Source organism: Falsochrobactrum ovis, assembly GCF_003259955.1.
Taxonomy (GTDB): domain Bacteria; phylum Pseudomonadota; class Alphaproteobacteria; order Rhizobiales; family Rhizobiaceae; genus Brucella; species Brucella ovis_A.
Map to the genome: position 1 here is coordinate 461372 of NZ_QLMK01000001.1, position 57671 is coordinate 519042.

The following is a 57671-nucleotide window of genomic DNA, read 5'->3' on the forward strand; positions in this document are numbered from 1 at the left end:
TGCATTGGTTGCGGCAGTCGAAGCACGCTCCGAACATCCAATTGCGCATGCCATCGTCACTGCAGCAAACGAAAAAGGCCTGGTACTTGAAGACGTTAGCGCCTTTCAATCTGTATCTGGTTTTGGGCTTAGAGCGAATATATCCGGTCGTGATATCGTCATCGGCGCGGATCGTTATATGCAGCAAATCGGCGTTGACGTTGCACCGTTTGAAGATGATGCAGCCCGGCTTGGCAGCGAAGGTCAAACACCGCTTTATGCTGCAATTGATGGGCAACTTGCAGCCATTATCACCGTGGCCGATCCGATGAAGGATAGCACGCCCGCAGCTATCGCCGCCCTGCATGAACAAGGCCTGAAAGTTGCGATGATCACCGGCGATAATCGCCGCACGGCAAAGGCAATAGCAAAACGGCTTTCAATTGATGAAGTCATTGCGGAAGTACTCCCCGATGGCAAGGTTGAAGCGGTGAAACGCCTGTCGATGGGCGGCAAGAAGATCGCTTTTGTTGGTGATGGCATAAATGACGCCCCCGCGCTTGCCGCAGCAGATGTGGGCATAGCCATTGGAACAGGAACAGATATTGCAATTGAAAGCGCAGATGTCGTTCTCATGTCGGGAGATTTGCGCGGTGTGGTAAATGCCATTGCTATTTCAAAAGCAACCATCCGCAATATTGGTGAAAACCTCTTCTGGGCTTTTGCGTATAATGTGGCGCTGATCCCGGTTGCCGCGGGGATACTCTATCCGTTTACCGGCACTCTATTATCGCCGGTATTAGCTGCAGGAGCGATGGCGCTTTCAAGTGTTTTTGTGCTGTCAAACGCACTCAGACTTCGTGCTTTTAAAAGCCCTATGGAATTGGCAGAATGAAGCTCTGATGCCCGAATAAATAGGGTTTAATGTGTGCCGACGGCTTTGCCGTAATTGCGCACCACATGGCGCACCGCTTCAACGAGCAGCGCACGCGGATTGGCCTCTATCCTGCCACTGGCAATGGCGGGATAGAGGGGAGAAATATACTGGCTGATCAGCGTTTCCGGAATTTTGACCCCGTCAAATTCTTGAAACAAATCCTCTACTGCGGCGAGCGCTTGCGGGTGCGGCCAATAATAACGAATGCGATCACTATAAGAAAAATGTCGCTGAAGTCGCAGCTCTTGCGCGTCCCCATGATAATATTTTTCCCAATTCCCTGGCTCAGCCAATAATAATTGCTCCATCTTCGCCTGAAGCGTTTGTCGCTGCGAATGGGGATTGAGGAAACTTGCGATCTGATCCAGCCCATAAAGCGCCTCGCGCAGCGCGAAGGTGAGACCGGGACCGACTTTGAGGATCGAAAAACCATCCCGTACCAACGCCGACAGCGCCTCAACCGGCTGATAATCTGTCGAGTGCGCCTCAAAGATAAAATTCGGCATTTGCTCAAGCGTGTTGCTCAAAGATGCAGCTTTCGCGCTATCATAGAAGATCACATTCTCATTGCCAAACTCAACCCCGGGCTGAACCACCAAGCCGATAGCGCGAGAAAAAGCCTCCTGAAGCCCGATTGCAGCAAAAGCTTCGCGATGTATTGCAATGGTTTCAAGTGCCGCTTGCGGCTTGGTCACTTCAAGCTCGCCGATCTCTTCCATTGCTCCGCCTGGTATCGGAACTTCCGTACCAATGACATAGGCTGGAAGTTCAAACCCTGTTTCGGCAGCAGCTTTTTCTGCAATCTGGGCGAGACGTGCCGCGCGTTTTGCAGTTTCTGCGTCGCTAAGCGCAATCGGCTCTCCGGCACATCCCATCGAAGTATCAAGATGAATTTTGGTAAAGCCTGCACGAATGAAACCATCAATCATGATTTCAGCTTTGCGCATGGCTTCACTGGCGGGCAGGTGCTTCCAAGGATTTGGCCCCAAATGGTCACCGCCCAGAATGAGGCGCTCAGTATCAAAGCCAATATCTGTGGCTATTTCTTCTACAAAACGGCGAAAATCTGCGGGTGTCATGCCCGTATATCCGCCATCTTGATTAACCTGATTGCATGTCGCCTCAATCAGCACATCCGAGCCCACGGCCTTGCCTTCAAGAAGCGCTGCTTCAATTACAAGCGGATGGGCAGAACAAATCGATGTGATGCCACCGCCTTGGCCTTGTCTAAATCGTGCAGGAAGATTTTTTAGCCGTCCGGTGCTGCTCATGCTCACCCTCCTTGTGAGGCAAGAAATATTTCGATCTCCTCCATGGTCGAAGTGCCCTCCATCGGGCCTTTCACGCTCACTGCCCGAGCGCCCGCCGCATTTGCTAAGCGTAAGGCGCGCGCAGGGTCCATGCTGCGCAACCAGCAAGTTACAAAAGCCGCACCAAAACTGTCGCCAGCACCGGTGGGGTCATTTTCCTCAACCTTGAAAGCAGGCGAGGTAATCCCGCCTGCCGCATCGAAATAGCTCGCACCTTCCGCACCACGCTTGATGACAATAGCTTTAACACCCCGTGCCAGCAGTTCAGCGACCGCCAGCTTTTCTTCGGTGGCTTTGGTAAATAGGAACAATTCCGCGCCACTTGGCAAAAACAAATCGGTATTTTCAAGCGCGTGAAAAAGCGCTTCGCGCATGCCGGGCAGATCAAGCATTTCCTTACGGATATTAGGGTCAAACGATACGGTTCCGCCCTTTGCTTTCACGCGAATAGTGGCAGCCTGAATGGCTGCGATAATCTCATCCGAAAATAATGCTGAACCCATAATATGCAGATGATCAGCTGCATCAATCAGCTTTTGCGCTTCCGCGGTCAGTGCAATTGCGCTGCACGCACTATGCCGAATATTGAAGATGAAATCGCGCTCACCATCGGGGCGGTAGCGCACGAAAGCGCTTCCGGTTGCCGCCGTCGGATGAACCCCGATTGCAGACACATCAACACCATCACGACGCAAACGCTCAATATTGAGTTTTCCGAAATCATCACGACCAATAGCGCTGATTATTCCGCTTGGCTGCCCCAATTTCGCGACCTGATCAATAAAGATCGCTGGCGCACCGGAAGGAAAAGGACCGATCAACGGAATAGCACTCATGAAGCCATTGCCCTCTTCGAGAGCCATAATTTCCACCACGATCTCGCCGATGGTAATGACTTTCTTCATATCGGTACTATCCAGATCCGTAAATGATAGTAAGAGACATGGAAGAATATTTAAGGTGAGTCAATAAATAAATTATCGCATGTAAACTATTGGCGTTTGAACGCCAGTAGCAATCAACTCAGAGTACGCAGTAATTCTCCTTTCCGCGGCGTAACGCTGACTTCGCCGCAGGGGTCGGCAAGCTGTTGGATGATCGGGCAATCCGGTCGGTCATCTCCGTGACAATGAGCAGCCAAATGGCGCAGCGTGTCGGCCATTTCCTGCAATTGGCGCATTTTGGCTTCCAGCTCTGCCACATGTCCCAGCGCTACTCGCTTCACATCGGCTGACGCTCGATTGCGGTCACGCCACAGCGCAAGCAATTCTCTGATCTGATCCACCGAAAACCCCAGATCGCGGCTACTGCGAATAAAGCGCAATGTTTCGAGATCTTTTCTCGTATAAATGCGATAGCCCGCACTGCTGCGTTCAGCTTCGTCGATCAGGCCGATGCTTTCATAATGACGGATCATTTTTGCAGAAATGCCGGATGCGGCCGCAGCTTGTCCGATATTCATCGCCTTACTCACCTATTCACCTGTCACAACTGAATATAGAGTTTTGGCGCAATCAAACAACGCATAAAAGAAAACTCCCGCCGGGTGAGCGGCGGGAGCATGACTTTGCTAGTTTTTAGCCGGCAAAATCATTCTGTGTGCCATGGGCTTCGATAGCCTGGGCAAGTCGTTGCAATGCGTGCACATAGGCGGCGGTGCGTAATGTCAGGCCATGTTCTTTCGCATGGTTCCAAATCGCACGGCCTTCACATTCCATGATTTTTTGCAGGCGCTCATGAATTTCTTCAAGGCTCCAATAATAGCCCTGGCGGTTCTGAACCCATTCAAAATATGAAACCGTCACACCACCCGCATTGGCGAGAATATCGGGCAGAATGATCACGCCTTTCTTAGCCAAAATTTCGTCAGCTTCTGAAGTCAATGGACCATTAGCCAGCTCAACGATCAACTTGGCCTTCACTGAGTCGGCATTGTGCTTGTCGATCATATTTTCCATGGCGCTTGGCACAAGCACATCGCAATCGACGCCAACCAAATCTTCGCCACGAAGACCTTCATGACCTTTCTGACCGATGGTTGCAATTACAGACTTGCCTTCATTTTTCGCGGCAAGCAGCAGATCAAGATCAAGTCCTTGAGCACAATAAACAGCCCCTGCAGAATCCGAAACCGCTACAACCTTGTGCCCGTCCTGAGCCAACAATGTCGCAATATGCTGTCCCGCATTGCCAAAACCCTGAACAGCCACGCGAAGCTGGGGCGCTAGACCCAAATCAGGCGCTAGATGGCACACCAGATAAAAGCCGCCCCGGGCAGTTGCATCATTGCGTCCAAGTGAACCACCAAGTGCCAGAGGTTTGCCAGTGATAACGGCAGGTGAGGACTGACCCACGATCTGCGAATATTCGTCCGCCATCCAGCCCATGATCATGGAATTGGTATAAACGTCAGGCGCAGGGATGTCGCGATCCGGCCCGATAACCCGGGAGAAAGCCTGAATATATGCGCGTGATAACCGCTCCAACTCTGCTTTCGAAAGCTGACGTGGGTCAACCTGTATAGCGCCTTTGCCTCCGCCATAGGGCAGGTTCATGACAGCGCATTTAAACGTCATCCAAAATGCGAGCGTCTCTACTTCTTCATCGGTTGCATTAGGGTGAAAGCGAATGCCACCTTTGGTCGGGCCACGCGTATCATCATATCGGCATCGCCACGCAAGAAAGGACTTTCGCGACCCGTCATCCATACGAATCATGAGGCGAACCTTCATCGTCTCACGCGCATATTTGAGCTTCTCGATAACGTCCGGGTCTATATTAATATGGCTGGCAGCATCATCAAGCCGGACGAGCGCGTTCTCTAGCAAATTCTCCTTGGTCACGGGAGTACCTTTCTTGCGTTTAATTTTATTAAATGCGCTTTAACGGAACACGTGACTAACGTTTTAAGCAATAAAAGGAAAGTAAAAAGGACAACCATGTTGTCCTATTTTTTAATTTTTTTGCAAATTAGGGAAATTTCTCGGCCCGATAGCGGCATCTAGCGCGTCGCATAGCGCATTCGATGTCGTATTTATGTCAGGTTTTGTCGCAAGCCTGCGGTCGGTCTTTTCTATGAGCCAATACAGATATCAGCATCAGTTTTGAGTGAGTCTCAAATGCCTTAGCGCCTTTGATGCTTCATATAACGGTGGTGGTTCATGTCCCGCTTTTCTTTGGCTTCAATTGTCAGTAACGCTCTTACAGGCAACAAAAAATGGGAACGGCAATGGCCCGATGCTGAACCTAAAAAAGAATATGACGTCATTATTGTAGGTGCTGGCGGTCACGGGCTTGGCACCGCTTATTACCTTGCTAAAGAACATGGCATAACCAATGTGGCTGTCATTGAAAAAGGTTGGCTTGGCGGCGGCAATACCGGGCGTAACACCACCATCATCCGCTCTAATTATCTTTATGATGAAAGCGCGCATCTTTATAATCATGCGGTCAATTTGTGGGAAAATTTAAGCCAGGAGCTGAATTATAACGTCATGTTCTCCCAGCGCGGCGTGATGATGCTGGCGCATAATGTGCATGATGTTCAAAGCTTCCAGCGCCATATTAATGCCAACCGCTTGAACGGGGTCGATAATGAATGGTTGACCAAAGAACAGGCCAAGGAATTCTGCCCACCGCTCAATATATCTCCCAATTCGCGCTATCCGGTCATGGGCGCAACTTTGCAGCGGCGCGGTGGTGTTGCGCGCCATGATGCGGTTGCTTGGGGCTATGCACGCGGCGCAACACAACGCGGCGTTGATATTATTCAAAATTGCCCAGTCACGGCGATCCGGCGCGATGCATCCGGTCATGTAACCGGTGTTGAGACACCACGCGGTTTTATTAAGGCCAAAAAAGTTGCGGTGGTTGCGGCTGGCAGCACATCCGTCGTCATGGAAACAGCTGGCGTTCGTATGCCGCTGGAAAGCTTCCCGCTTCAGGCGCTCGTTTCAGAACCGGTAAAGCCGATTATTCCCTGCGTCGTAATGTCGAATACAGTTCACGCCTATATCAGCCAGTCCGATAAGGGCGAGTTGGTTATTGGTTCGGGAACTGACCAATATGTTTCCTACAGCCAGCGCGGTGGCCTGCCGCTGATTGAACATACGATTGCCGCGATCTGCGAGGTTTTCCCAATGTTCACGCGCATGCGCATGCTGCGCAAATGGGGCGGCATTGTTGATGTCACGCCCGATCGCTCGCCAATCATCGGCAAAACGCCAGTGCCCGGACTTTTTGTCAATTGTGGCTGGGGAACCGGCGGTTTCAAGGCCACACCCGGTTCGGCCAATGTCTTTGCACACACGATTGCTCGCGATGAACCCCATTGGATCAATGCGCCCTTCACGATGGAGCGCTTCACCAATGGCCGTCTGATTGATGAAGCGGCAGCCGCAGCTGTGGCTCACTAAGGGAGAAGCAAGATGCTGTTGATCCGTTGCCCTTATTGCGAGCGCGAACGCCCAGAACTAGAATTTGCCTATGCTGGCGAAGCGCATATTGCTCGCCCTGCCGACCCTTCTCAACTTAACGATGATGAGTGGCGGGATTTCCTTTTCACGCGCAACAATCCGCGCGGCACCCATTATGAGCGTTGGCGGCATATCCATGGTTGCGGACGCTTCTTTAATGCGGTTCGCGATACGGTTAGCGACAAGTTTTCAATGACTTATAAAGCCGGTGAACCGCGCCCAGCGCAGGCAATGAATAAGACTGCGGAGACGAAATAATGACCAATATGCGTATCCGCGAAAAAGGCCGGGTTAATCATTCAAAACAGGTTCGCTTCACATTCAACGGCAAGCCCTATACCGGGTTAGAAGGCGATACGCTGGCTTCTGCCTTGCTGGCCAATGGTGAGCATCTGGCCGGTCGTTCGTTCAAATATCACCGTCCCCGTGGTATTCTCACGGCCGGTTCTGAAGAGCCCAATGCATTGATGGGCGTCTCGCGTGGTGGCGGGCGTTACGAGCCTAATACCCGTGCAACCATGATTGAGCTTTATGATGGTTTGAAAGTGGAAAGCCAAAATCACTGGCCATCGCTCAAACACGATATTGGCGCGGTCAATGACGCGCTTTACATGTTTTTCTCGGCGGGCTTTTACTACAAAACCTTCATGTGGCCGAGAAGTTTCTGGAAAAAGGTTTATGAACCTTTCATCCGTGGGGCTGCCGGCCTTGGCAAATCCCCTTCCGAGCCTGACCCAGATACTTATGCAAGCCGGTATGCCCATTGCGATGTGCTTGTCATAGGCGCAGGCCCTGCCGGTATTGCAGCTGCGCTTGAAGCGGCAAAAAGCGGTGCTAAAGTGATGCTGGTTGATGAGCAGGCCGAAATGGGCGGCTCGCTTCTTTCAGAACCGGAACCTCTGATCAATGGCCGTACGACTTCTGATTGGCTCAAAACCTCGCTGGAGCAACTGACTTCGCTCCCCAATGTGACTTTGCTGCCGCGCACCACCGCAATCGGCTATTACCATCAGAATATGGTCGGTCTTTGCGAGCGCTTGACCGATCATCTGGCACAGCCGCAGAGCAATGCGGCTCGCGAGCGCATGTGGCGCGTGCGCGCACAACAAGTCGTGTTGGCACAGGGCGCTATCGAAAAACCGCTGGTTTTTGCTGGTAATGACCGCCCCGGCGTTATGCTGGCTGGCTCCGCCCGTACCTATCTTAACCGCTATGGTGTGAAGGTCGGCAACCGCGCTGTCGTGGTTACTTCGCATGATTCAGCTTGGCTTTCGGCTTTCGATCTCGCTGGTGCCGGGGTCAAAATTGCCGCAATCATCGATGTGCGTGAAAAAGTTTCTGATAGCTTACTCAACCGCGCTAAAATGCTCGGTATAGAAACCCTTATAGGCTGGACCGTAACCGGCACAACGGGGCGTTTGCGTGTTTCTTCCGTTCGTGCAAACCCGGTGCAGGGCGGATCTGTGGGCGCTGCCCGAAATATTGATTGCGATGTGCTTCTTATGTCGGGCGGCTGGAATCCGAGCGTTCATCTCTTCTCCCACACCAAGGGCAAACTGATCTGGGATGAAGAACAGCAATTTTATCTTCCCGGCGAGCCAACAGAGGAAACCCGCTGCGCGGGCGCTGGAAACGGGAAATTTGATCTTCAGGCAGCCTTGCGTGAAGGTGCCGAAAGTGGCGCAAAAGCTGCAACGGATGCAGGTTTTGCAGCAAAAGCAGATGAATATGCGGTCGCGGGGGATTTTATCTGTCAGGGTGTGAGCTGTCGCGAATTGCCGACCGATCGCGATCCAGGCAAGGCCAAAGCCTTTATCGATTTCCAAAACGATGTCATGGCCAAGGATATTCGCCTTGCAGTGCGCGAAGGCTTCCATTCGATTGAGCATATTAAGCGTTATACGACAACGGGTATGGCGACCGATCAGGGCAAGACCTCCAACATTAATGGCTTGGCCATTGCGTCTGATGCTTTAAACCGCCCGGCACCCCAAGTGGGCCTGACGACCTTCAGACCGCCCTATACGCCGACCACTTTCGGTGCATTCTGCGGATATAGCCGTGGCAAAATGTTTGATGTGCTGCGCAAAACGCCAATTGATCCATGGGCCGAGCAACATGGTGCCGTGTTCGAACCAGTTTCGCTATGGCGCCGTGCTTGGTATTTCCCCAAGGCTGGCGAAGACATTCACAAAGCAGTGGCGCGTGAATGCAAGGCGGTGCGGGAATCGCTTGGCATTTTTGATGCCTCGACCTTGGGCAAAATCGAAATTGTCGGCTCGGATGCTGCGGAATTTATGAACCGCATGTATACCAATCCGTGGACCAAACTTGGCGTTGGTCGCTGTCGTTATGGCGTGATGTTGGGTGAAGACGGATATATTCGCGACGATGGCGTGGTTGGCCGACTGGCTCAAGATCGTTTTCACGTGACCACCACCACGGGCGGCGCTGCCAGCGTGCTTAATATGATGGAGGATTATCTCCAGACCGAATGGCCCGATCTTCGCGTGTCGCTGACCTCAACAACTGAGCAATGGGCGGTTGTCGCCGTTAATGGTCCGAATGCCCGTAAGCTGATTGAGCCAATGGTTGAAGGCGTTGACCTTTCCGACGAAGCATTTCCCCATATGTCGGTGGCAGAATGCAAGATTCTCGGTGTCCCAGGTCGCCTATTCCGCATGAGTTTCAGTGGTGAACTGGGTTTTGAAGTCAATGTCCCCGCACGCTATGGTCTGGCGCTGTGGAAAGCGCTTTGGGAAGCCGGGCAAAAATATAATATCACCGCTTACGGCACCGAAACCATGCACGTATTGCGTGCTGAAAAAGGTTTCATCATCGTCGGTCAAGACACTGACGGAACCGTAACCCCCGACGACGCAGGGCTGGGCTGGGCGATCGGCAAGCTCAAGCCTGATTTCGTCGGCAAGCGCTCTCTGTCCCGCCCTGATTTGGTGAAGAAAGATCGCAAGCATCTTGTTGGCCTTTTGACCAAGAATCCGAAAACCGTGCTAGAAGAGGGCGCGCAGATTGTGGCCGATCCAAATCAACCCATACCGATGAAAATGCTCGGCCATGTCACATCATCCTATTGGAGTGAAACTGTGGGTCGCTCCATCGCCATGGCACTTGTTTCTGGCGGCAAAGATCGCATGGGCGAGACGCTTTATATCCCGATGGGCAATAATCAAGTGATTGAAGCCGTTGTCAGCGGCACATCATTCTATGATCCCGAAGGCAAAAAACTGAACGGATAAGGATCACATCATGTTGGAACAAACCCACCCTTATTCGGCCCGTCGCATCGCTGTCGCTGGACGAATTGCGGTCAACCCCGCACGGGATATGGCCCGTTTCATATTGCGATTTGCACCGGAAAAGCTCACTCAAGCCGAGAAAGCTTTAGGCGCGAAAATTCCATCCCAGATTGGCCAGCTGATCAAAACCAACAATATTTCGGTTGCTTGTATTGGGCCTGACGAATTTTACATTTTGGCCGAGGAACGCGAAGGGCAGGGTATTGTTGCGTCTTTCGCCAAGCTTTATGAAACTGAGCCTCACAGCCTTGTTGAGGTCAGCCATCGCGAAACCGGAATTGATGTCTCTGGCAGTTCCGCTGAATGGTTGTTGAATGCCGCATCACCGCTTGATTTATCAAAAATGGAAGCGCCCGGCTGCGTGCGAACCATCTTTGACCGCGTGCAGATCATTTTGATTAAAATGGACGAAAACAACTACCGGATCGAAGTGTGGAATTCATTCGCCGATCACGTTTGGAATCTTCTGGAAGCAGCCAGTAACGAAGTTGCTCTTGGTCTCTAAGACTGAAGAGCTGAGCTGAAAATCCTGCGGACGGGAGGTTTATTTATATTTAAAGTGATAGCCCCACATATAAATTAGCCCGACGCTATGGAGTTTGGCTCAATTCCGCTCCTACTAATTTTGACAAGTCCCCAACCGTCTGCAAAAGGAGATTAATGGTCTGCGTTATATCCGGAGCGGTGGAGGGTTTGACGAGTGTTACAAAAGGACAAGTAAGCGCTGCGACGCATGAACCATCCGGACCAAGAATTGGCGCCGAAAGATTATAAACCCCGGCCACCTGGGCGCTGGGCATCATCTCATAACCGCGCTCGCGGATCTGATCGAGCCTTTCGTAAAATTCATCATTAAGTTCAGGTTCTTCACCTTTTTTCCCGTGAGATGCGATCATCATTTCACGTTCCTCAGCCGAGCGAAACGCTAAAAGAACGTGGCCTGATCCCGTGTCAAATAAGCTGATATGCGATCCGACACGGATAGAAATTCCCCAGTAATCCGGGGCTTCCTGTTGGGCGATAACCACCACCGAACCGCGATCAAACACGACCAGCTGATTGGCCTGTTTAGAGCGCTCAGAAAATTCCCGCATCAAAGGCGTGGCAAAAGAAGCCAGCCGGCGCACGGGTGGATGAAGCTGGCCCAGCCCGAATAGCTTAAGCGTCAGCGAATAACGGTCCCCATCAAGCTTGGTAACATAGCCGCGTCTGACCAATCGATCGAGCATGCGGTAAAACTCATTGGGGCTACGGTCGAGATGTTTGGCAATTTCCGCCTGGCTCAGCCCACCATCAACGCTCGCTAGCAGTTCAAGAATATCCAATCCCTTATCAAGGGCAGGCGCGCGATAGCGATCATCCATAACTAAATTGCCCTCCAAAATTTTACACACTACAATATCATGCGTCACAAGCATGCGCTTCAAGAATGTTTCTTGACCGCTTATAAATATTATGTTTGCATATAAATACCGAATTTACAATCGGGTGCCTATGGGGGATCGTTCGTGCTGGCGAGTGGGGGATGTTGATCGGTAGCATCTTTTCACAAACTTATTCTGTTGGGATTAGAATAGTTTCGCAAGAGACGTCGGCTCACATAAGCTCGTCGAAGAAAAGGCTTGAGAATGGCGATACGTTTTGATGGTAAAACCGCATTGGTGACAGCGGCTGCGCAGGGTATTGGTCGGGCAAGCGCTCTGGCGTTTGCACAGGCCGGTGCAAAAGTCTACGCGACTGATATTAATCTGGAGGCGTTAAAAGAAATCGAAGGCGTATCCGGCATTATTACCCGCAAGCTAAACGTGCTTGAGGACGATGAAGTCAACGCTCTCATTGCCGAGATTGGTAATGTTGACATTCTCTTCAACTGCGCCGGCGTTGTGCATGGCGGTAACATCCTTGAAATGAAGGATGAAGACCTCGATTTCGCGATCAATCTCAATATTCGCTCAATGATCCGTACGATCCGTGCGGTTCTTCCCGGCATGCTTGAGCGCAAAGACGGTTCAATTGTCAATATGGCTTCCGTGGCATCGAGCGTTAAAGGCGTTCCAAACCGCTTTGCTTATGGCGTGACCAAAGCTGCTGTTATTGGCCTCACAAAAGCAGTCGCTGCTGATTTCATCGGGCAGGGAATCCGCTGCAACGCGATTTGCCCCGGCACCGTTGAAAGCCCATCATTGCTGGCGCGACTGCGTGAGCAGGGTGACTTTGAAGAGCAGCGGGCAGCTTTTATTGCTCGTCAGCCAATCGGCCGCCTTGGCCAGCCTGAAGAAATTGCAGACCTCGCTGTCTATTTAGCCGGCGCTACCTATACGTCCGGCCAGGCCTATAATATCGATGGCGGATGGACGATCTAAACCGCCAATCCTTTCGCAAGCAGGAGTAAGTTATGAAGTTTCTTCGTTATGGTGAAGTTGGTCAGGAAAAGCCGGGTATACTAGATGCCGAAGGCAATATCCGCGATTTGTCTGCACATATAAGCGATCTTTCTGGCGCGGCTCTCGCTCCCGAAGCACTGGCCAAGCTCAGCGAGCTTGATGTCAATTCGCTGCCAAAGGTTGAAGGCAATCCGCGCCTTGGTCCATGCGTCGCTGGCACAGGCAAATTCATCTGCGTCGGCCTCAACTATGCTGACCACGCCGCCGAATCCGGCATGGCAGTTCCGCCAGAGCCTGTCATTTTCATGAAGGCCACTTCTGCCATTGTTGGCCCGAATGATGATCTGATCATCCCACGCGGTTCGGAAAAGACCGACTGGGAAGTTGAGCTGGGCATTGTTATCGGCAAGACCGCCAAATATGTCAGCGAAGAAGATGCACTCGATTATGTAGCAGGCTATTGCACCGTCCATGATGTTTCCGAGCGTGCGTTCCAGACAGAGCGCGCTGGCCAGTGGACCAAGGGCAAATCCTGCGACACTTTCGGCCCCACCGGCCCATGGTTGGTGACCAAGGATGAAGTTGCTGATCCTCAGGATCTGAAAATGTGGCTCAAGGTCAATGGTGAAACCATGCAGGACGGCTCCACCAAGACCATGGTCTATGGCGTGCGTCATCTGGTTTCTTATCTTTCGCAATTTATGTCGCTTCAGCCGGGTGATATTATTTCCACAGGCACACCTCCAGGTGTTGGCATGGGCATGAACCCACAGCGCTACCTCAAGGCGGGTGACGTGGTCGAACTGGGCATCGAAGGCCTCGGCACGCAAAAGCAAAACGTGCGCGCCGACATCTGAACACGGAAATAATATGACAAAAATCACTGATCTGCGGGTCTTTGACCTACGGTTTCCGACCTCGCAAAGCCTTGATGGTTCGGACGCAATGAATCCGGACCCGGACTATTCAGCGGCCTATGTCATCCTTGATACGGATGACGAGGCCCTGAAAGGCCACGGGCTGACCTTCACCATTGGTCGTGGCAACGATATTTGCTGTCAGGCAATTCTCGCCATGCGCCATTTGGTCGTTGGGGTCGATCTTGAGACCGTTCGCAGTGCGCCAGGCAAGTTCTGGCGTCATCTGACCAGCGACAGCCAGTTACGCTGGATCGGGCCTGAAAAGGGCGCGATGCATTTGGCCACCGGTGCAGTTGTCAATGCGTTCTGGGATCTTCTGGCCAAACAGTCCGGCAAGCCGGTCTGGAAATTGGTATCAGAAATGTCTCCGGAAGAGATCGCTGACATCGTCGATTATCGCTATATCACCGATGTGCTGACCCGCGATGAGGCGGTCGAAATATTGCGCAAGGCAGAAGCCGGTAAGGCCGAACGTATCGCTAAACTCGAAAGCGAAGGCTATCCCTGCTACACGACCTCGGCTGGCTGGTTGGGCTATGATGATGAGAAGCTCCGTCGTCTTTGCCAAGAGGCAATTGATGAAGGCTTCAACCACGTCAAAATGAAGGTGGGCCGTGATTTGGAAGACGATATTCGTCGTCTGACAATCGCGCGCGAAGTCATCGGGCCAGATCGTTATCTGATGATCGATGCCAATCAGGTCTGGGAAGTCGATGAGGCAATCGAGTGGGTCAATAAATTGGCCTTCTCAAAGCCTTTCTTCATTGAAGAACCGACCAGCCCGGACGATGTTGCAGGCCACCGCAAGATTCGCGAAGCCATCGGCGACGTGAAAGTTGCAACCGGTGAAATGTGCCAGAACCGCATCATGTTCAAGCAGTTCATCGCGGAAGGTGCAATCGATATCGTACAGATTGATTCCTGCCGCATGGGTGGTCTGAATGAAGTGCTGGCCGTCTTGCTGATTGCTGCAAAATACAACAAGCCCGTCTGGCCGCATGCCGGTGGCGTTGGCTTGTGTGAATATGTTCAGCATTTGTCGATGATCGATTATGTGGCCGTTTCCGGTACCAAGGAAGGTCGCGTGATCGAATATGTCGATCATCTGCATGAGCATTTCATTGATCCTTGCGTGATCAAGGACGCAGCCTATATGCCGCCCTCGCTTCCTGGTTTCTCAATCGAGATGAAGCCGGAATCGATCGAAGAATATACGTTCAAGGGTTAAAACCAACGCCGCGCTGAAAAGCGCGGCGTTTTTCTATCAACTATTATCTCGATTTCTGGTAAAGCTTTTCTGCGATTTCAAACATTTCTTCTGGCGCATAGTCCGGCGTAAAGGCAGATGGCTCACCGACAAGTTCTTGAATTTTGCCACCGTCAGGCATGCCTTCCACCACTTCCAATTCACCAGGCGGATCATCCGGCAAAGCCTCTTCACCATTGGCCCATACGGACCTGATTTCTGCGTAATCACTTGGGCTGAAAGTATAGAGCCGGCGATGCGAGCCTTCAGCGAGGTATTTTTGGCATTCAGGAATATTGCCTAAGGGAATATTTGGTGTCGGCAACATTTTTTCCAGTTCCACACCGGTGAGCTTTTTGATTGCAAGCGCATAGGCATGTGCATGAACTGATCCACGCACCAGCAAATATGCGCAGACTTCTCTACCAGTCGGGTCGGAAAGACTTTCATAAACGCGAAGCTTATGCAGCCTTGCACCGCATTCCAGATGAAAATTATGCAGAAGATCAAAGATTACATTGCCGCTGGTCGTGACATGATCTTTATTCCAGCTCATTCCATTACTATCAACGGGCACGGCCCCACCGCCATGCGAATAAAAGGCCGCAGCAAGCCTTGTATCCTTCATTGCGTCATAAGGCGCATCGCTGACATCGGTCGGGCCAACCCTATCTGCGTCCGGTACATCTGGGCCATTATTAAGCATAGCCACGCCATTACTGACCAGTTCAACATGGCCCAGCTCCTCAGCGGTAATCGCGGCAACGAGGCTATAAAAAGGCCGGAGTTTACTTTTAGATCTGAAATTGAAACTCTGAAACAGATAGTTATTTAGCGTGGACATTTCGCCATATTTACCGCCCAGCAATTCCTGTAGGGCAGCACCAGCATTCGGGTCCTGCCGGGTCGGCGGCGGGAGTTCAATTTGTAGCTTATCGACGCGCAAGAACATGGGATCAACCTTCGGTTTGAGACCCCCCGACTGCTGCCTAACCTCAATCTAGCGTCATGGTTCCAAGTTTAATGTAAATTGGTTCAATTGTTGAACGGGCAGTGTTTAACCTGTTCACTCTTGACACAAATGCGCAGAAAGTGAGATCGGCGCGCAGTCTGCGTTACCAAACCGCAGCTCACTCTGTGTCGGGCTTTCTTTCCTGAACACCATAGGATGCAAAGTTGCGTGCTGTGCGCTCAATCTCTTCATCAGAAAGAATATGCGCTCCGCCAATGAGCTCTGCGTGGTAATATTGATCGGCCAAAGCTTCCAGTTCATGCGCCAACCACAATGCGCGAGTTAATGTATCGGCACAAACCACCATGCCATGATTGGCCATCAGACAACCTTGTCTTCCTTCAAGAGCGTTAATGATATTTCGTGAGAGCTCCGACGTTCCATAGGTCGCATAATCAGCAACCCGAATATCAGGGCCACCAAAGGCTGCAATCATATAGTGAACCGCGGGGATCGGTTTGCGTGCGACAGCAAGGATGGTAGAAAACCGCGCATGGGTGTGAACCACAGCATTCATTTCTGGCCTGGCGCGCAGAATATCGCGATGAAACGGCCATTCTACCGATGGGTTTTTGGGGCCTTCAAAAGCTCCGCTTTCATCATCAATACGCATTTTGGCAATCATATTTGGCGTCATCTGATCATAGGGAATGGCTGAGGGCGTAATCAGCATCTGATCGCCCATACGAAGCGATATATTCCCCGACGCGCCGCGATTAAGGCCCGAGCGTGACATGGTAAGGCATCCATCGATAATCGATTGGCGCAATTCATTTTCGTTGATCATCAATTCCTCCACCGTCGAGCACGCGCTCACCTACCATTCATCGATGAATTTCTCTGCAGCCTTTTGGCTGCAAATGTGACGGTAAGCAATGAGGTACCGCAATATCCGGTGTCTGTAATAAATAGGTGGAAAACAAATTTCGACTACGCGTCTCTCTTGTCCTCTAGCGCCCGCTAGTGAAACTTATTTTGTAATTTTCTAACTTCATCTTCACAATATTGATTTTGGTATGCGCTAAACTCTTTCGAATGAGATTTTCATCTTTATCTTGGATACGAGCACCTAGATATACACGAGCAACAGCGTCCACCGATCGGTATTTCACTGGGCCACTTTTTTTTGAGAAAAGCCTCCATTCTCGTTCATGTAGCCATCGCACTGACTTCGAACAAAGCGTCAGAATCGCCTTATCCCAAGCAGTTGTGTTATCATCAGTCAAAACTGGCGGAGTATCGTTGTAATTCATTCGGGCAATACGGTGACTGTCATCAAGCTCCCTCAACAGTGACTGCGTTTTATAAGCCACACAAAAACCTTTGAATTGATCAGCATAGTGCGCCCACATTGTTTCATAGTCATAGACCTCTGTAAAAGAAGCGATGCCCGCATCCTTTTGATGCTGACGTATTTGGGCTGAGTCTGTTCGGAATCGTCCTGCTATCATGTAGCTTAAGCCTGGGGAATGCGCCCCTTCCATGGGGTCGTTCATTTCCTCAAATGGCGGACAGTAAATATATCGTTCGATAAGTGCCTTTATTTCCCGTTCGGTTTTCGATCCTGCTGGCCTAAATCTGTACAATCGAGACGGGATCCCATAAATACCAAGTTCCGCCATTGATCATTGGTTCCCGGCTTTATTTTTCATCCGCATTGAGCGATAGTTTGTAATCAGCTGCTTCTGGGCAATCATCAAGCATCCGAATACAAGTGCCGTAATAATTACACGAGCAAATATTTCCATAGCCCCCTCCGATTTCTCACAAGCTGGCAGAGGCGCGGCGGGCGGTCAAGGACAATAGAGACCTTTGCCTCTGTTGTTTGATGCAGGTGTGGAGATATGCGGCAGCTAGAAGGTAATGCGAGGTATATCGCTAATAGGAAAAACTCAATTCTTTATTTTTCAGAGACGTGCCGTTCGCAATAAGCTTTACAAGGTGAGAATCACGTTGAATGCTGAGCGCTTGAGATTGGGAGATGTTCTATGTTCCGCGTTGCGTCCACCCTGCCGCGACATATTACGAACCATTCAAACGCTCACGGTTCAGTGCAACATGACATCACTGGAAGCGGCTTGTTAAGCTCGATTTTTGTGATTTAACTGATTAATTTTTCTTTGAAAAGAGGTGGTGCCCGGAGACGGATTCGAACCGCCGACACGCGGATTTTCAATCCGCTGCTCTACCACCTGAGCTATCCGGGCATCCTACGTAAGGCATAAACCTTACCGTATAGCAGACTATCTTTCTGCCGAGAGTGGGTGGGTTATAGCATTAAATTTCGCACTGTCCAGCACTGTCGTGAAATTTTTATAAGCTTTTCGCCCAGACCTTCTAAACTACCGTTATCGCTGTGGAAAACGGCCTCAAAACCTAAGTGTCACTGTCTTCTTCATCCAAAATTGGTTTGCCGGGAATAACGTAACTACCGGAAAGCCATCGATTAAGATCAATGTTTTTGCAGCGGATTGAACAGAAGGGGTAAGCATCGCGAATCGAATTCTTGCCGCATTCCGGGCACGGGCGGGTTGGGCGCAACGGCGTAACCTGTGGGCTACCGCCAGAAGGGGCAGTTTTTTTCTCACTCATCTTGCTACACCTTTCCGCTCGACCAATTTCCCAACACCGGATAACCCGCGGCTGAAAGAAGGTTCACGGTTTCATGTAGTGGCAGACCTACCACATTGCTATAATCGCCCACCAGCTTGACAACAAAACTGCCAGCGAGACCCTGAACGGCATATCCGCCTGCTTTTCCGCGCCATTCACCTGAGTTCAAATAAGCATCTATTTCTTGGCGTGTCAGTCGCTTAAAACGAAGTCGCGTCTCCACGACCGCAACCCGTTGATTACCGTTGGGCAGAATAAGACTGACGCCCGTGAAAACCTTGTGTGTACGTCCCGATAACAGGCGTAAGCATTCACGTGCTTCGTCCGACGATTCGGCCTTGGGCAAAATTCGTCGGCCAACCGCCACAACCGTATCGGCTGCTAGAATAAGCGCCTTGGAAAAACTCTCATCACTCCGAAGCCGCTCATGCGCTGCATTGGCCTTTTCCCGGGCGAGCCGTCGCGCCAGTGAACGCGGATGTTCAGCGCGTTGCGGCGTTTCATCAATATCGGCAGGCTGAATATGATCAGGATCAATGCCAACTTGCCTCAAAAGCTCGATCCGCCGGGGAGAGCCGGAGGCAAGAACCAGCTTATGTTGCGCGCTTACTGACAAGGCTTTTCCCGAAATGGAGAGATTATTTGAAACGGTAGGTAATGCGACCCTTGGTCAGGTCGTAAGGGGTCATTTCTACCAAGACCTTATCACCTGCCAGAACACGAATGCGGTTTTTACGCATGCGGCCTGCCGTGTGCGCAATGATTTCGTGTTCATTTTCGAGCTTTACGCGAAACATTGCATTTGGGAGCAGCTCCGTAACAACACCTGGAAACTCGAGGACTTCTTCTTTCGCCATGCGATACCTGTTTCTTTCTTTGATAAAAATAGCCCACAAGCGGGGCTGAACCTATTTTGCGCGGAACCTATATGATTAGGCCGCATTTGTGAACAACCGAATTGGATCAACCTATTTCGACGCAAATTTGCATGAGATTTGGCGTTTCAATCGATCTCTGACATCGCGATAGGCATTTATGATCTGCTCTCGACTTCCCGTAACCAATGTTGGGTCTGGTATAGGCCAATATTCAACATCGATGGAAAATCCTTGGATGCGCTCCAGAACGGCGTCATGCGCGAGAGGTGCGAGCGTTACAATGAGATCAAAATAGCCATCTGCGAGTTCTTCTATACCACGTGGCTGCCTATCATCAAGTGACAAGCCTTCTTCCGACAGAACTGCATCGACAAAAGGGTCCCGTTCGCCACGTTTAATGCCCGCCGATGCCACATATATATTGGGTGGCAACATCCTTCTTGCAAGCAGTTCAGCGATGGGAGAGCGTATCGAATTTTTTCCGCATACGAATAGAATAGAGCTGGGGCATTTTAGATCCTGAAAGACATTTGTCGGAAGCGCAATATCATCGTCGATCCTCATCGATGATTACCCCCGATAATGCAGGACGCAAACAAGCGTGAACAGCCGCCGCGCGGTTTGAAAGTCCATAGCGATTTTGCCATCCAGCCGCGCTTGCAGCGCTTGAGATCCCTCATTGTGTAACCCCCGGCGTCCCATATCGATCGCCTCAATCTTACTGGGACTGGCTGTTCGGATCGCCTCATAATAGCTTTCACAAACCATAAAGTAATCACGCACCACGCGGCGCAACGGTGTCAGCGACAAAATATGCGTCGCTACTTCTTCGCCGCACTCTCGGCTGATAGAGAAGACCAATCGCTTTTCTATTGCAGAAAGCTTGAGCTTATACGGACCTCCTTTGAGATCCCCCACCGGATAAAAAGAATTATCTTCGATTAAATCGAAAATTGCTACCGCACGTTCATGCTCCACATCGGGCGTAGACCGCCCGATGGTTTCATCAAGCTCGATATCGACGAGCCGAGCATTAGGAACGCCGGCAGACATGCTTCCTCATAGGTTCAGCCTTATGGCGACAGACTGCGCATGCGCATCCAGACCTTCAGCACGGGCGATTTCAATGGCAGCCGGTCCCAAAATGCGCAATTGTTCCGCACCAAGTTTGAGCAGCGATGTGCGCTTCATATAGTCAAGCACGGAGAGACCGGACGAAAAACGCGCCGAACGTGCTGTCGGTAGAACGTGATTACATCCACCCACATAATCGCCAATGACCTCTGGCGTGTGTGCGCCGATAAAAATCGATCCAGCATTGCGGATCTTTGAAACCAGTGCTTCCGGATCAGCCGTCGCAATTTCCAGATGTTCAGCAGCAATCCGATTGGCGAGCGGTACGGCCGCTTCCAGATCATCAACCAGTATAATGGCACCAAAATCACGCCAACTAGCGGCAGCAGTTTCAGCACGCGGAAGAGTGAGTAGCTGACGCTCGACGGCTTGCGCTACCGAATTGGCAAAAGCCTCATCATCTGTCATCAGGATGGATTGCGCAGCGCGGTCATGTTCTGCCTGTGCTAAAATATCAGCAGCCAGCCAATCAGGATTATTGTCTTTATCTGCAATAACCAAAACTTCGGACGGCCCAGCGATCATATCGATGCCAACAGTGCCAAATACAATACGCTTGGCGGCGGCGACATAGGCATTGCCCGGGCCAACGATCTTGGCAACCGGTGCAATTGTCTCGGTACCATAGGCGAGTGCCGCAATCGCTTGCGCACCGCCAACCCGGTAAATTTCTGTGATCCCCGCAAGGCGGGCCGCTACCAGCACCAAAGGATTGAGAACGCCATTGGGGGAGGGGACAACCATGACAATACGATCAACCCCCGCCACTTTTGCCGGAACTGCGTTCATCAAAACCGAGCTTGGATAGCTCGCCGTGCCGCCAGGCACATAAAGGCCGACTGCTTCGATAGCCGTCCAGCGCGATCCCAGTTCAACCCCCAGTTCATCAGTATAGCGATCATCCTGCGGCTTTTGGCGGGCATGATGTTTTTCGATCCGATCACGAGCTAATTTGAGCGCTTCTATGGTGGATTTGGGCGCTGCATCGAAAGCAGAGTCAATTTCCGCTGCCGTAACCGCAATCCCTGTCTTTTCCAGATCAATATTATCGAAACGGCGCGAATATTCGATCAATGCAGCGTTGCCTTCTTGGCGTACGCGCTGAACGATTTCACGCGCTGCTTTGTCTACATCTTCAGACGCTTCTCGTTTACTCAATAAAAAAGCGGCGAACTTCTGTTCGAAGTCGGGATCGGTTTGTCTGAGTGTAATGGCCACGCGGGTATTCCTTCAAACTTCAATATAGGCCTATGCACTCACGTCATGGGCAATCTGGATTGATGTCGCAATCAGACCTCATGTCGCGGCAAGGAATTGGCTTCCCACGCCGCACCAAGGTCTGTCATCTGCGCCTCAATACATTCTACATCAAGGCGGATAGCGGCATTTGCAGAAAATGTCAGTTCTATTGTTCCGGCAGGCGGGACACTGGCGATAAACCGAATTGCCAGCAGCGACAGAACGTCTTCGCTTTTTGTCCGATCAATCTTGGCGGCTTGGACCTGATTGACCCGGTTGAAATGCAGTGCCGTTCGACGACGCTGATAAACGGGCTTGCGCAGAAAACGTGGTTTTGCCTCCTCCCAAACGAACCGATTGCTAGCCAGAATAAACCGCTTTTCCTTGGGGAAATATTGAAGATCAGAGACCTTGAGCACCGCATCTTGAAGATGGGCAGAGACAATCTGCAAGTCTTCTTCATCAAGCGCCACAAGTTTCAACATTTCCATAATCAGACTATTCCTGTCGTTAGGGCGATACGCTTCGGTTGCATATAGGGCAATCTTGCATGTTCATGAGAAAAAATCGACGGGCTTTTCCGATTGCGCGCTGTTCTCATGAGTTCACGCGGGGAACAAAAAGGCCGGACACCTAAAAAGGCTCCGGCCACTGCTTCCGCAATCAGCTGCGAATACGCTCAACTTCTGCGCCGCAGCGGGAAAGTTTTTCTTCAAGCCGCTCAAAGCCTCGATCAAGATGATAGACACGATTGACCATCGTTTCACCTTCTGCGGCAAGCCCCGCAATGACTAGCGAGACCGAAGCGCGCAGATCGGTTGCCATCACCTGTGCACCCTTAAGGCGTTCAACCCCTTCAACCGTTGCTGTTTGACCGGATAGAGAGATTTTTGCTCCTAATCGGGCCAATTCCTGAACATGCATAAAACGGTTTTCAAAAATCGTCTCGGTAATATTCGACGTTCCCCTGGCCTTGGTCATCAGACCCATAAATTGAGCCTGTAGATCGGTAGGGAAGCCAGGGAAAGGATCGGTCGTAATGTTTACCGGCTCAATCCCGTGTCCGTTGCGCACAACGCGCAGCCCACTATTGGTTTCGGTGATTTCAGTCCCCGTCTGGCGCAAGGCATCAAGTGCGGCCGCGAGCAGATTTTCTTGTGCGCCTTCTAGCAGAACGTCGCCGCCTGCCATGGCTACGGCCATCGCATAAGTACCGGTTTCAATACGGTCTGGAATGACCCGTACACGCGCGCCAGAGAGGCTGGTAACGCCCTGAACATGAATGGTGCTGGTTCCGGCACCCGTAATTTTTGCGCCCATCGCGTTGAGGCAATCTGCAAGATTAACCACTTCTGGTTCACGTGCGGCATTTTCAATGATGGTTTCGCCCTTTGCCAGCGTGGCTGCCATCAACATGACATGGGTCGCGCCAACCGATACTTTCGGGAATTTATAGTGCGCGCCAACCAAACCCTTTCGGGCCCGTGCCTTTGCATATCCATTTTCGATATTTATTTCAGCGCCAAGCGATTCAAGGCTTTCTAGCAGCAGATCGACCGGCCTTGTGCCAATGGCGCAGCCCCCAGGTAGCGAGACATTCGCTTCGCCAGTCCGCGCCAGAAGCGGCCCAATAACCCAGAAGCTCGCACGCATTTTAGAGACCAGCTCATAGGGAGCGGTCGTGTCGACAATATTGCGCGCAGTAAAGTGGATGGTGCGCGAATAAGCACCGTTTTGGTGTTCGCGCCGACCATTGACCGAATAATCGACGCCATGATTTCCAAGAATGCGGATCAGCTGTTCCACATCGGCCAGATGGGGGACATTTTCGAGCGTCAAAGTATCGTCGGTCAGAAGCGAGGCAATCATCAGCGGCAATGCAGCATTTTTTGCCCCTGAGATGGGAATAACACCGTTGAGTTTATTGCCACCGACAATTTTGATGCGATCCATGTTTCACCTTCTGGGCTGAAGCGGTGCCCGATTAGATTTGCAAAGCTCCGCAGCCCATTGGGCGTCGCGACGATGCATCAGAATACTACGAATTTTGCGGCGATATCAGGTTTATCGCGAATCAAAACCTGAACGCAGTGCCGCCCACAATTTTGTAGAGCTTTTAACGCAGCCTGCGCCGATCTTCAAGAAAGGCTTTATCTCTCTTCGGTCTACTCGTCACTGGAGCGGGCAGCTCTGATACCATCCGTCCGCTCATCGGCTTCCCCAGCTCGGCGTGCGCGCATCTGTTCCTTGCGTCGGAGTAGATTCGCTCGCAACTGTTCGGCGCGCCGTTTTTTCCGCGGGTCCGACTCAGTAGGGGGTGTTTTTCTTGGCTTTTCTTCACTCATCATCGTTAACTATTGTCATAAAATGCTTAGAAATGGGGGTTTTATCCACTTTTTGCTTAGATTCCAGCATTATGTGCAAAGAAATGCAATTGGCCGCTTGCGATTTGTGTAATGATGTGGCAGAAGTCCGCCGCGTTCAGACGAATGCTGCGGTAGCTCAGTGGTAGAGCACTCCATTGGTAATGGAGAGGTCGAGAGTTCAATCCTCTCTCGCAGCACCATTTCCCCACCTATTTATGATATTGCGATTAAAGCCAGCCGCCGCACCAATGCCGACAAGCGCGCTGCCGTCCTGCCCATATTGGATACCCACCTTGATCTATCTGATTGCGAGATTGCCCGGCATCTCGGCGTAAGCCCTCAAATGGTCGGCAATTGGTGCAGGCGCATTGTGGCTTGATGATGTGCGGATGGCTTTATTGCGCCTTGATTATTTTGGACGCGATAAACCAGCCAACGATAGGCGTAACAATTGCGCTTATAACCACAGCCCAAATCATAGGATAGGCTGGATTCTGTGAAAGCCCTGGCACTGTCAGGATTACGATGAATTCGATACCAACCAAAACGATGAACGCAATCGAACTTATGATCGATGCCAATTGTAGTTTTGTCCCCACAATGCTCTCCAGAAGAATACATATTGATCCTTGCATGATGGATTTTCCGCAACCATCACGCATTGATTAGGGTCAAAGGTATGTGACTGGCTAATGAGCGTCAAATGCTCAAACGAAAAGACAGATTGCAGCTATCATGCTTGGCTTATCACTTTAGCAGTCGCCAAAATACATTGGAGGGAAGAGATGAGGGCGAAGATGTGGGAAAGAAATGGGAGAAGAAAGTCTCTTAATCCACAAAGGCAAGTAACATCACTGCTTTAGGAAAAGAAGAAATGGCGCACCCGAAAGGATTCGAACCTCTGACCCCCAGATTCGTAGTCTGGTGCTCTATCCAGCTGAGCTACGGGTGCTTGCCTTGTTGCCCGCTCGTTGCGGCGCAGGCGGTTGATAATCGGACCTGCACTTAAATGCAAGCACCTTCTGAGAAAAAAATCGTTTATTTAACAAAATCTGTGAAAATATACGTTTTCTACCCTTATTGCCGCGCTGAACCGTCCTTTTTTAAAGGCGCTGTGGAGATCATGAGCAGGTTTCGCGCTCGCAGAAAGATTCGAGCGAGTCAAAAAGATGCAGCTGGTTAATACTGCCAACTGGGTGAATCTGGAAGTCGGATTTCAAAATGTGCGCCAAGTGGACGGTCTTCACGCAGTTCAATCGTTCCGCCATGAGCCTGCACAAGCTCCAATGCGATAGCTAGGCCAAGCCCGGTGCCATCGCTGCGGGTCGATCCTTTAAAAGCAGTAAAAAGATGTTCACGCGCTTTCGGGGGCAGGCCCGGTCCTGTATCTTCGACCCCAATAATAGTGGTGGTCCCGATTCTTCCTGCAGAAATAGTCAGGCGTCTGACCACACATTCATCTCGGCGCGGATCGCGCTCCATAGCCTGGACTGCATTACGGCACAGATTGTTAAGCACCCGGAAAAGTTGTTCGGTATCCACATTGAGCTCAAATTCTGGCGAAACTTCATTTTCAAATTCGATACCACTCTCTTTTGAAATGTTGAGCAATTCTTCGACATCTCTAACAATCGAGTGTAGCCGAACCCGCTGTAGCTTGGGCGGCAATTCTTGCGAGCGTCCATAGGCAAGGACACTTTCTGAATAACGGATTGCCCGGCTTAGAGTATGGATTAGCTTTGGCGCGAATCGCTGCACCATCGGATCGCTAGTATCTGCGACGCGATCTGACAATAATTGCGCAGATGCGAGAATATTGCGCATGTCATGATTGATCTTTGAAACAGCTAAACCGAGATCAGCCAAGCGCTTACGCTCTTTGAGAGTCCGATGTAAGTCGGTTTGCATTTCGGCAATCTGGCGCTGCGCTATGCCGAATTCGTCCTTGCGGTTATCGGGTTTAAGAATTCGGGTGGGATTGTCGGGCGCTGCAGCAAAATCCATCATATTTCGATGCATGATCCGAATGGGCCGCAGCAACATTTCGTGAATAATCAGATAAATCAGGCTGGCAGCGATAATTGAGATCAGCAAAGAAACCACCGCTACATTCTTTGCATATTCTAACATGGCAGCCCGCATCGGCGCGTCGGAAGTTACGATCTCGACAATCTGGTCGGGCTGTTCAGGGTTCAGCGCGCCATATATACGTAATGTCCGGTTTCCACCTCCGAATAATGTGGCAAATGCATCCCAGATTGCCGCAGCTTCACTGATATTGTTAAAATCAATTACCTGATCAATTTTTTCGGGCAGTTCGGTCATTGCCAGCAAGTGAGACGCGCCCGCTCGCCGCAACGCAATGGCCTTGGTACCGGTTGTAACCAATACTTTGTCTTGAACTTCTCGCGGGATATCCATGCTGCTGCTCGTCATCAGCACTTTGCTCACACTTTCCACAATGTCCAAACGGGATTCGATCCAGCGAACTCGCATATTGGCTATAGAAGGAACAAAGATTAAAACCTGAGCAACAAGAACAGCCAGACCGATCAGCAGCAAAAGCTTATTCGAAAGCCGGTTTCGCCACGCCAATCGTGTGAAAGAAGCTTCCGGGTTTTCATCTTTTTGCGGGGCGGAAAAGGTGTCGCTTTCGCTATCGCCTTGATCCATGATCTTTTCATCAACCGCCATCGTCTGATCCAAATTGACAGTGTTTCATGCAGCGGCCAATCCTTCTTTAGGCTGCGCTACAGCTCCCCGTCAGTGTTTCTATACATGGAACGATCTAATAAATCTATTTTGCTAGAAAGCGAATAGCGTCGAACTTACTGCCGATTTTTCGGATTAAAGAAATTTAACTCGACGCGTCGCGTCACGACGTGCAAATTCCATTGGGAAAGATCCCGCTGGTTGTATAAGCGCATTCAGTGTTATGGAGCGTTCATCATTTTGATAGTGTTTATTGGCATATTCGGTCGTTAGCACCAATAATAAGCAGTCTGGAACTCGGTCATTCGAGGAATATAGATTGACCTGGTTGGAGAGGTGAATGAAAGCTTGGAAGCAGATTGCGTTAAGCCTGCTCGTTATTCTGGCCGCTATTGGTGGCTGGTATATCTATAATGAGAAGAGCCAGTCAGGCGAAAAGGCTGAAGCCGGTGCTCCGATAGCGCGCGGATCGGCATCTGCTGGCGCACGAGCCGCGCCTTTGGTTGTGGTAGAGCAAGCTGGCGAAGAAACGGTCAACAATCGACTGACAGCTATTGGTTCTGCGCAGGCCTTTCGTACCGTATCCATCGTGCCTTATTCGAGCGGATATTTGACGCGTTTGGCAGTGCAAGCAGGTGATGTTGTCAAAGAAGGCGATATAATCGCTGAACTGGATAATGAGACTGAAAAAATTGCCGTAGCAAAAGCGCAGACAGCGCTTAAAGATGCAGAAACGACTTTGGCAAGAATTGCACGACTGCGTCAGACCAATACAGCCTCTGCTGTGCAGGAAGTAACCGCTGAACTCGACGTTGCTAATGCGCGATTGGCGCTTGAAGATGCGCAGCTTGCTCTGGATCGCCGAACCGTGCGGGCGCCTATCAGTGGCGTCGTGGGTATTCTGCCTGTCAATGTGGGTAACTATATTACGCCGCAAACATCTATTGCCCGGATTGATGACCGCTCAAAAGTTCTGATTGATATATGGGTTCCGGAGCGTTTTGCCCCTCACGTCAAGGTTAGTCAGGCGCTGTCAGCACAATCAACAGCCTTTCCCGGTGTTGAATATCGCGGCGTCATCAATGCCGTTGATAATACGCTCGATGGCGAAAGTCGCACCCTGCAAGTGCGCGCGCAGATTGACAATGAGCGCGATCTGCTTCGCGCTGGCATGTCTTTCACGGTCACGCTCCTCTTTCCCGGTGAGCGCTACCCTTCTGTTAATCCGTTAGCGATCCAGTGGGATTCCAATGGCTCATATGTCTGGCGCGTTGAAGATGGGATCGCCAGTAGGGTGCCTGCCCGAATTGTGCAGCGAAACTCTCATAATATTTTACTGGATGGATCGATCAAGCAGGGCGATATGATTGTTACCGAAGGGGTGCAAACCGTGCGCGATGCAGCACCGGTGCGTATCCTCGAAGAGCAGGGCACCGCTCTTGGTGAGCCATCGGCGAATAATCGCGAAACCGAGCGAGGTTAGGCGTGAGCAACACCCAATTGCCCCCGCACCAAAACCAGGGCGGTTCATCAGCGCTTTTCATCCGACGACCGGTCTTTGCATTCGTGATCAATGTGCTGATCATCGTTGCAGGTCTTGCCGCATTTACCGGTGTCGATATTCGTGAATTGCCCGATGTGGATCGCCCGGTGGTCACCATCAGCACCAATTTTCCGGGCGCTTCCGCTGAGACGATTGATCGGCAACTCACACAAGTTCTGGAAAATGCGGTTGCACGTGTCTCTGGCGTTAAGTCGATTTCGTCCAATTCCTCTTTTGAACGCAGCCGCGTCACGGTTGAGTTCAACGATGGTGTCGATCTCAATGTAGCTGCCGCCGATATGCGTGACGCAATTTCGCGGGTCGCAAATACGGTTCCCGAAGAGGCTGATCCTTCGCGCATCATCAAGGCTGATTCCAACGCTGATCCGGTCATGCGACTTGCAGTGACATCAGACGCCATGTCGGTTGATGATATGACGGTTCTGGTCGAGGATCAGATTGAGGACATTCTGTCCGCTGTCCCTGGCGTTGCCGATGTGCAGATTTATGGTGACCGCGAGAAAATTTTCCGCATTGATCTCGATCAGACCAAGCTTGCAAGCTATGGGCTGACCATTGCCAATATTTCAAGCTCGCTCGCTTCCATGGGGCTTGATGCCCCCGCAGGATCGTTGCGCAGTTCTGATCAGTCTTTGGTTGTGCGTGCCACAGCCAATTTGGAAACGCCCCAAGCGTTTGAGAATGTCTTTTTGAAAGACCATGTAAAGCTTGGCGATGTGGCGAGCGTAACGCTTGGCCCCGATGTTGAAAGCTCCGCTGTCCGCTCCAATGGTAAATCCGCAATCGGCCTAGGCATTGTCAGACAGGCGCAATCCAATACGCTTGATATTTCGACCGGTATTCGCGCCGCTGTTGAAAATCTGCAAGCCACCCTGCCTCCCGGTGTGCAGATTACAGTCACCAGCGATGATGCCAATTTCATCAATGGCGCAATTCTCGAAGTTCAGATCGCATTGATTGCTTCTGTGATGATCGTGGTCGCTATCATCTTTTTGTTTTTGTGGGATGTCCGAGCTACGCTCATACCGGCTGTGTCCATGCCGGTGGCCCTGATCGGTACTGTTGCCGCCATTTATTTGGCCGGATTTTCCATCAATATTCTGACCTTGCTGGCGCTGGTTTTAGCAACGGGCTTGGTGGTCGATGACGCGATTGTTGTGCTTGAAAATATTGTGCGCCGACGCAATCAGGGCATGGGTCCGCGCGCGGCTGCGGTGCTCGGTACGCAGGAAGTTTTCTTTGCCGTAATTGCAACAACACTCACATTGGCTGCGGTTTTCGTACCCATTTCATTCCTGCCGGGACAGGCTGGCGGGCTGTTTCGTGAATTTGGATTTGTGCTGGCAATCGCCATCCTGCTTTCCTCCGTGGTTGCGCTCACCCTTTGCCCGATGCTCGCATCGCGCTTGCTCAAAGAAGGTAATGGAGACGCTAATCACGGTCCGGCCTTCCTGCGAGCCATTGGCCGCGGGCTGGCAGGTTTTTATCGCCGCAGCCTTCGTTTCTCGCTTTCGGCTCCGTTTTTGATCGTGCTTATCGCTGTGATTTTCGCCGGTGCATCCTATATCGGCTATGGCATGATCCGGCAGGAGCTTACCCCCACAGAGGATCGCGCGGTGGCGCTGCTGCGTATTAATGGCCCGCAAGGGATCAGCGTTGAATTTCTTCAAGCCCAGCTCGACAGGATTGAACGAGCCATTGAACCCTTGCGCGAAAGTGGTGAAATCCAAACCACTTACGCCATTGCTGGCTCTGGCGGGGCTTCCAATAACGGATTTATGGTGCTGACATTGGCGCCTTGGAAAGAGCGCGAGCGTAGCCAGCAAGAAATCATGGCCGATATTTCCTCCCGCATTGCAGATATTGCGGCCGTTCGCATCTTCACGATGCAACCCAATAGCTTAGGCATTCGCGGTGCGGGCAATGGTCTGCAATTTGCCGTGGTAGGCAATGATTATGCCAGCATTGGCCCGATAGCGGATGAGATTGTGACCGCCCTCGAAAATGATCCGCGTTTTGTGCAGCCGCGCCGCTCCGTTGAGCCAACCCAGCCGCAGCTTTCGGTAGAGATCGACCGTGAGCGCGCTTCCGATCTTGGTATCGACATTACCGGTCTTGCCAATGCTGTTCAGTCAGTGCTGGACGGGCGGAAAATAGGCTCGGTTTATGTTGGTGACAGAAGCTTTGACGTAAAGCTTGTTTCCACCACCAATCCGATCAATGATCCCACCGATCTGGAGAATGTTTTCCTCAGATCAAGCGATGGTCGCTATGTGCCGATGTCGTCGATTGCAACCGTCGTCGAAAAGGCGGTGCCGCCACAGCTAAACAGAGAGGCGCGCCAGCGTTCTGTGGCGATCACCACCAACCTGCGCAGCGATTTTGCGCTTGGTGATGCCTATGCCGCCGCATTGGAAATTGCCAAGCCGATTTTGCCGCCGGGAACCCATATTATCCCGCTGGCTGAAGCTGAAACCCTTAGCGAAACCTCCAGCGGTCTCGTGCTGGTTTTCGGTTTTGCCATCATCATCATCTTATTGGTGCTCGCAGCACAATTTGAAAGCTTCATCAGTGCGCTTATTGTTATGGCAACGGTTCCGTTAGGGCTTGGCTGTGCAGTTTTTGCGATGATTTTAACCGGCACCACACTCAATGTTTATAGCCAGATAGGGCTTGTTCTATTGGTTGGCATCATGGCGAAAAACGGCATTCTGATTGTCGAATTCGCCGATCAATTGCGGGAGAAGGGGCTGAGCGTTCGAGAAGCGATTGAAGAGGCCGCTAATATCCGTCTGCGCCCTGTATGCATGACTATTATTTGTTCGGTTCTGGGCGGGCTGCCGCTGGTTCTGGCAACCGGTGCTGGAGCGGAAGCGCGCATATCGCTTGGCTGGGTAATTGTCGGCGGTTTGGGCCTTGCCGCGATTGCAACTCTTTATGTAACGCCAATCGCTTATCTGTTGCTTGGGCGCTTTACCAAACCCAGAACAGAAGAAGGGCTTCGCTTGGAACGCGAACTTACCAGCGCATTGAACAACGAAAAAACTATCAAGCCGGGGGCAGGCGCTTAAAAGCAATATTTTGCCGATGGCAATTGATAGGTGCACAAACAAAAGAGCGGTCCATCGCATGGACCGCTCTTTTCATGGCAACGGTAATTAATTATTTTTCATCGCATCCACGACTTTACTCGTCCATGCGCCTTCGGGTTTTTTGGTAATAACCGGGTCCGATCCGCCGCCAAGCAAGATTTCCACTGTGCGATCCGCTGCGGCAACATCCAACGTGCCGTCAGAATCTCCCAGCAACTTGCCGATCTCTCTCACCATGCGCTCTTGAACTTCCTGCGTTTGTGCGCCTGATGCATCATTGTCGAGTACAATTTCCGCAGCTTCGGCCGGATTTTCTGCCGCATATTTCCAGCCTTTCATTGAGGCGCGAACGAAACGAGCAAGCTTATCGACCATTGCGTCGTCTTCGAGACTTTTTTCGAGCACATAAAGCCCATCTTCAAGCGTTGCCACACCCTGTTCTTCATAGGGAAAGACGACAAGCTGATCTTCCGAAATACCGGCATCAATCACCTGCCAATATTCATTATAGGTCATGGTGGAAATACAATCGGCCTGTTTTTGGATCAGCGGATCGACATTAAAGCCTTGCTTGAGCACCGTCACGCCGTCAGGCCCACCATCAGTTGGAATGTTGAGATGGTTCATCCATGACAAAAACGGATATTCATTGCCGCCAAACCAGACGCCGAGTGTGCGGCCTTTAAAATCTTCCGGCTTGGTAATGCCAGATTCCTTAAGACAGGTCAGCATCATGCCGGATTTTTCAAAAGGCTGGGCAATATTAACCAGCGGCACGCCCTTTTCGCGTGTGGCGAGCGCGGATGGCATCCAATCGACCACCACATCAGCGCCCCCACCTGCAATCACCTGCGGTGGGGCCACATCTGGACCACCCGGTTTGATTTCGACGTCCAGCCCTTCTTCTTCGTAAAATCCCTTATCCTGAGCGACATAATAGCCTGCAAATTGTCCCTGCGTCACCCATTTGAGCTGCAAGGTCAGCTTATCAGCAGCCAATGCAGTCCCTGACAATAGCCCCATTGCCAGCCCTGCCGTAAGCAAGATTGCCTTTTTCATTTTCGTTCTCCTCTGGTGAACATAATCCCCGAAAACTCTACGCTTTCAAAAAGATTATGCGTTTGCCCGCCGGCTCCGCCTTATTTTGACGGATGCCGGATTTCTCAGCTCCTCCGATAGGAGGGATGCCAGAAAGTCATGCGTCGCTCGACCAGTGCGATCAGCCCATAGGATAGCGACCCCGCAAGTGCTGCGACGAAAATTTCTGCCCAGACCATATCCACATTCATGCGCCCGATTTCAGCAGAAATACGAAAACCCATTCCGACTACGGGCGTGCCAAAAAACTCTGCCACAATGGCCCCGATCAGTGCCAGAGTGGAGTTGATTTTCAGAGCGTTGAAAATAAAAGGCTGTGCTGCAGGCAGGCGCAATTTAACAAGCGTTTGCCAATAGTTGGAGCCATAGGTTTCCATCAAATCACGCTCCATCGCACCGGTGCTGGCAAGTCCCGCAACGGTATTCACCAGCATTGGGAAAAAGGTCATGATGATGACCACGGCAGCTTTTGACTCCCAGTCAAAACCAAACCACATCACCATGATAGGCGCGACACCGACGATCGGAAGTGCCGCCGCCAAATTACCCAATGGCAGCAAGCCTTTGCGCAAAAACGGAATGCGATCTGCAACAATAGCCGTTAAAAACCCCAGCCCACAGCCTGCCACATAGCCGATGAGAACGGCTTTGAGGAATGTTTGGCGAAAATCTGCCCACAGGATCGGAACCGAGTCGACGATCCGCGTCCAAATCGCCGATGGAGCGGGCAGAAGAACGGAAGGAATTGAAAACAGCCGCACCGTTGCTTCCCAAAACAACAGCATGGCAATGCCAAAAAGTGCCGGAACGGCAATATCAAGAATTTTTTGCGACCGGGCATTCTTCGCTTTGAGGCTCGACACCCGAGCAACAATGAACCATGAAACTACAATCAACGCGACCAAAGAAATGACGTTACCTATCATGAAAACGCCCTTTCTGGTCTTGCGCCCATGCGGCGATTAACAATACGCGCGCCGATCCCCACCAGCCCAACCAACACGCCTGCCATGAGAGCCGCCACAATCAGCGCGGCCCATATTTGCACCGTCTGACCGTAATAAGAACCGGCCAGAAGCCGTGCGCCAAGCCCGGCCACGGCACCAGTTGGCAACTCACCGACAATTGCACCAACGAGACTGATCGCAACCGCGATCTGCATTGAGGTGAATAGAAATGGCATTGATGCTGGCCAGCGCAATTTCCAGAAAACTTGCGAGCGGGACGCATTATAGGTTTGCATCAGGTCAAGATGCATCACATCGGGCGAGCGCAACCCCTTCACCATACCGACCGCGACCGGAAAAAATGAAAGATAGGTTGAGATAAATGCCTTAGGAAATAAACCAGATATGCCAACAGCATTGAGCACCACAATAATCATTGGCGCGATCGCAAGAATGGGCACCGTCTGCGAGGTGATAATCCACGGCATCAGGCTTTTATCGAGCGTGCGTGAATGAACAATCCCAACCGCAAGCAACACACCCAGTGCCGACCCCATCAGAAAGCCAAGAAGGGTCGAAGAAAGCGTTATCCAGCCGTGATAAACAAGGCTTCTTTTCGATGTGGGTTTGACGTCAAAAACCGATTTCCAAATTTCATTTGCCACCTGATGCGGTGCCGGTAAAACTGGCCGATCCTGTTTCATCGTATTGGCAAGCAGAGTGGATGTGGAAATTTCAGCACCCGCTCTTGCTGCCTGATCACGCTCAAAAGGCGCGTTTAAATAGGCGGCAAGCGCATACCACAGCGCGATTATGACGAGCAGCACGGTCGTGACTGGAAAAAACTTATCGCGTAAGAAGCTTTTCATCGCTGCTCTCCGCACTGTTTTCTCAAACTCCGCCGCCTATTCATGGATATGCCCCAGTCGCAACCCTTCGCGCACCCGATGCGCAATTTTAAGAAATGCTTCTGAATCGCGAATATCCAGCGTCCGATCCGGCCCCAAATCGCAATCAATGATTTCATGAATTCGCCCGGGGCGAGGGCTCATCACCACAATGCGCGTTGAAAGGAACACAGCCTCCGGTATGGAATGGGTAACGAAAATTACGGTTTTGCGTGTTGCCGCCCATAATTTCAGCAATTGTTCATTGAGGTGATCGCGGACAATTTCATCAAGCGCCCCGAATGGCTCGTCCATCAACAGCATGTCGGGATCAAAGGATAGAGCGCGCGCAATGGATGCGCGCTGCTGCATGCCTCCCGATAGTTGCCATGGATATTTTTTGCCAAACCCGGAAAGATTAACCAATGCCAGATTTTTTTCGATACAGGCTTTCCGCTCAGCTTTGGAATAGCCCATGATTTCAAGCGGTAGGCCGATATTGTCCTCAATCGTGCGCCAGGGAAAAAGTGCTGCCGCCTGAAACACATAGCCGTAAGATCGGTCGAGCCGTGCCTGTTCCGGTGACTTGCCGTTCACGCTCACGGCCCCCGTAGTGGGCTGTTCCAGATCGGCCACCACCCGCATTAATGTTGTTTTGCCACAGCCCGAGGGCCCAATAAAAGAGATGAATTCGCCGCGTTTAACGCTAAGGTCGATATTGGAAAGCGCATGCACCGGCCCGTCATTGGTTTCAAACACCAATGACAGGTTTTTTATGTCAATAACGCTTTGCCCATTTACGTCGCCCCGCTCCGGGGCCATGCTTTCAATCCTATTCATGCGTGGTTCCCGAAGTTGAGCTATGGTCATGTCTTCAGACCCCGATTGGCATATGTTCGTCGCTGCGCTCTACTTTGCGCGGTGCAACGATTTCTTTCCACTGTGACAAGGCCCGATTAACCGCACTGTTGGGTTCGCGCTCAATAAAGCGGCCATCGCCGGGCTGGGCAGTGACCTCGCCTTTGTCATAGGCTATTCGGCCAAGTGATATGGTCTTGACCGGTAGCCCGGTCAGTTCAAACCCTTCGAACACATTGTAATCAATGGCGGAATGCTGTGTTTTTGCGGATACAGTCTTGGTCGCTTCCGGATCCCAGATGACAAGATCCGCATCCGCACCGGGCAAGATCGCGCCTTTTTGAGGATAAATATTAAGGATCTTGGCGATATTGGTCGAGGTCACCGCCACAAATTCATTGGGTGTGAGCCGCCCCATGCGTACGCCTTGCGTCCAAAGAACGGGCATACGCTCCTCAAGACCGCCGGTTCCATTCGGAATTTTTACGAAATTACCAACGCCAAAGCGTTTTTGCTCGGTAGTGAAAGCACAATGATCAGTTGCCACAACTTGAAGAGAACCCGAGGCCAGCCCAGCCCACAAACTGTCCTGATTTACCTTGTCGCGAAATGGTGGCGACATCACGCGGCGTGCAGCATAATCCCAATCAGCATTGTGATATTCGCTTTCATCCAGCGTTAGATGCTGGATTAGCGGCTCGCCAAAAACGCGCATACCCTTTTGCCGTGCACGGCGGATGGCTTCATGGCTCTGCTCGCATGAGACATGCACAACGTAAAGCGGAACGCCGGCCTGATCGGCAATCATAATAGCGCGATTGGTGGCTTCCCCTTCCACTTCCGGCGGGCGGGAATAGGCATGGGCCTCTGGACCATTATTGCCCTCGGCCATCAATTTGGCCTGCAATTGCGCGACAATATCGCCATTTTCTGCATGAACCAGCGGCATGGCACCAAGTTCTGCACAGCGTTGAAATGAGGCGAACATCTCGTCATCATTGACCATCAGCGCGCCTTTATAGGCCATGAAATGTTTGAAAGTGTTGATGCCACGCTTCACCACTTCGGCCATTTCATTAAATGTGCGCTCGTTCCACCCGGTGATTGCCATATGGAAGGAATAATCGGTCCGCGCCTTGCCTGCTTTCTGGAACCATTCCTGAAGCGCTTCAAGAAGATTGCCTTCTGAGCTTGGTAACACGAAATCGACGACCATGGTTGTGCCGCCTGAAAGGGCTGCAGCAGTTCCGGTGTCAAAATCGTCGGATGAATAGGTTCCCATAAAGGGCATTTGCAAATGCGTATGCGGATCAATGCCGCCGGGCATGATATAGCAGCCTGAAGCGTCAATGATTGCATCGCCGGTAAGATCATCGCCAATCGCAACGATCTTTTCGCCTTCGATCAATATATCGGCTTTATAAGTGCGGTCCGCCGTGATGACAGTACCGCCCTTGATGACCTTGCTGGCCGCATTATTGGCATTCCGTCCCATCGTTCGTCGTTCCCCTTTTTGGTTTTATTGCGAACACTGAACAGTATTGGTGCCTTTAGTCTAACTTACAATTTCGGCAGTCTCCAATACAGCATGAAGCAGCACATCGGCCCCAGCCGATGCCCATTCTTTCGAAATTTCTTCGTCCTCATTGTGGCTTAGCCCATCAACACATGGGCACATAATCATAGCGGTTGGAGCAACGCGATTGACCCAACAAGCGTCGTGCCCCGCGCCCGAAACAATATCGCGATGGCTATAGCCCAGCCGGTCGGCAGCATTGCGAATGGCCTCGACGCAGCCGGTATCAAATGTCACCGGATCAAAATGACCTGCCACTTCAATCTCAATACCAAGGCCAAGTTCCTCGGCAATTTTCGCCGATTCCGTCTCGAAACGCTGCTTCATAGCGTCAAGTGTTGTTTGATTGGGCGAGCGGAAATCCGCAGTGAGGATGATCTGTCCCGGCAATACATTGCGCGAATTGGGCGAAACCTCGATATGACCAACGCCACCCACCGCATCCGGTTGATGCGCCATGGCAATTTCATTGACCAGTTGCAAAATGCGACCAAGACCAAAGCTCGCATTGCGACGCATTTTCATCGGCGTGGAGCCCGTATGCGCTTCTTTGCCGGTTAAAGTCACCTGCAGCCACCAAAGTCCTTGCCCATGGGTGACGACGCCAATATCCTTGTTTTCCGCTTCAAGTATCGGACCTTGTTCGATATGAAGCTCATACATGGCGTGAATTTTGCGCTTGCCGACTGGCTCATCGCCTTTCCAGCCAATGCGCTCTAACTCATCACCAAATTTCTTGCCCTTAGCATCTGTGCGCTCATAGGCCCAATCTTTGGTATATTCACCGGCAAAAACACCCGATGCGAGCATAGCAGGCGCAAAGCGCGTGCCTTCCTCATTGGTCCAATTCACCACGACGATGGGGCGTTTTGTTTTGATATTCATATCATTGAGAGTGCGAACGACCTCAAGTCCTCCAAGCACGCCCAAAACCCCGTCAAATTTGCCACCCGTGGGCTGCGTGTCGAGATGGCTGCCCATATAGACCGGATCTGCGTCTGAATCCTCACCCGGGCGGGTGAAGAACATATTGCCCATGGTATCGACTGCCATGGTCATGCCCGATTTTTCACACCAGTTCTGAAACAGCTTGCGCGCTTCCCCATCCTCATCCGTTAGCGTCTGGCGGTTATTGCCGCCGCGCAGTCCGGGGCCAATCTTCGCAATTTCCATGAGGCTGTCCCACAGGCGATCGCCATCGACACGAAGATTATTGATTCTGGGATTATTGCTGAGCTTCATTCGCCCCCGCTCCACATTTAATATGCTATAAGGTAGCTATTCTTCACTATAGCATCATATTGTTCCCGTGACCTGGCTCCGTGGCCCCATAGTTTCACAATCAATTGCAAAAACTTGACTAGTTGATCAAAATGCAGGCTAGAAGAGCCTTCGATCACGGTCAAGCAGTTTATGAATTAAGGCTGCACAAAGGTATTATATGGTCATCGAATCCGATACTGACGAAGCAGCCCGCGGCGAAAAGACCGATGGCGCCACACGCATCCAAGGCATCAACCGCAGGCTCATCCTTGATGCCGCTCTGGAGGTCTTTTCCAATTACGGGTTTCGCGGCTCGACCGTGGATCAGATCGCTGAAAAAGCAGGAATGTCCAAACCCAATCTGCTTTACTATTTTCCACGCAAGCAAAATATTTACGTAACTGTTCTTGAAGAAATTTTGGCCGAATGGCTAGAGCCGCTCGAAAATATTAATCCAGACGGTGATCCGCTGGTCGAATTGCGTGGTTATATTGCGCAAAAGATTGAAATGTCAGCAAATAAGCCGGAAGCATCCCGCCTTTTTGCAAATGAAATCCTCCACGGCGCCCCGGCTATTTCCAACTTTCTAAAAACCCATTTGAAAGAATTGGTTGATGAAAAGGCCACCATTATTCATCAATGGATCGAGCAAAAGCGCATAGCGCCCGTCGATCCTTATCATCTGATCTTTACTATCTGGGCTGTCACGCAGCATTATTCCGACTTTTCAGTACAGATCAGCGCTATTCTTGGCGCGCGCGCCGCAGAACCTGATTTTTATGAAAAAACCGCCCATTCTATCGCCGCCATCATTCTTGATGGCGTGCGTCCGCGTGCTGAAGCTTCAGAAGAGTAACGGCAGCCAATATAGCTAGCGATAAGATGAACGCCGGGCGTACCCGGCGTTTTAATTATTCTGCGGCTTCCTTCACCGCCATTGGATTGTTTGGATGCGTAGTCCAATTGGCATAATCGGGCGCAATCGGCTCTTTTGTACGCGGGTCATATCCTGCAATCTGTTCCATAGTGATGCAGTTTTCGACCGGGCAGACATTGACGCAAAGATTGCAACCAACGCATTCCTCGTCGATCACTTCAAAATGACGAACGCCATCAACCATCGCGGTTATTGCCTGATGTGAAGTATCTTCGCAAGCAATATGGCAGCGTCCGCATTTTATGCAGAGATCCTGATTAATCACTGCTTTGGTGACATAGTTCAGATTGAGATATTGCCAATCTGTAACCTGACCCACCGCACGGCCCTGAAAATCCTCAAGCGAGGTAAAGCCCTTGCTATCCATCCAGTCGGACAGGCCGTCGATCATCTCTTCCACGATCTTAAAGCCATAAGTCATAGCAGCCGTGCAGACCTGAACAGTGCCACAGCCAAGCGCGATGAACTCAGCCGCATCTCGCCATGTCGAAATGCCGCCAATGCCCGAAATCGGCAAGCCAGCCGTTTGCGGATCGCGCGCAATTTCTGCGACCATATTCAAGGCAATTGGCTTAACAGCCGGACCGCAATAGCCACCATGACTTCCGCGTCCGTCAATGGTTGGGACCGGAGCGAAATTGTCGAGATCAACCGAGACGATCGAATTGATCGTGTTGATCAAGGAGACCGCATCCGAACCATTAGCGAAAGCCGCACGTGCAGGATGACGCACATCGGTGATGTTTGGTGTAAGCTTTGTGATCACCGGCATGCGGGTATATTGCTTGCACCATCTAACGACCATGCCGACATATTCAGGCACTTGGCCAACAGCCGCACCCATGCCGCGCTCGCTCATACCATGCGGGCAGCCAAAATTAAGCTCAATCCCGTCCGCACCCGTTTCCTCAACCAGCGGCAGAATTGCCTTCCATGCTTCTTCCTCGCAAGGAACCATGATGGACGCGATCAAGGCCCGGTCTGGCCAGCGCATTTTGACCGCTTTCATCTCGCGCAAGTTAACTTCCAACGGGCGATCTGTGATCAATTCAATATTATTGAATCCCAGCAAACGCCGATCAGCACCATGGATCGCGCCATAACGCGGCCCATTGACATTAACAACCGGCGGGCCTTCAGCACCAAGCGTTTTCCAAACCACGCCACCCCAGCCGGCTTTAAAAGCCCGCTCGACATTATATTCCTTATCTGTTGGTGGCGCAGAGGCCAGCCAAAATGGATTGGGTGATTTGATGCCAAGGAAATTCGTTGATAAATCAGCCATATTATATCCTCCTCAGCCTTGCTTGCCTGAAAGCCAACTGCCTGATGTTGCTGGCTTATTTGGAGAAATCGTGTGGTGAACCCCACCTGCCAATATAGCTTCGGCAACACCTTCAGCCGCTTCCGGCTGTTTCATCAGCGATGCATGGATTGACTCCGCAGCGATTTTGCCATCCTCCACTGATGCCACGGTAAGATCCTGCCCACCAGCAACGCAATCACCCCCGGCCCAAATGCCCTCAACGGATGTGCGGCGCTCATCATCAACGCTGATACGACCTTTTGAAAGCGCAATTCCCGCGCTCAGTAATGGTTCTTGAATGAAATTCTGACCAATGGCCTTAAAGACTTGATCAGCTTCCAGAACCAAATATTCGCCTGTGCCTCTAAGCCGCCCCTCGATAGTGTCCGTATATTCAAAGACGATTGAATGCACTGTGCCGTCGTCATTGCGTTCGAGCGAATGGGGCTGCAACCAGTGGCGGATCGTCACGCCGTGAATTTGCGCCAGCTCTTGTTCATATGCGCTGGCATTCATGCTTTCCTGCCCACGTCGATAGACAATAGTGACGTTTTCAGCCCCAAGTTTTTTGGTCTGTATCGCAATGTCGATTGCGGTCATGCCACCGCCAATGACAACCACATTGCGCCCCACCGGCAGCATGGAAAGATCTTTTGCCTGACGTAGATTGGCAATGTAATCAACGGCGTCGAGCACATTGGGTGCGTCTTCACCAACCAGATTGAGATCATTTACGCCGGGCAGCCCCATAGCAAGAAAGACTGCGTCATAATTGGCTTGCAACGCATCCAGCGTGATATTCTGGCCCAATATTTGATTATATTCGATCTGAATGCCACCAATTTTCAGCACAAAGTCCAATTCGCGCTGAGCGAAATTATCGACGGTTTTATAGGCAGCAATACCATATTCATTGAGCCCGCCACCCTTGGGCCGGGCTTCAAAAATCGTTACCTGATGACCATAGGTTGAAAGCCTGTGCGCAGCCGAAATTCCCGCAGGTCCAGCCCCGACAATGGCGATATGCTTGCCCGTTTCAGGCGCCCGTTTGAACGGATGTAGACCCTGCGCCATGAGAACATCGGTGGCATAGCGTTGCAGATACCCGATCTTGACCGGCTTTCCTTCTGCCACTTCGCGCACGCACACTTCCTCGCAGAGTGTTTCCGTCGGGCAAACCCTCGCGCACATGCCGCCAAGAATGTTCTCATTCAGGATCGTTTTTGCGGCGCCGACTGGATTTCCCGCATTGATTTGCCGAATAAACAGCGGGATATCAATGCTGGTCGGGCAGGCCTGCATGCAAGGCGCATCATAGCAGAAATAACAACGATCAGATTCAACCAGCGCCTCATGTTGAGATAGCGGCGGATGTAGATCATCAAACACATGCGCATAGGCATCTTCTGTGAGCCGAGCGCTGCGAATATCTGGACCAGCCGCATTAATGGATGAATTCGCTGCCGATCCTCTCTGTGAAGGATTCATGGATAGCATCTCCCATCTTGCTAATGTTTTGACGCGGGTTCCCTTTGCGCGCCGCAACTATGCATCCGGCTGCGATCTTTTTTGCCGCTTACGCCGATTAAAGACAGGATGACAGATTTTTTCAGAAGGTCAAATTTTTTATCATCTGGTCAATTTATATCGCTAGGATAAGATACCGCCAACTCGCGCTCAATCTGCCGACAAAGCATCAACCGCCGCCGCTTCCGCAATATTTGCAAAAAACCGGTCGGCAATTTTGCGCGCCACTGATCCTAAAAGCGTTGTGCCAAGCTGTGCGATCTTGCCGCCCGCATCTCCGCGGATTGCATAGGAGAGCACCGTTTCTCCATTATTTTCTTCTAGTGTCACATCGGTTGAGCCATGCGCAAAACCGGCAATCGAGCCTTCGCCTCTGCCTGAAATCGTATAGGAAAAAGGTGGGTTCATATTGGAAAGTTCGAGCATTCCGTGAAAGCGCACCTTGAAAACGCCCAGCCTAACCTTGAGAGCTGCCCGTATTTCGCTATCTGAAATCCGTTCCAAATCTTCGCAACCCGGAATAGATTTTTTCAATGTTTCAATATTGTTGAGCGCATCCCATACAGCCTGCCGGGGTGCGGGTATATGTTCTTTACCGGTTAGGTCCATGCTTTGCTCCATATTACCATGCTTTGCCCATATTAAATGCGTCATCGCTGGCCCGTAGACAGAACCCAAAACCACGCTAATTTGATGCATATGCATATATTGACCAGCATCAAATGAAAAATTTGAAACTTTGATGCTGCAAACACGCATTGAAATGCTCTAATGGTAGAAATTAAATCGATTTGATTTACAGGAGTAGCATAATGGCACGAGATGCGGCGAAGCTTGACGCAACGGTCGCAAAGCTGAAACAGCACTGGGCGGAATCCGCTCCCAAGGATATGCGTGCAGCGTTTAAAGCCGATCCCAAGCGGTTTGAACGCTATTCGCAGTCCTTTGAGGATTTGCTTTTTGATTGGTCCAAATGCCGCGTCAATGACGAAACCGTGACGCTTCTGACCGAGCTTGCACAAGCCGCTGATGTTGAAGGTCGCCGCGCAGCAATGTTTGCGGGCGAATATATCAATAATACTGAAGATCGCGCTGTGCTGCATGTGGCCTTGCGCGACAGCACTTCTGAGCAAGTGTTGGTTGACGGACATAATGTTCTGCCAGACGTTAAGGCTGTGCTCGACCGTATGGCCGCATTTTCGGACGGTATTCGTTCAGGTGCGATCAAAGGCGCCACGGGCAAGAAAATCACCGATATTGTCAATATCGGCATTGGCGGTTCGGATCTTGGCCCTGTCATGGTGACGCTGGCGCTCGCCCCTTATCATGATGGTCCGCGCACTCATTTCGTCTCCAATATTGATGGCGCGCATATTGCTGACACGCTTTCGCCGCTTGATCCAGCCACGACGCTGATCATCGTTGCATCCAAAACCTTTACCACTATCGAAACCATGACCAACGCGCAGACAGCGCGCAAATGGGTGGCTGATGCATTGGGCGAGGCAGCAGTTGCTGCGCATTTCGCTGCGGTTTCAACCGCACTGGATAAGGTCGCAGCATTCGGTATCGATGAAGAGCGTGTTTTCGGCTTCTGGGATTGGGTAGGCGGCCGCTATTCGGTGTGGTCGGCTATTGGGCTACCCGTGATGATCGCCATTGGCGCAGAGAATTTCCGCCAGTTTTTGGCTGGTGCTCATGCAATGGACGTCCATTTCCGCGATGCCCCGCTGGAAGAGAACCTACCCATCTGGCTTGGCCTGATTGGCTATTGGCATCGCGCCATTTGCGATTATAGCAGCCGTGCGGTCATTCCTTATGATCAGCGTTTGTCGCGACTGCCTGCATATCTGCAGCAACTGGATATGGAATCAAACGGCAAAAGCGTGACGGTGGATGGCAAGCCGGTTTCCGGCCCGACCGGACCCGTAGTTTGGGGCGAGCCTGGCACCAATGGTCAACATGCTTTCTTCCAGCTTCTGCATCAGGGTACAGATACTATTCCGCTGGAATTTATCGTGGCCGCTAACGGGCATGAAGCCGAACTTGATCATCAGCATGAAATGCTGCTGGCCAATTGTCTTGCCCAATCGGAAGCATTGATGAAAGGCCGCACGCTTGCTGAAGCGCGGGCGCAGTTGCAGGCCAAGGGTCTTGCGGAGGACGAAGTAGAGCGCATCGCGCCTCATCGCGTATTCTCCGGCAACCGCCCGTCACTCACCTTGGTGCATGATAAGCTTGACCCCTATGCGCTTGGTCGCCTCATTGCGCTTTACGAACATCGCGTATTCGTGGAAGCGCAAATCTTTGGCATCAATGCGTTTGACCAATGGGGAGTTGAGCTTGGTAAGGAGCTTGCCACCGAGCTGCTGCCCGTCGTTTCCGGGAAGGAATCGGCAGATAATCGCGACGCCTCGACGCAAGGTCTCGTTGCGCATTTGCATGCGCGCCGTAAAGCCTGATAAGAGCGAATAATAAGGTCAAGGCCGGGCGCTTTGCCCGGCTTTTTTATAGCTTGCATTATAGCTGACAATGGGAACAGCAATGAAAACGGAGTTTATCAAATTTGATGGCGATGTGCCGGGCCATGCAATCGAGCTGCGCATATTGCGCTTTGCTGGTAGCGATGCACACGCGCCGGGCGCTTATTTGCAATCGTCCCTTCATGGCGGCGAATTACCCGGCCAGGCTGCGTTACATTTTCTCGTTCCTATGTTGAAAAAAGCCGCCGATGAAGATCGTATTCTCGGTAATATCACGGTTGTTCCGCAGGCTAATCCGATAGGCTCGAACCAATGGAATTCACACCAGCATCTTGGTCGGTTTGAATTTTTTTCTGGTGTTAATTTCAATCGGGCTTTTCCGCTGCTGCCAGATTTTGATACGTCTCAATTGCCCGGTCCTGACGCGCCCGAGCCGCTGGCTCAGCGCCTTAAAGCGACCTTGCTTAAACTCGCTTTGCCCAATGAAATCGTGCTAGATTTGCATTGTGATGATGAAAGCGAAAACTACCTTTATATCGCTAAAGAATTTGTCGATGATATGAAGGATCTGGCGATAGCGCTTGGCTCGAGCGCAATTCTTGCCTGGGACACAACTGCGGATGCAGCTTTTGAAGAAGCCTGTGCGCATCCTGTGCTGCAAATCCCCGCCGATCAGCGTAATATGAAGCGCCGTGCCGTAACCACTATCGAGTTTCGTGGTTTAAGCGATGTCTATGCCGATATGGGCAAGGGCGATGCGGAAGGGCTTTATAAATTCCTTGTTCATCGCGGTGTTATTCGTGACGATAGCGTCAAGCTTGACGCTGAATATAAAGGTCTGGTGACCCCGCTTGAAAATATCGAAATGATGCGCGCCCCTCAAGGCGGAATGGTGCTTTATCACGTTGCGCCCGGCGATGAGGTGGAAGAGGGGGCTCCGCTGGTCACGATTGTTACGCAGCCCGGTGAGCCGGAACGCGACATCACGCTAACCGCGCCGCAAGCGGGACATATTCTGACCCGCCGTTCACTGCGTTATGTCCGGCGTGGCGATGATCTTCTCAAACTGCTCGGTGGAAAGCCATCTTCAGTTAAAAAACGCCCCGGTGCGCTTGAAGCATGATCAACCCGCTTTCAACAGAAAAACTGCAATCAATCCGTGCCATCTTGTTCGACAAGGATGGCACATTGATCGACTTTGACCGGACTTGGTTTTCAATCTCTTGGAGCTTGGCACAACGTGCCGCAGCGGGGGATGAAGCACGTGCTCGTTTATTGCTGGAGGCGGGTGGCTATGATTGGGAATTGTCGCGTTTTCGGGCCAATTCCGCTATCGCGTCCGGCACTGTGCATGACATTGTAACGCTGTGGCATCCGACGCTGAGCGGGGCCGAACTTGAAGCCATGATCGGCGAATATAATGATTACTGCATGGTTGAGGGCGCACGTTCTGCGGTTGCTCTGGAAGGCTTGCAGGAAACGCTTCAGTCTCTCTTTGACATGGGCTATCGGCTTGGCATTGCAACCAATGATTCCGAAGCTGGCGCTCATGCCACCGCCAAGGCGCTCGGCATTGATCATTTCTTTGATGTGGTCATCGGCTATGATACGGCAGCTCGCCCCAAACCACATGCGGACCCCTTGCTTTATTTTGCGCAAAAGATCGGATTAGAGCCTTCGCAAATTGCGATGGTGGGCGATAATTTGCATGATCTTGAAGCAGCCCATGCCGCTCAGGCTGGCTTAGCGATTGGAGTGCTTTCGGGCAATAGTCCGCGTGAGGTGCTTGAGCCTCATGCCGATTTGATACTTGATTCCATTGCTGCGCTTCCGGCCCTATTTAGCTGCGCAACTCACGCCTGAGGATCTTGCCGACATTGGTTTTGGGCAGAGAATCCCGAAACTCTATTTCCCGCGGGCGCTTGTAATTGGTCAGACGTTCCGCGCAAAATGCTTTGATTTCCTCAACCGTGAGGTTTGGATCGCGACGCACTACGAATAGTTTAACGACCTCGCCGGAATGTTCGCTGGCTATACCAATTGCAGCGGATTCAACTATTCCCGGATGCTCAGATACCACTTCCTCTATCTCATTGGGATAGACGTTAAATCCTGAAACGATGATCATATCTTTCTTGCGGTCGACGATCTTCGTATAGCCGCGCTCATCCATGAAACCCATATCGCCCGTGCGGAAAAACCCGTCAGCCATGATCGTGCGCGCAGTTTCCTCAGGCCGGTTCCAATAGCCGGGCATCACCTGCGGACCACGAACACAGATTTCGCCGATTTCTCCCAAGGGTAAATCATTCCCATCATCGTCACGAATGGCAATCTCGGTGGATGGCATGGGCAGACCAATGGTTCCGTTAAATTCCGCCTTATCCAACGGGTTTGCAGAAATAACCGGCGAAGTTTCCGAGAGGCCATATCCTTCGGTAATGTTGCAACCGGTTATTTGCGCCCAGCGCTCGGCAACTGGCCTTTGTATCGCCATGCCGCCACCGACGGTTAGCACCAATGATTTGAAATCAAGTTCAGTAAATTCCTTGTTGTTTATCAGCGCGTTAAACAGCGTATTGAGACCGGGAAGAATATGAAATGGATATTTTTTCAGCTCTTTGACCAAGGCGGGAATATCACGCGGATTAGGAATGAGAATATTGCGTGCCCCAATCCGGATGCCGATCATCGCGTTCACAGTAAGCGCGAAGATATGATAAAGCGGTAATGCGCAGATCATGTTGAGCGCTTGCGGCCGCCCTTTAATCTCAAAAGCCACATCCAGCCACAGTCGCATCTGTTCCATATTGGCCAGAATATTGGAATGTGTCAGCATCGCTCCTTTGGATGTGCCGGTCGTACCGCCCGTATATTGCAAAAATGCAATATCGTTACTATCCACCGGAACCGGGTTAAATGAGACAGCGCGACCCTGCGCAAGCGCATCCTTGAAGCGGATATGGCCGGGAATATTCCAATTTGGCACAAGCTTTTTGATTTTGCGCACAGCCAGATTGATCACATGGCCCTTTAGTCCGTGCATATCGCCCATTGAAGCGACAATAATATTGGGCACGTTAACGGCCGGTAGCGCCTTCTGAACAGTTGCTGCAAAATTTTCCAATACGATCAGAGCCTTGGCCCCCGAATCGATCAGTTGCTGTTCAAGTTCACGCGCTGTGTAAAGCGGATTGACATTAACAACCACCAAACCCGCCCGCAAAGTGGCATAAATCGCCACTGGATAATGCAAAATATTAGGAAGCATAATGGCGACCCGGTCGCCTTTGACCAGCCCGCGTGATTGTAACCATCCCGCTAGCGCTCGGGAATGCGTGTCGAGTTCTCGATAGCTGAGGTTCTTTCCCATACAGTAAAAGGCGGGGCTATCAGCGAATTTGCGACAGGACGCACCGATCATATCAGATATCGACCCGGATTTGCTGATATCGATCACAGCCGGGACCGATGGTGGATATTCTTTGAGCCAGATTTTATTATTAGCCGCATCAGAGCAAGAACGCTCCTTGTCGGAGGTTGCGTTCACTACTGACGGCGCTCCCCGAGCTTCAACTTTTTTTAAAGCGGGCTTTTTCCGGTTCGGTCGCGCAGCTTCTTTTGTCATTTTTCCCCTCAGAACGTTCCCGGGAGAAGGCCTATACCATTTCTCTTTAAAGCTTTTTGGACCGCTCCTCAGTACCAATTTTGGTCGAGTTTTGACTTCGAAGCAATAGTTGTTGTGTCCGTAGCAAGCTGCCTTGTCTTCCCCGCATAGTCGCCTGGAGAATAGATACTGCAACACGCACTCAATGCCGGCGTTTGTCGCTGACAATAAACGGATTTGCGCCCCACCTGCCTTAAAATAAAATCGCGATACCACTCGCAATTGCCCACAGGATAATCCCCGCCGGGATCAACAAGCAGGCGAGAAAAATGCCGAAGAAAACATAAATTTCTTGGTTCGGTGAGGGCCGGGTCTCTTTCGGCTTCTTTTGCCAATAACCACTTTCATCCACAAACATTGACGTTCCTCCTTCTCCCACTGCTGATTATCAGGCAAAAGAAGTGAAACTCCAAGAAAATAAAAATTATACTTTCGACCGAAATAAGATAAAGGATGAAATATACTCTTACTCTCAAAGAATCTTAGCGTTGCTCTTGATAAAGATTGCCATAACAAGTTGAAAATAAGTAATTTTACTTGCCTACTGAAATTATCGAAAAAGCAGTTTGTTCTAAAATAAGTGAAACTTGCTCGTCACTATAGCTATCAGCTTGGGCCAGGATCGTGGACCAAACGTCAGCGCTTAGTAGGCGGGCGTCGGAATAGTGGGGATTAATAAAAACTGATTGGAAAATAGCGCAGATAAAGTTCTGTCAAAGTGCCCTTTTTCTGCAGGGCTTGAAGAGCAGCATCAAATGCGTCAACCAAAGATGCTTGCTCATTGCGCGTTGCAATGGTCAGGCCAGAACCAAGATATTGCGGCGCTATATAAGGCCCATCCGTAAACGCGCAGCATTTGGCGCCCTCATCACTTTGTAGCCAGAACGATAACGTCAATCCGTCATCGAAAGCTGCTTCAATCTTGCCCTGTTGGAGCGCGGCTAGCAGCTTCGCACGGTCCGCAAAGCCTTTTGCTTTGGCGTACGGAAAATATGCTTTAAGCAATTGCTCATGCGCTGTGTTCTCTATAACCCCGATCTCTTTGCCGCTGACTGCTCTTGCTGCAGACTCATTGAAAATATTGGATTTCAGCGTAACAAAACGTGCGGGTAAGCGCAGATACGGACGGGTAAAGGCAAGCTTAGTCCGATTATTGCTATTTGGCCCCAGACCTGCGATGATCGCATCTGCTTCCCCCTTTTCCAGCCGTTCCTCCAATTCGCTCCAGGGAACGGCTTCGATCAGGGAGAGATCTTCAAGGCCCATCTGAGCGCATAAAGCCTTGGCAAGGTCTATATTGTAACCCGAAAGCAGGCCTTGAGGGTTGAGACTGTTAAAAGGAGGGTAGTCCAGCGTGGTCACAAAGCGTAGTCGGTCCGGTCGTCCAATCGACGGAAGTGGCATTCTTTCATCTTCGTTGAAAAAAAACGGTGTCCTGGGTTCGCTTTGTGCAAATGAAGGCAGGGCTGCAAACAACCCCACTAAAAGCACTATGCTGGACAGATAGGTTTTCATCATTCTTTCTTGCCGGACAGGCGATAATTTCTGGTTAATGGCAGGTCAAATGTCTTTCGAATTTCAACTTTAGAGAGTGTTTCAATTTCCAAAGAATTATAATATTCTTTCGCGATCTAAACCACTAAACAACCATAAAGGGAGAATGCGACTGAAAAAACACAAGGCTTAGAATGCTTATCAAAATAAAATTACCCGGGGGGGCAACTGATGAAAAGCATATCAAGCACATTGGATCTGCGCATTTGCAGCGCGCTTTCCGCAAGATTGGAGCGGCGCGGGATAAAGCGTTCCAGCATCACCGAAGCATATTGTGATGCGGTCCGAAATGGCACAACCTTCTGCCAAGAGATTTTACATCAATCTGGGATGACGGAAACGCTACTTTTCGAAGTAGTGGCGGAATATCTTGATCTTCCTTTCACGGACGAAGCCTCTTTTTCGCGCATTTTTGTATCCGGAGAAGAAGGCCCGGAGATATTCGTTGAGGCGGAGCAATGCCGTGTCATCGGGCCTACCGGATCGACCTGGCTATATATCGCGCCTTCAGAAAACAGCATTCAAAGACTGGCTGAGCATATCGCTACAGCGCCTGAGCTCAAGGAGCGCATAAAGATTTGCACGCCCACTTTAATCAAGCAAATCTTGCGCCAGCGTCATGAAAAAACGCTGATTGCACGGGCAGTTGAGAAGGTGCCGCAATATTTTTCGGCTTCACGTGTGCTTGAAACGCATCAGGCTTTCCTCATCGCAATGGCATTATATGCAGTTGTCGTAGCGGTCGTGATGTGGCCGGTACAAACTGTTCTGGCCCTGCATATTGGCATGACATTATTCTTTGCAGGCTGTGTTCTGATTCGCCTGCTCGCAGCCTTGTCCAGTCAGCGCTTGAGATTACCAGAAATTGAGCCATTCAACCGGCGTGAACTGCCGGTCTATACGGTTCTGGCACCGCTTTATAAGGAGGCCGCTGTTGTCGGTCAGCTGATCACTGCGCTGCAACGGCTAAACTGGCCCGCCAGTAAACTCGATATCAAACTTTGCTGCGAAATTGACGATCTGGAAACGATATCAGCTATCCGCTCGCGCGAATTACCGCCCCAATTTGAACTGGTGATTGTACCTGCCGGGGGTCCGCGTACCAAACCAAAGGCACTCAACTACGCATTGCAATTTTCTCGCGGAGAAATTGTAGCCGTATTTGATGCAGAAGATCGACCGCATCCCGATCAATTGCTCGAAGCATGGCAGAAATTTCAGCGTGGAGGTAAAAAACTGGCTTGCCTGCAAGCTCCGCTCATCATTGGTAATTTTAGCCGTAACTTTCTGACGCGAATGTTTGCTTTTGAATATGCCACATTGTTTCGTGGTTTATTGCCGTGGTTTGCCTCACAGGGATATGTCATTCCGCTGGGCGGTACATCCAATCATTTTAGACGATCAAGCCTCGAAAAGGTCGGCGGTTGGGATGCTTATAACGTAACCGAAGATGCGGATTTGGGAATGCGGCTGGCGCGTTTTGGCTACCGGATTTCTGTGATCAGCCGCGGTACAATTGAGGATGCGCCGGAAGATTATCCCATCTGGAATAGGCAGCGTACCCGCTGGATCAAGGGCTGGATGCAAACCTGGCTGGTACATATCCGCAATCCTCGCGTCGCGTGGCAGGATCTGGGTAAGGTGCGTTTTGTTATCAATCAAACCTACACTATTGGCCTGATCGGATCAGCGCTCATCCATCCATTTATGCTTTTAACTATGGTAAGCTTGATCGGAATGATGTTCTTTGGCCCGCTTATACCAGAAAATGTCTGGTTGCTGCGCATCGATGTTATCAACATTCTGATGGCTTATCTGAGTTTTCACGCATTGGGTATGCGGACAATGGAGCCCACGGAGCTAAAGGGCTATCGCTATATTTTGGTTATCCCTGTCTATTGGATATTGATCTCACTCTCGGCCTGGCGGGCTCTTTGGCAATTGGTGCACAAGCCGCATTTATGGGAAAAGACCCCGCACCAGCCGAACTATTTCTACATATCCGAGGATGCGGAACCGGCGTTTAAAAATGCAAGCCCGCTGCCAATAATGAGTTTGTCCTCAGGGCCAATAGCCTGAAGATCGCGCCCGGTATAAGGCAATGACAACAGGATGCGCCGGATTGCTGCTAATCTGGCGCGCCTTTTGTCATTTGAGCGAATGATTGTCCAAGGCGCATACGGCATATCAGTATATTCGATCATCGTATGCAATGCTGCTGAATACTCGTTCCAACGCGAGATTCCAGCAACATCCATGGGCGAAAATTTCCAGCTCTTGAGAGGGCTATGACGGCGTTCATGGAAGCGCTTGAGCTGCATTTCCTGACCAATATCAAGCCAGAATTTAAAGAGATGAATACCTTCCGATATGATCATACGCTCAAAGTCGGGCGTCTCGGTAAGGAAGGTCTCAAGCTGCGAACGCGTGCAAAATCCCATCACCCTTTCGACCCCGGCCCGGTTATACCAGGACCGATCGAAGGTTACGAATTCACCAAACGTAGGAAAATGCCGCGCATAGCGCTGAAAATACCACTGTCCCCGCTCAGTTTCCGTGGGCTTGGGTAGGGCTACGTTGCGCGCTGTACGTGGATTCATAAATTGCCGGATCGTAAAAATCGTTCCGCCTTTACCGGCAGCATCACGCCCCTCGAAAACGCTGATAACCCGCCCACCGGTGCTCTTTAGCCAATATTGCATTTTGACGAGTTCGATTTGCAGCCGCTCAAGCGCTTCTTCATAATCGTCCTTATGCATTTTCGAGGCATAGGGAAATCCCCCTGACGGCAAAGCCCGTTCCTCCACCCAGTCTGGAAGCTGGGCTTGATCAATGTCAAAAATGCGTGTTTTTCCCCCGATATGCAGTTTGATGGGTTTGACAGAAAGTTCGGCACCATAGGGAGCACTATTATGGTTCTTTTTGTTAGCTGTCTTTGAACTGTCACCCACGACCGACTCCTTTACGTTATACCTATAAGATATGGGAGAGCCGGAGGGTTTCGTAAAGCCGATGGGGCCACTTTAGTGTTAAAAGCGCTGCTCTCACCAGAATGCTAATATAGAAAGAACGCCGATGAATAAAAAAGACAGCGAACTACCTTCCGAACCGTCAAATCTGGCTTCTTTATATGCGCCGCTTTTCGGGCTTAGATGGCTTCTTCTTCTCGGTGGATTGCTGATTCTTTGTATCTTTCTACTAGATTTACCGAACTGGTTTCGGATTGCTCTGTTGTTTGTGATTTTTACCGGACTTCTTTGGGCCGCCTTCACCATTCGCCCCGAAGAGGAGAGCAAGAAAGCGGTCGATATACAGCCCGAAACGGACCTAAACCGCTTATCGGCTGAACGGCTGGCCGACATGCTCAGTGATCCGATGATCGTATTCGATCATCAGGGAACGGTTCTTTTTGCCAATGCAGCAGCTCAAAAGTCATTTCCTCCGCTTGAGAAAGGCACCGCCCTTTATCTTCGTTTTCGGGCGCCGGAAATGCATGCGCTTATTCAAGGCGTTATTGCTGAAAAAGAGCCGCGTAGTGTCGATTTTTTTGAACGCACGCCCATTGATCGCTGGTATAAGGCGCTGGTTAAACCGCTTTTCAATGGTGATAAAGGGACGGAGTTATTTGTGTTGTTTTTTCGCGATCAAACCGAAACGAGACGGATTGATCGCATGCGCTCGGACTTTGTTGCAAATGCCAGCCATGAATTGCGTACGCCCTTAGCGTCTCTGCTTGGCTTTATAGAAACATTACAAGGCCCCGCTCGAGATGATGCCGCCGCCCGCGAAAGATTTCTGCAAATTATGCAGAAACAGGCCGAGCGTATGTCACGGCTAATCGACGATCTCTTATCGCTTTCGCGCCTTGAAATGCGTGCTCATCTGGCGGTCGAAGAAAATGTCGATATGACGGCACTGCTTAATCATATCGCCGATACGCTGACGCCTTTAGCTGAAAATATGAATGTAACGATTGAACGTGATCTGCCTAACTATCCTTTGAAGGTGAGGGGAACACGCGATGAGCTTATCCAACTCTTTCAAAATCTCGTAGAGAATGCCTGCAAATACGGACAGACCGGCAAGAAAGTGATTATTTCGCTCAGTGAACAGGCCCATGAAACGACGCCAGAGGCGGTGGCTTCCGTTCAAGATTTCGGCCCTGGTATCGCTGCGGAACATTTACCCCGCCTGACCGAGCGCTTCTATCGGATAGATGTCGAAACAAGCCGCTCCCATAAGGGCACGGGGCTGGGATTAGCTATCGTAAAACATGTGCTGGCGCGCCATCGCGGCCGATTGGTGGTTCGCTCTCAATTGGGTGAAGGTTCAACCTTCATCGTGCGCTTACCGAAAATTTAACGGCCAACCAAATTTGCAATGGTCTTCGAGGCGAATAACGCGAAAAGCGAAGAAAAAACCCCGGAAGATTTTCCGGGGTTAAAAATATCTCACACAGAGATAACCTGCGATTAGCGTGCGCGACGACGCTCTGAAGCTGGCTGGAAAGCCAGTTTTGCATGATAAGTACAATAGGGGCTGCTATCGTCTGACTCATGACCGCAAAAATGGAAATCATCATGCATCGGATCACCGATCGGCCATTTGCAGGTGCGCTCGCTGAGCTGAAGAAGGTTCAGCCGACGCGAAATTGGCACAACCACATCGGATTCTGCCTGGATAACCGTTTCTGAAACCGCATCTGCAACATATTCCATCTGCAATGCGGTAGCGCCAACAGTTTTGGTGACGGTCGCGTTGCGGATTGTGGTGGTTGCCTGCGGACGATTATTATTGGTCGTACTCGTTGCAGGACGCGGCGCTGCTGCTGCTGCCGGCGTCGTATTAGCTTTTTTGCTGCGGGCCGCAGCTGTAGTGGTTTTGCCTCTACCAGAAAGTTTCAGGCGGTGCACCTTTCCGATGACCGCATTGCGGCTGACGCCACCCAGCTGTGCCGCTACCTGGCTTGCACTCAAGCCTTCATTCCATAATTTCTTGAGCAGTTCGACGCGCTCTTCTGTCCAGTTCATCGCCCTGGGCTCCAATCATTTGTCGTTAGCCGGAATCCATCAGTGCTCCCGGAGGACGCCGGGCGCAAACACTATATCTATCCGGATGACTAAGTCTGCCGCACGAAATGTAGTTTTAATGTTAGAATTAACCTACAATATCGAACGACTCCATGACAAGGGATAGCCTCGCCAGCTGGATTCCATTTTTGTGGTTTTCCCCAACTTGGGTACAAAAGACGGTTTTTCTGAGTCAATTCTACCAAAATAGAAAGTCTCTTTCGCATACACCGAATGAGGGAAAACATCTAAGCGTCTATATATCCCCGCCAAAGCCAAAATGCCAGCCTTAAGCGGTAACTTGTCGAATTGTCGCTTTCCTGCATGATCTCATGCGAAGATGATGAATTATCCGGGCGAGCTTTGATTGACATTTTTTTCGCGAACGCCAATATACGCAGGCCGCCCGGTGGGCGGTTTTTTCTTTCATCGGACGCCATGATTATTCATGCGACTGTCCGGCCTTTGCTTCGATTGGTCGAAATCGTGGCTGGGGAATTCAAATATGGGAAACGCTGCCTTGCCGGCTCGGCCGGGGCGCTGCAATTAAGGGCTAATGGAGGCCTGACTGCAATGACCGACGTGACGATTGTGCAACCGCTATACGAAACCTATAATCGTGCGGACTTGCGCTTCGAGCGAGGCGAAGGCATCTGGCTGATTACTGAAGATGGCGAGCGCTATATCGATTTTGCCGCCGGAATTGCAGTCAATTCATTAGGTCATTCCCATCCGCATCTGGTTGCGGCATTGCAGGAACAGGCGGACAAGCTTTGGCATTTGTCAAATCTTTATACGGTTCCCGGCCAAGAAAAATTGGGCCAACGCCTCGTCGACGCAACTTTTGCAGATAAGGCGTTTTTTACCAATTCCGGTGCTGAAGCGCTGGAATGCGCGATTAAAACCGCGCGGCGTTATCATTATGTAAACGGCAATCCTGAGCGCTATCGCATTATTACTTTTGAGTCCGCTTTCCATGGCCGCACCCTTGCTACTATCGCTGCTGGCGGGCAGGCCAAATATTTGGAAGGCTTTGGCCCCAAAGTCGATGGTTTTGATCAGGTAGCTTTTGGCGATGAAGCAGCTCTTCGGGCTGCAATAACTCCCGAAACCGCAGCTATTCTGCTTGAACCAATACAGGGCGAGGGCGGCCTGCGTCTGGTGCCAGATGAATTTATGCGCTTGGTGCGTCAAATCTGCGACGAAAATGGCCTGCTGATGATGCTCGATGAAGTGCAATCGGGTGTTGGTCGTACCGGAAAATTCTTTGCTTATGAATGGTCGGGCGTTTCCCCAGATATTATGGCGGTCGCCAAAGGCATTGGCAGCGGTTTTCCGATGGGCGTTTGCCTTGCAACTGCGCAAGCTGCCAAGGGCATGACCGCTGGCACCCATGGCACGACCTTTGGCGGCAATCCGCTGGCCATGGCCGTAGGCAACGCCGTGCTGGATATAGTGCTGTCTGATAGTTTTCTCGATCAGGTACAGGATACGGCCCTTGTCCTCAAACAGGGTCTGGCATCGATCATTGATCGCTATCCAGATGTGATTTCTGAAATACGTGGCCGCGGACTTTTGATGGGCATTAAATGTGTAGTGCCGAATACGGATTTGGTCCTGGCTTTGCGCAATGAAAAACTTCTCAGCGTTGGCGCGGGCGATAATGTTGTTCGTCTTTTGCCGCCGCTTGTGACGACACCTGAAGAAGCCCGAGAGGCGCTCAAGCGTATTGAGGCTGCTGTAGATCAGCTTTCTTCTGCAAAACAGACAAGCAAGACCGCGTGATATCATGACCAATGTAAAACATTTTATCGATCTCGCAGCAGTGCCCGCCGCTGAATTACGCTCCATTCTTGAGGATGCAAAAATCCGTAAAGCCCGGCTGAAGGCGGGTGAGATCGAAAAGCCGTTGGCGGGAAAAGTGCTGGCGATGATTTTCGAAAAGCCATCCACCCGTACCCGCGTGTCGTTTGATGTGGGAATGCGCCAGCTTGGCGGCGAAACTATCATGCTAACCGGTTCTGAAATGCAGCTTGGCCGCAGCGAAACTATTGCCGATACGGCAAAGGTGCTTTCGCGTTATGTGGATGCAATCATGATCCGCACAACATCGCATGATCGGATGCTCGAACTGGCAGAACATGCAACCGTTCCGGTGATTAATGCACTGACAGACGACACGCACCCTTGTCAGATCATGGCTGACATACTTACATATGAGGAACATCGCGGTCCGGTTAAGGGGAAAACCTTTGCCTGGATGGGCGATGGCAATAATGTGCTGCATTCTCTGTTGGAGGCGGCAGCGCGTTTTGAATTTAATGTCAACATCGCAACACCGGAAGGCAGTGAGCCTAACCAGCGTTTTGTCGATTGGGCTCGGTCCGAAGGCGCTCAAATTGTGTCCACAACCGATGCCCACCAGGCTGCAAGCGGTGTTGATTGCGTCGTCACCGATACATGGGTTTCGATGGGGCAGGAAGATCGCGCACGCGGTCATAATGTATTCATGCCCTATCAGGTCAATGCCGAATTGATGGCCAAAGCAGACCCTGAGGCCCTGTTTATGCATTGTCTTCCAGCGCATCGCGGTGAGGAAGTAACAGACGAAGTTATCGACGGTCCTCAGTCTGTTGTATTTGATGAAGCCGAAAACAGGCTCCACGCGCAGAAAGCAATTCTGACATGGTGCCTGCAAGGAGCCTGATTTGTCTAAAGCCGAAAAAGAATCCGTACAATCCGAAGCCGATCTTCGGGTGGATCTCAATGATTTGAACTTTGCTGGCGACGATGCCGTTGTGCCTTTTCAGGTGGAAGGGCTCGACGTGCGGGGTCGTGCGGTTCAGTTGGGTTCCAGCATTGACGCGATTTTGAAGCGACACAATTACCCCGAACCAGTGTCCCGTTTGCTGGCAGAAGCTATGGCTTTAACGGTCCTGCTCGGCACCTCATTGAAATTTGAAGGAAAATTCATTTTTCAAACCCAGTCCGATGGACCGGTTGATATGCTGGTGGTGGATTTCCGCACACCGCAATCCGTCCGTTGTTATGCGCGCTATGATGCTGATCGCGTGCAGCAGGCCGTTATTGAAGGCCAGACCAGTTCCGAAGAGCTGCTCGGTCGTGGCACGCTGGCTTTCACCGTAGATCAAGGTAGCTATATGCAGCGCTATCAAGGCATTGTCGCGCTCGACGGATCGTCGCTTGAGGAAATTGCTAGAACCTATTTCCGCCAGTCCGAACAGATTGCAACCGATGTAAAATTGAGTGTTGCAAAGCTGGTTGAGCGTGGCGAGGACGGTGCGTCCGTGGAAAAATGGC

Annotated in this window: 52 protein-coding genes and 3 tRNA genes (2 of these 55 running past the window's edge); 20 read left to right on the top strand and 35 right to left on the bottom strand. The window is 51.1% G+C overall.

Annotated elements, in window-relative coordinates; translation table 11 throughout:
- Positions 1–874, top strand: partial view of a heavy metal translocating P-type ATPase gene (locus C7374_RS02135; RefSeq protein ID WP_245412552.1) — the 3' portion only. It extends 1616 nt beyond the left edge of the window; the window shows 874 of its 2490 coding nt (coding positions 1617–2490); its start codon lies off the left edge, out of view; its stop codon occupies positions 872–874.
- A gap of 26 nt (positions 875–900) precedes the next feature.
- On the opposite strand, the gene C7374_RS02140 is transcribed toward C7374_RS02135, so the two are convergent.
- From C7374_RS02140 to C7374_RS02155, 4 genes are all read right to left on the bottom strand, one after another.
- Positions 901–2187 (bottom strand): D-tagatose-bisphosphate aldolase, class II, non-catalytic subunit, encoded by a 1287-nt coding sequence (locus C7374_RS02140; RefSeq protein ID WP_111573951.1) that lies wholly within the window; start codon positions 2185–2187, stop codon positions 901–903.
- Between the two features lie 2 nt (positions 2188–2189).
- Positions 2190–3131, bottom strand: a complete 942-nt coding sequence (locus C7374_RS02145; protein ID WP_111573952.1) for a tagatose kinase — start codon at positions 3129–3131, stop codon at positions 2190–2192.
- Between the two features lie 113 nt (positions 3132–3244).
- A complete protein-coding gene (cueR, locus tag C7374_RS02150; protein WP_111573953.1) occupies positions 3245–3688 on the bottom strand; it encodes a Cu(I)-responsive transcriptional regulator in 444 nt (147 codons plus the stop codon).
- A gap of 115 nt (positions 3689–3803) precedes the next feature.
- Positions 3804–5069 carry a Glu/Leu/Phe/Val family dehydrogenase gene (locus C7374_RS02155; protein WP_111573954.1) on the bottom strand — a complete coding sequence of 422 codons (1266 nt, stop codon included), beginning with the start codon at positions 5067–5069 and terminating at the stop codon, positions 3804–3806.
- Between the two features lie 318 nt (positions 5070–5387).
- On the opposite strand from C7374_RS02155, the gene C7374_RS02160 reads away from it, so the two are divergent.
- The 4 genes from C7374_RS02160 to C7374_RS02175 are packed head-to-tail and all read left to right on the top strand — an operon-like array spanning position 5388 to position 10523.
- On the top strand, positions 5388–6641 hold the full coding sequence (locus tag C7374_RS02160) for a sarcosine oxidase subunit beta family protein (protein ID WP_111573955.1): 1254 nt from the start codon (positions 5388–5390) through the stop codon (positions 6639–6641).
- A gap of 12 nt (positions 6642–6653) precedes the next feature.
- Positions 6654–6959: a sarcosine oxidase subunit delta gene (locus C7374_RS02165; RefSeq protein ID WP_111573956.1), complete on the top strand. Its 306-nt coding sequence runs from the start codon at positions 6654–6656 to the stop codon at positions 6957–6959.
- On the top strand, positions 6959–9958 hold the full coding sequence (locus C7374_RS02170) for a sarcosine oxidase subunit alpha (RefSeq protein ID WP_111573957.1): 3000 nt from the start codon (positions 6959–6961) through the stop codon (positions 9956–9958). The genes C7374_RS02165 and C7374_RS02170 overlap by 1 nt, the downstream gene beginning before the upstream one ends.
- Positions 9959–9968: 10 nt before the next feature.
- Positions 9969–10523, top strand: a complete 555-nt coding sequence (locus tag C7374_RS02175; RefSeq protein WP_111573958.1) for a sarcosine oxidase subunit gamma — start codon at positions 9969–9971, stop codon at positions 10521–10523.
- 85 nt (positions 10524–10608) lie between these two features.
- Here C7374_RS02175 and C7374_RS02180 read toward each other — a convergent pair whose 3' ends face one another.
- Complete coding sequence (locus tag C7374_RS02180) at positions 10609–11436, bottom strand: IclR family transcriptional regulator (RefSeq protein ID WP_374849951.1); 828 nt, start codon at positions 11434–11436, stop codon at positions 10609–10611.
- Between the two features lie 210 nt (positions 11437–11646).
- Here C7374_RS02180 and C7374_RS02185 point away from each other — a divergent pair, with 210 nt between their 5' ends.
- Genes C7374_RS02185 through C7374_RS02195 form a run of 3 tightly spaced genes read left to right on the top strand, consistent with a single transcriptional unit; the run spans position 11647 to position 14550 of the window.
- Positions 11647–12381, top strand: a complete 735-nt coding sequence (locus C7374_RS02185; RefSeq protein WP_111573960.1) for an SDR family oxidoreductase — start codon at positions 11647–11649, stop codon at positions 12379–12381.
- A gap of 32 nt (positions 12382–12413) precedes the next feature.
- On the top strand, positions 12414–13259 hold the full coding sequence (locus C7374_RS02190; protein WP_111573961.1) for a fumarylacetoacetate hydrolase family protein: 846 nt from the start codon (positions 12414–12416) through the stop codon (positions 13257–13259).
- Between the two features lie 13 nt (positions 13260–13272).
- On the top strand, positions 13273–14550 hold the full coding sequence (locus C7374_RS02195; RefSeq protein ID WP_111573962.1) for an L-fuconate dehydratase: 1278 nt from the start codon (positions 13273–13275) through the stop codon (positions 14548–14550).
- 43 nt (positions 14551–14593) lie between these two features.
- On the opposite strand, the gene C7374_RS02200 is transcribed toward C7374_RS02195, so the two are convergent.
- The 13 genes from C7374_RS02200 to C7374_RS02260 form a co-directional block, all read right to left on the bottom strand.
- Complete coding sequence (locus C7374_RS02200; protein ID WP_111573963.1) at positions 14594–15520, bottom strand: manganese catalase family protein; 927 nt, start codon at positions 15518–15520, stop codon at positions 14594–14596.
- Positions 15521–15698: 178 nt separating this feature from the next.
- Positions 15699–16367 carry a class II aldolase/adducin family protein gene (locus tag C7374_RS02205; RefSeq protein WP_170130206.1) on the bottom strand — a complete coding sequence of 223 codons (669 nt, stop codon included), beginning with the start codon at positions 16365–16367 and terminating at the stop codon, positions 15699–15701.
- 163 nt (positions 16368–16530) lie between these two features.
- Positions 16531–17202 (bottom strand): DUF2971 domain-containing protein, encoded by a 672-nt coding sequence (locus tag C7374_RS02210; protein ID WP_111573964.1) that lies wholly within the window; start codon positions 17200–17202, stop codon positions 16531–16533.
- Positions 17203–17711: 509 nt separating this feature from the next.
- Positions 17712–17787: transfer RNA gene (locus tag C7374_RS02215), tRNA-Phe, on the bottom strand.
- A gap of 169 nt (positions 17788–17956) precedes the next feature.
- Positions 17957–18172, bottom strand: a complete 216-nt coding sequence (gene yacG / locus C7374_RS02220; protein WP_111573965.1) for a DNA gyrase inhibitor YacG — start codon at positions 18170–18172, stop codon at positions 17957–17959.
- A 4-nt stretch (positions 18173–18176) separates the two neighbouring features.
- Positions 18177–18809, bottom strand: coding sequence for a Maf-like protein (locus C7374_RS02225; RefSeq protein WP_111573966.1), 633 nt, complete (start codon positions 18807–18809; stop codon positions 18177–18179).
- Between the two features lie 22 nt (positions 18810–18831).
- The gene (gene infA / locus C7374_RS02230) at positions 18832–19050 is read right to left on the bottom strand and encodes a translation initiation factor IF-1 (RefSeq protein ID WP_002965531.1); all 219 of its coding nucleotides are present in this window, start codon (positions 19048–19050) and stop codon (positions 18832–18834) included.
- 111 nt (positions 19051–19161) lie between these two features.
- Positions 19162–19635, bottom strand: coding sequence for an arsenate-mycothiol transferase ArsC (locus C7374_RS02235; protein ID WP_111573967.1), 474 nt, complete (start codon positions 19633–19635; stop codon positions 19162–19164).
- A 6-nt stretch (positions 19636–19641) separates the two neighbouring features.
- Complete coding sequence (locus C7374_RS02240) at positions 19642–20124, bottom strand: UPF0262 family protein (protein WP_111573968.1); 483 nt, start codon at positions 20122–20124, stop codon at positions 19642–19644.
- 6 nt (positions 20125–20130) lie between these two features.
- Positions 20131–21423 (bottom strand): histidinol dehydrogenase, encoded by a 1293-nt coding sequence (gene hisD, locus C7374_RS02245; protein WP_111573969.1) that lies wholly within the window; start codon positions 21421–21423, stop codon positions 20131–20133.
- 71 nt (positions 21424–21494) lie between these two features.
- A complete protein-coding gene (locus C7374_RS02250; RefSeq protein WP_111573970.1) occupies positions 21495–21935 on the bottom strand; it encodes a DUF2948 family protein in 441 nt (146 codons plus the stop codon).
- Positions 21936–22107: 172 nt separating this feature from the next.
- Complete coding sequence (murA, locus tag C7374_RS02255) at positions 22108–23397, bottom strand: UDP-N-acetylglucosamine 1-carboxyvinyltransferase (RefSeq protein ID WP_111573971.1); 1290 nt, start codon at positions 23395–23397, stop codon at positions 22108–22110.
- A gap of 212 nt (positions 23398–23609) precedes the next feature.
- Entirely contained in the window at positions 23610–23789 is a 180-nt protein-coding gene (locus tag C7374_RS02260) for a hypothetical protein (RefSeq protein WP_111574252.1), read from the bottom strand.
- Positions 23790–23935: 146 nt separating this feature from the next.
- On the opposite strand from C7374_RS02260, the gene C7374_RS02265 reads away from it, so the two are divergent.
- Positions 23936–24010 (top strand) — tRNA-Thr (locus C7374_RS02265).
- Positions 24011–24205: 195 nt separating this feature from the next.
- Here C7374_RS02265 and C7374_RS02270 read toward each other — a convergent pair.
- The 3 genes from C7374_RS02270 to C7374_RS02280 form a co-directional block, all read right to left on the bottom strand.
- Positions 24206–24445, bottom strand: coding sequence for a hypothetical protein (locus C7374_RS02270; protein WP_111573972.1), 240 nt, complete (start codon positions 24443–24445; stop codon positions 24206–24208).
- 240 nt (positions 24446–24685) lie between these two features.
- A tRNA-Arg gene (locus C7374_RS02275) sits at positions 24686–24762 on the bottom strand.
- A 227-nt stretch (positions 24763–24989) separates the two neighbouring features.
- Positions 24990–26504: a sensor histidine kinase gene (locus C7374_RS02280; protein ID WP_111573973.1), complete on the bottom strand. Its 1515-nt coding sequence runs from the start codon at positions 26502–26504 to the stop codon at positions 24990–24992.
- A gap of 358 nt (positions 26505–26862) precedes the next feature.
- On the opposite strand from C7374_RS02280, the gene C7374_RS02285 reads away from it, so the two are divergent.
- A complete protein-coding gene (locus tag C7374_RS02285; RefSeq protein ID WP_111573974.1) occupies positions 26863–28005 on the top strand; it encodes an efflux RND transporter periplasmic adaptor subunit in 1143 nt (380 codons plus the stop codon).
- Between the two features lie 17 nt (positions 28006–28022).
- Positions 28023–31157, top strand: coding sequence for an efflux RND transporter permease subunit (locus tag C7374_RS02290; protein ID WP_111574253.1), 3135 nt, complete (start codon positions 28023–28025; stop codon positions 31155–31157).
- A gap of 87 nt (positions 31158–31244) precedes the next feature.
- Here C7374_RS02290 and C7374_RS02295 read toward each other — a convergent pair whose 3' ends face one another.
- The 6 genes from C7374_RS02295 to C7374_RS02320 form a co-directional block, all read right to left on the bottom strand.
- Entirely contained in the window at positions 31245–32237 is a 993-nt protein-coding gene (locus C7374_RS02295; RefSeq protein ID WP_111573975.1) for an ABC transporter substrate-binding protein, read from the bottom strand.
- 104 nt (positions 32238–32341) lie between these two features.
- Positions 32342–33202 carry an ABC transporter permease gene (locus C7374_RS02300; protein ID WP_111573976.1) on the bottom strand — a complete coding sequence of 287 codons (861 nt, stop codon included), beginning with the start codon at positions 33200–33202 and terminating at the stop codon, positions 32342–32344.
- Entirely contained in the window at positions 33199–34092 is an 894-nt protein-coding gene (locus C7374_RS02305) for an ABC transporter permease (RefSeq protein WP_111573977.1), read from the bottom strand. The genes C7374_RS02300 and C7374_RS02305 overlap by 4 nt, the downstream gene beginning before the upstream one ends.
- Positions 34093–34128: 36 nt before the next feature.
- Positions 34129–34950, bottom strand: a complete 822-nt coding sequence (locus C7374_RS02310; protein WP_111573978.1) for an ABC transporter ATP-binding protein — start codon at positions 34948–34950, stop codon at positions 34129–34131.
- A 34-nt stretch (positions 34951–34984) separates the two neighbouring features.
- Positions 34985–36463 (bottom strand): dihydropyrimidinase, encoded by a 1479-nt coding sequence (hydA, locus tag C7374_RS02315; protein WP_111573979.1) that lies wholly within the window; start codon positions 36461–36463, stop codon positions 34985–34987.
- Between the two features lie 60 nt (positions 36464–36523).
- The gene (locus C7374_RS02320; RefSeq protein ID WP_111573980.1) at positions 36524–37786 is read right to left on the bottom strand and encodes a Zn-dependent hydrolase; all 1263 of its coding nucleotides are present in this window, start codon (positions 37784–37786) and stop codon (positions 36524–36526) included.
- A 199-nt stretch (positions 37787–37985) separates the two neighbouring features.
- Here C7374_RS02320 and C7374_RS02325 point away from each other — a divergent pair, with 199 nt between their 5' ends.
- Complete coding sequence (locus C7374_RS02325) at positions 37986–38663, top strand: TetR family transcriptional regulator C-terminal domain-containing protein (RefSeq protein WP_111573981.1); 678 nt, start codon at positions 37986–37988, stop codon at positions 38661–38663.
- Between the two features lie 55 nt (positions 38664–38718).
- Here the strand turns inward: C7374_RS02325 and preA are convergent, their stop codons facing one another.
- From preA to C7374_RS02340, 3 genes are all read right to left on the bottom strand, one after another.
- Positions 38719–40029, bottom strand: a complete 1311-nt coding sequence (gene preA, locus C7374_RS02330; RefSeq protein ID WP_111573982.1) for an NAD-dependent dihydropyrimidine dehydrogenase subunit PreA — start codon at positions 40027–40029, stop codon at positions 38719–38721.
- A 12-nt stretch (positions 40030–40041) separates the two neighbouring features.
- On the bottom strand, positions 40042–41538 hold the full coding sequence (locus C7374_RS02335; RefSeq protein ID WP_111573983.1) for an NAD(P)-dependent oxidoreductase: 1497 nt from the start codon (positions 41536–41538) through the stop codon (positions 40042–40044).
- A 189-nt stretch (positions 41539–41727) separates the two neighbouring features.
- Positions 41728–42186 (bottom strand): SRPBCC family protein, encoded by a 459-nt coding sequence (locus tag C7374_RS02340; RefSeq protein ID WP_111574254.1) that lies wholly within the window; start codon positions 42184–42186, stop codon positions 41728–41730.
- Positions 42187–42389: 203 nt separating this feature from the next.
- Here C7374_RS02340 and pgi point away from each other — a divergent pair, with 203 nt between their 5' ends.
- The 3 genes from pgi to C7374_RS02355 all read left to right on the top strand — a co-directional run bounded on the left by pgi (position 42390) and on the right by C7374_RS02355 (position 45923).
- Complete coding sequence (gene pgi, locus C7374_RS02345; RefSeq protein WP_111573984.1) at positions 42390–44039, top strand: glucose-6-phosphate isomerase; 1650 nt, start codon at positions 42390–42392, stop codon at positions 44037–44039.
- 82 nt (positions 44040–44121) lie between these two features.
- Complete coding sequence (locus C7374_RS02350; RefSeq protein ID WP_111573985.1) at positions 44122–45183, top strand: succinylglutamate desuccinylase/aspartoacylase family protein; 1062 nt, start codon at positions 44122–44124, stop codon at positions 45181–45183.
- Positions 45180–45923: an HAD family hydrolase gene (locus C7374_RS02355; protein WP_111573986.1), complete on the top strand. Its 744-nt coding sequence runs from the start codon at positions 45180–45182 to the stop codon at positions 45921–45923. Before C7374_RS02350 ends, C7374_RS02355 begins: the two co-directional genes overlap by 4 nt.
- Here C7374_RS02355 and C7374_RS02360 read toward each other — a convergent pair.
- From C7374_RS02360 to C7374_RS02365, 3 genes are all read right to left on the bottom strand, one after another.
- The gene (locus tag C7374_RS02360) at positions 45901–47688 is read right to left on the bottom strand and encodes a long-chain-fatty-acid--CoA ligase (protein ID WP_111573987.1); all 1788 of its coding nucleotides are present in this window, start codon (positions 47686–47688) and stop codon (positions 45901–45903) included. The two genes, C7374_RS02355 and C7374_RS02360, sit on opposite strands and share 23 nt — an antisense overlap.
- A gap of 232 nt (positions 47689–47920) precedes the next feature.
- Positions 47921–48085, bottom strand: a complete 165-nt coding sequence (locus C7374_RS16120) for a hypothetical protein (protein ID WP_170130207.1) — start codon at positions 48083–48085, stop codon at positions 47921–47923.
- 314 nt (positions 48086–48399) lie between these two features.
- Positions 48400–49242 (bottom strand): transporter substrate-binding domain-containing protein, encoded by an 843-nt coding sequence (locus C7374_RS02365; RefSeq protein WP_111574255.1) that lies wholly within the window; start codon positions 49240–49242, stop codon positions 48400–48402.
- A 210-nt stretch (positions 49243–49452) separates the two neighbouring features.
- Here C7374_RS02365 and C7374_RS02370 point away from each other — a divergent pair, with 210 nt between their 5' ends.
- On the top strand, positions 49453–51360 hold the full coding sequence (locus C7374_RS02370; protein WP_111573988.1) for a glycosyltransferase family 2 protein: 1908 nt from the start codon (positions 49453–49455) through the stop codon (positions 51358–51360).
- On the opposite strand, the gene ppk2 is transcribed toward C7374_RS02370, so the two are convergent.
- Positions 51276–52232 carry a polyphosphate kinase 2 gene (ppk2, locus tag C7374_RS02375; protein WP_111573989.1) on the bottom strand — a complete coding sequence of 319 codons (957 nt, stop codon included), beginning with the start codon at positions 52230–52232 and terminating at the stop codon, positions 51276–51278. The genes C7374_RS02370 and ppk2 overlap by 85 nt on opposite strands.
- Before the next feature lie 124 nt (positions 52233–52356).
- Here ppk2 and C7374_RS02380 point away from each other — a divergent pair, with 124 nt between their 5' ends.
- Positions 52357–53643 (top strand): ATP-binding protein, encoded by a 1287-nt coding sequence (locus C7374_RS02380; RefSeq protein ID WP_111573990.1) that lies wholly within the window; start codon positions 52357–52359, stop codon positions 53641–53643.
- Positions 53644–53753: 110 nt separating this feature from the next.
- Here C7374_RS02380 and C7374_RS02385 read toward each other — a convergent pair whose 3' ends face one another.
- Positions 53754–54311: a GcrA family cell cycle regulator gene (locus C7374_RS02385; protein ID WP_111573991.1), complete on the bottom strand. Its 558-nt coding sequence runs from the start codon at positions 54309–54311 to the stop codon at positions 53754–53756.
- A 612-nt stretch (positions 54312–54923) separates the two neighbouring features.
- Between C7374_RS02385 and C7374_RS02395 the strand changes: the two genes are divergently transcribed.
- The 3 genes in view from C7374_RS02395 to C7374_RS02405 are tightly spaced (at most 4 nt apart) and all read left to right on the top strand, a layout consistent with a single transcriptional unit that may run on beyond the window.
- Entirely contained in the window at positions 54924–56135 is a 1212-nt protein-coding gene (locus C7374_RS02395; protein WP_111574256.1) for an aspartate aminotransferase family protein, read from the top strand.
- Positions 56136–56139: 4 nt separating this feature from the next.
- Positions 56140–57057: an ornithine carbamoyltransferase gene (gene argF, locus C7374_RS02400; protein ID WP_111573993.1), complete on the top strand. Its 918-nt coding sequence runs from the start codon at positions 56140–56142 to the stop codon at positions 57055–57057.
- Position 57058: 1 nt separating this feature from the next.
- A protein-coding gene (locus C7374_RS02405; RefSeq protein ID WP_111573994.1) for an Hsp33 family molecular chaperone crosses the window boundary here: on the top strand, positions 57059–57671 show its 5' portion. The gene runs 410 nt beyond the window's last position; only the first 613 of its 1023 coding nucleotides appear in the window; its start codon is at positions 57059–57061; its stop codon lies beyond the right edge, outside the window.

Coding starts and splice junctions, on each gene's coding strand:
- C7374_RS02320 (WP_111573980.1), bottom strand. CDS start 37,786: ATGAAGCTCAGCAATAATCCCAGAATCAATAATCTTCGTGTCGATGGC.
- C7374_RS02205 (WP_170130206.1), bottom strand. CDS start 16,367: ATGATCAACGAAAATGAATTGCGCCAATCGATTATCGATGGATGCCTT.
- C7374_RS02180 (WP_374849951.1), bottom strand. CDS start 11,436: ATGCTTGTGACGCATGATATTGTAGTGTGTAAAATTTTGGAGGGCAAT.
- C7374_RS02140 (WP_111573951.1), bottom strand. CDS start 2,187: ATGAGCAGCACCGGACGGCTAAAAAATCTTCCTGCACGATTTAGACAA.
- argF (WP_111573993.1), top strand. CDS start 56,140: ATGACCAATGTAAAACATTTTATCGATCTCGCAGCAGTGCCCGCCGCT.
- cueR (WP_111573953.1), bottom strand. CDS start 3,688: ATGAATATCGGACAAGCTGCGGCCGCATCCGGCATTTCTGCAAAAATG.
- C7374_RS02340 (WP_111574254.1), bottom strand. CDS start 42,186: ATGGACCTAACCGGTAAAGAACATATACCCGCACCCCGGCAGGCTGTA.
- C7374_RS02295 (WP_111573975.1), bottom strand. CDS start 32,237: ATGAAAAAGGCAATCTTGCTTACGGCAGGGCTGGCAATGGGGCTATTG.
- C7374_RS02165 (WP_111573956.1), top strand. CDS start 6,654: ATGCTGTTGATCCGTTGCCCTTATTGCGAGCGCGAACGCCCAGAACTA.
- C7374_RS02250 (WP_111573970.1), bottom strand. CDS start 21,935: ATGGAAATGTTGAAACTTGTGGCGCTTGATGAAGAAGACTTGCAGATT.
- C7374_RS02395 (WP_111574256.1), top strand. CDS start 54,924: ATGACCGACGTGACGATTGTGCAACCGCTATACGAAACCTATAATCGT.
- C7374_RS02185 (WP_111573960.1), top strand. CDS start 11,647: ATGGCGATACGTTTTGATGGTAAAACCGCATTGGTGACAGCGGCTGCG.
- C7374_RS02190 (WP_111573961.1), top strand. CDS start 12,414: ATGAAGTTTCTTCGTTATGGTGAAGTTGGTCAGGAAAAGCCGGGTATA.
- C7374_RS02235 (WP_111573967.1), bottom strand. CDS start 19,635: ATGAGGATCGACGATGATATTGCGCTTCCGACAAATGTCTTTCAGGAT.
- C7374_RS16120 (WP_170130207.1), bottom strand. CDS start 48,085: ATGTTTGTGGATGAAAGTGGTTATTGGCAAAAGAAGCCGAAAGAGACC.
- preA (WP_111573982.1), bottom strand. CDS start 40,029: ATGGCTGATTTATCAACGAATTTCCTTGGCATCAAATCACCCAATCCA.
- C7374_RS02260 (WP_111574252.1), bottom strand. CDS start 23,789: ATGAGTGAAGAAAAGCCAAGAAAAACACCCCCTACTGAGTCGGACCCG.
- C7374_RS02380 (WP_111573990.1), top strand. CDS start 52,357: ATGAATAAAAAAGACAGCGAACTACCTTCCGAACCGTCAAATCTGGCT.
- hydA (WP_111573979.1), bottom strand. CDS start 36,463: ATGGGACGGAATGCCAATAATGCGGCCAGCAAGGTCATCAAGGGCGGT.
- murA (WP_111573971.1), bottom strand. CDS start 23,397: ATGGATCGCATCAAAATTGTCGGTGGCAATAAACTCAACGGTGTTATT.
- C7374_RS02355 (WP_111573986.1), top strand. CDS start 45,180: ATGATCAACCCGCTTTCAACAGAAAAACTGCAATCAATCCGTGCCATC.
- C7374_RS02160 (WP_111573955.1), top strand. CDS start 5,388: ATGTCCCGCTTTTCTTTGGCTTCAATTGTCAGTAACGCTCTTACAGGC.
- C7374_RS02305 (WP_111573977.1), bottom strand. CDS start 34,092: ATGAAAAGCTTCTTACGCGATAAGTTTTTTCCAGTCACGACCGTGCTG.
- C7374_RS02310 (WP_111573978.1), bottom strand. CDS start 34,950: ATGAATAGGATTGAAAGCATGGCCCCGGAGCGGGGCGACGTAAATGGG.
- C7374_RS02175 (WP_111573958.1), top strand. CDS start 9,969: ATGTTGGAACAAACCCACCCTTATTCGGCCCGTCGCATCGCTGTCGCT.
- C7374_RS02240 (WP_111573968.1), bottom strand. CDS start 20,124: ATGTCTGCCGGCGTTCCTAATGCTCGGCTCGTCGATATCGAGCTTGAT.
- C7374_RS02365 (WP_111574255.1), bottom strand. CDS start 49,242: ATGAAAACCTATCTGTCCAGCATAGTGCTTTTAGTGGGGTTGTTTGCA.
- C7374_RS02195 (WP_111573962.1), top strand. CDS start 13,273: ATGACAAAAATCACTGATCTGCGGGTCTTTGACCTACGGTTTCCGACC.
- C7374_RS02350 (WP_111573985.1), top strand. CDS start 44,122: ATGAAAACGGAGTTTATCAAATTTGATGGCGATGTGCCGGGCCATGCA.
- C7374_RS02280 (WP_111573973.1), bottom strand. CDS start 26,504: ATGGCGGTTGATGAAAAGATCATGGATCAAGGCGATAGCGAAAGCGAC.
- yacG (WP_111573965.1), bottom strand. CDS start 18,172: ATGAGTGAGAAAAAAACTGCCCCTTCTGGCGGTAGCCCACAGGTTACG.
- C7374_RS02335 (WP_111573983.1), bottom strand. CDS start 41,538: ATGAATCCTTCACAGAGAGGATCGGCAGCGAATTCATCCATTAATGCG.
- C7374_RS02360 (WP_111573987.1), bottom strand. CDS start 47,688: ATGACAAAAGAAGCTGCGCGACCGAACCGGAAAAAGCCCGCTTTAAAA.
- C7374_RS02145 (WP_111573952.1), bottom strand. CDS start 3,131: ATGAAGAAAGTCATTACCATCGGCGAGATCGTGGTGGAAATTATGGCT.
- C7374_RS02300 (WP_111573976.1), bottom strand. CDS start 33,202: ATGATAGGTAACGTCATTTCTTTGGTCGCGTTGATTGTAGTTTCATGG.
- C7374_RS02370 (WP_111573988.1), top strand. CDS start 49,453: ATGAAAAGCATATCAAGCACATTGGATCTGCGCATTTGCAGCGCGCTT.
- pgi (WP_111573984.1), top strand. CDS start 42,390: ATGGCACGAGATGCGGCGAAGCTTGACGCAACGGTCGCAAAGCTGAAA.
- C7374_RS02210 (WP_111573964.1), bottom strand. CDS start 17,202: ATGGCGGAACTTGGTATTTATGGGATCCCGTCTCGATTGTACAGATTT.
- C7374_RS02270 (WP_111573972.1), bottom strand. CDS start 24,445: ATGCAAGGATCAATATGTATTCTTCTGGAGAGCATTGTGGGGACAAAA.
- C7374_RS02325 (WP_111573981.1), top strand. CDS start 37,986: ATGGTCATCGAATCCGATACTGACGAAGCAGCCCGCGGCGAAAAGACC.
- C7374_RS02200 (WP_111573963.1), bottom strand. CDS start 15,520: ATGTTCTTGCGCGTCGATAAGCTACAAATTGAACTCCCGCCGCCGACC.
- infA (WP_002965531.1), bottom strand. CDS start 19,050: ATGGCGAAAGAAGAAGTCCTCGAGTTTCCAGGTGTTGTTACGGAGCTG.
- C7374_RS02385 (WP_111573991.1), bottom strand. CDS start 54,311: ATGAACTGGACAGAAGAGCGCGTCGAACTGCTCAAGAAATTATGGAAT.
- C7374_RS02170 (WP_111573957.1), top strand. CDS start 6,959: ATGACCAATATGCGTATCCGCGAAAAAGGCCGGGTTAATCATTCAAAA.
- C7374_RS02285 (WP_111573974.1), top strand. CDS start 26,863: ATGAAAGCTTGGAAGCAGATTGCGTTAAGCCTGCTCGTTATTCTGGCC.